Source organism: Pseudoalteromonas sp. NGC95, assembly GCF_015864705.1.
GTDB lineage: Bacteria > Pseudomonadota > Gammaproteobacteria > Enterobacterales > Alteromonadaceae > Pseudoalteromonas > Pseudoalteromonas arctica.
In genome coordinates this window covers 1-57,671 of the sequence record NZ_JADYWR010000012.1, presented here as the reverse complement: position 1 = coordinate 57,671, position 57,671 = coordinate 1, and the positions used below count along the sequence as shown (strand labels likewise).

Sequence of the window (57,671 nt, the reverse complement as noted above, 5' to 3'; positions counted from 1 at the left end):
TTTGTTGGCGGTGTCGCTGGGCTTAACTCTAGTTTACTAAAGCTTACTTGAGCGTAATCGCCATTTTGTTTATCTGTAGACCAATCGCCAGTACCTAAACACCCTGGGTACCAAATACCTTTCGCGCTTTTAGTACTACATTGGTTATAAGCGCCGGCTTTAAAGTAATGCCAATCTGCAGCGTAGCCATGTGGATGGTCTTTTTCGTCCACTTTGCCATAAGCATCTACGTTATTACCTAAGTTAATAGAGTAATTAACGTCTTCTTTGCCTTGTGCGCTAAATGTAAGGTGCATAACATTTTTATACACATTTACCGTGTAGCTAAATTCTTCACCTAGTGCAATACCTGCGCCGCCTGGCTCGTTAGGGTTTTCCCATGTATTACCCCAAACAGGGTAAGTAATGTCTGTACGGTCAGGATTCGTTTTAGCTAAGTTACGTTCGTAGTTCCAAAAAACTGAGCCTGTTTTATGTCCTGGCCATTTTTTGTAATATATTTTAAGTGGCTCATTGCCCCAGCCATAACCAAGCTTTGTATCAATAAGTGCCTGATCTTTACCTGCGTGAATTTGCCCTACAACAACCGAGTAAGCTGCTTTTTTATCAGGGTCGGTAGCACGTAGTGCAACGTGATCTACTTTTAACGTTGCTTCCATTTTTCCACCAACAGAACCAAATCGGTCAGATAGCGGGTGAACAGCTAAAGCAAAGTTGTTTTTAGAGTGTTTAGTTTTAATTTTAGTATTTGATCCACGGATCATTTGTCTAAGTTCACTACGGGTATTAGTAGAGTTAGCACTTGTAAGCGCTTTATTAGGGGAGGTAAATACCATGTAGCCTTTATCATCAAGATAGAAAAAATCAGGGTGTGCGTAAGTCTGAATTTCTTCTACATCTATTTCGTCAATTTTACCGTCGTTGTTTAAATCAACTGGTACATTTATTTTCCAGTGTGATAAATCAAACTTTGTTGCAGGTACCGGCGCATCGCTTTGCTGATTAATGCTTTGGGTACTTGAACAAGCGGTAAAAAGTAAAGGGGTGATAACGGCTAAAGCCGTAAGTTTAAATGTGGATGTATTTTTTATCATTATTGTCTCTGTGTGATGAAGTAAAAATTGTGCGGTACAGGCATCGCTTAATCTCAATCTAGCATACCAATTTAACAATTAAAACTTACCAATTAGTAAAATTAAATATTTTTTAAATGATTTTTTGTTATACCAATTTGGTTTGGGTGTTTTTTAACGGCTTTTATGGAAGTGTTTTCGGTATGTATTTTTTATGTGCTTGGCTATTCATTTAGTGATGTATAACGTAGATTTTGGCGCTAAGGTGTAGTCTATTTTGGGGGGGGAGGAGATTTTTAATTTTGTAGTTTGCTTTGCCACGTTTAGCAAATAACTAAATAACCACTGCCAATAACTAATGCCGGGCTTTAACTATGGTTAGTGCTGCAAGTTAGTCGTGTTTGGTAATAAAAGTTGCCACTTGTTTAAAATGGCATGATATTCACCATTTTCTTTAATACTACTTAATGCGTCAGAGAGTGTTTTAGCTGTTTTAGGATTAAGTTGATTACTTGCTGCAAAATTAAGTGAGGAGGGAAGATCGCTTAAATGAATTCGTTTTGTTATTAGGCTAGGATCGAGTCCTAGGCTTTTTAGCTCGTTATTAAGTGTAAGTGTATTAGTTACTACAAAGTCGATCCGGTTTTTATAAAGCATTTGCCAAAGTTGATTATAGTAACTGACCAGTATTAAATTGTTATTTTCGGTAAAGCCTTTTTGCTTTAAGTAGGCTTCGCTCAGGTAGCCACGAATGGTTGCTACTTTATACTCTTTAGCAAAATTTAAGTGAACAACTTCATCTACATGGCTTTTTAAGCTAATTAAATAAGCATCTGCAAAATACACTTCGCCTAACCATGTATATTTATTAATCCGCTCTGGGGTTTTTAACAAAGACAACATTATGGCGTTGGTATTTGTTTTATGCTCTTTAAAAACGCGGGCCATTGGCATTATTTCAAAATTAGCGGTTAAGTTTGTTTGCTTCACAACTGCTTTGGCAATGTCGACTAAAGCGCCGCTTACTTCACCTTGCTGATTTTTAAAGTGATAAGGAGGAAGGTCTTCAGCTATAAAAGTAACCGAATCGGCGTTACACAGGGGGCTATATAAAATAAATACAAAAGCACTTAATAAAACACGAAAAAACATAAAAAATCTTTTAAAGCAATAATACACCTAGTGTAGAGAGTATTAACTAAAACATATATATATTATGTTTATATAACGTAAATAATTTGCATTTACTTGGCTGTACTTGCTGTTTTGTATTTTATAAATTGTAATGGCGAGCATTTATGCCAGCGTAAAAATGCGCGATTAAAAGAGCTTTGATCTTTAAATCCTAAAATATTAGATAAATCAGCAAGTGGCATGCTGGCTATTAATGTATCTGCACGTTTTTTACGTTCTTTTTCAAGTAGCTGAGCAAAGGTTAAGTCTTGTTGTTTTAAGCGTCGTTGTAGCGTTCGGGGTGTTAAATTAAGCGCATCAGCTATGCCTATTAGGTTGCAGTTTTGCAAGGTAGTTTTAGCTGTAAGTAACTGATTAACTTTATCGTCAATACACTGCTGGCTTTTAAAGTTAGAGAGTTGCTGCTCTGACAATTGCTTAAAAGTAGAATTAATAATGGCGTTATCAGTTTTAAAAGGCAGCGTTAAATAATGGCTCGGAAAGCTAACTTGATTATATTCAGCACTGCTTATTACAGGGCATTTAAACCATGATTCAAGGGCGCGCCTTTGCGATGGCAACCAATTATAAGTGAAACTAATACTACTTGGCGAAAGCGTTAAATTTATTAACTGGCGAATTACACTTACCCACGCGGTCATGTTTCGTAAAACAACATGCTCATTACAACTTTGGTGAGCAATCCAACGAATAGTTGCTGTATCAGTATTTAGTTCAAACTTGGCTTTACCAATATCAGCCACCAAGCTGTCGTAGCTTAACAATGCTTTAATGGCACTGCTTAAGTTATCGCTTGATTCAATTAAGTAACCTAAAACGCCGTAGTCAGCAGTGCGAATTTGCTGACCTAGGGTAAAACCAAAAAGAGGATCGTTAAGTGTTTTTTTGCCATAAACTAATAAGGCATTGTAACTATTTAAACTAATACGCGGCGCTAATTGATGGGTACGCTGATTACTAAATTCGTGAAAGCTAATAGCGTGCAAAGCCGTTTTAGTACTAATGCCTTGCGCTTGTAAGTAATCAAGAATACTTGAAAAGTAATGATCAGCCAATGTGTGCATTTGTCATCTAAAGCTAAAAAATAGTCGTGTATTAGCAAGTTTGCCACGTTAAATTTTTATATGCTAGTTGAATGCCTAATAACCTCTTGCTGTAAAAATGATACTTATAACAATAAAACAAACGCTTAATGCACAGCCAAAGCAAATAATAAACACACTATTGGATCATCAACAGTTGCATCGATTTTTTAATGCCAAATTTACGCTGCTACAAGCACAAGACGAAGGGCAAATAGAAGGCGGAAAAGGATCTGTTAGGCAAGTGAAAATAGGTAAAATAACTTTTTCAGAGCAAATAATCAGTGCCGATCAAAATCAGATCAGTTACCAAATAGTAGGCGATAAACCAGTAGCTAATCATCGAGGCGATATATACCTCAGTGCAAATAAAGACATCAATACTTTAGTTACCGAACTTAACTATTGCATAAGCTGCTCAGCTCCATGGTGGATGCCAAATGCATTACTTAAATATGTTATTACAAAAGATATAACCCAAGCGTTAAACAATTTAAATAATTACTTTTTGGCGGGTAAAGTATGAACTCAGAAATTATTTTACTCGCTCTTAGCCCGTTATTTTTGATATTTGTTTGCTGTGAGTTTATTAAGTTTAAGCGCTATTACGACATAAAAGATAGCCTAGCAAATACAGTGTTAGCGCTATTACACCAAGGCGCAGATGCTATTGCGTTACTGCTGTTAATGCCTTTATTTAATTGGTTGTATGACTATAGATTGTTTGATATTGAAGTGAGTGTATTAAGTATTGCATTTGCATTTTTACTGCAAGATTTTTTGTATTATTGGTTTCATAAAGCATCGCATCATATTCATTGGTTGTGGGCTGCACATGTGGTGCACCATAGCTCAACTAAAATGAATTTCACCACCGCATTTAGGCAAAGCTTAATGTACCCCGTAGCCGGTATGTGGGTGTTTTGGCTACCTATGATTTTAATTGGGTTTGAACCGCTAACAGTATTTAGCGTGGTTGCATTAAATTTGGCGTATCAATTTTTTGTACATACTCAAATAGTAGGTAAGTTAGGCTGGTTTGAAAAAGTATTTAATACGCCTTCGCATCATCGAGTTCATCACGCAATAAATGCAGGTTACCTTGATAAAAACTTTGCAGGTGTACTTATTATTTGGGATAAGTTATTTGGCACCTTTGTAGAAGAAGATAAATCAAAGCCTTGTAAATACGGCATTATAGGGCAGCTTAATAGCAATAACCCAGTCGTTATTACGTTTCATCAGTGGGAGCACTTATTGAAAAGTGTTTATAAGGCATCGGGAATAAAAGCTAAATGTAGAGTGCTATTTGGCTACCCTACAAGTAGCATTAAATATAAATAATATTGAAAAAGTTAAAAGTAAAACTGCATAGCTAAACTCATTGATGAATTATGGCTATGCCATTGAGCATGCTGTACTTTGCTGCGCAGCGATACATTGCGAGAAACAGCGTAATTCCATGTTATAGCTATTTCGCTGTGCTTACTTGCTGCGTTATCAGTTAGCCATAATATATTGCCAGTTAAAGCGAGTTTATGGTTATTGTTTATTTGCCAAATTACACCGGCTTCGCTGCCTATTCCAGTACTAAGTTGGTCGGTTATACCGCCTGTATTTAGCTCAAATTGACCAAGAATATAGCCGTGTACATTATTAGGATCGCCATAAGATTTACCATAACCTCCTTTTGTAAAAAAGCGGCCTAAACGTTTATTGTCACTTGGTTGTCGGTCAAAGCCCATTTTAAAGTTCCACGACCAGCTATCAAATACGCGGTTATCGGGTGCAAGCGACATAGCATCTAATAAGTAAAAATGTTCAATATCTGCATTTCCTTCGTCAGTAATAGCGGCTTCCAAATCAAAAAAACTAATTTGTGCACCCGCTATAAAACCTTCAGGCCTATCTAGTAAGTCATGATACGCAAGCCTATAACCAAAATTTGTAAGGTTTGCTTGGTTATTATTTTGTACCCTACCTAGCGATACTTTAGAAGAACCATGACCTTGCTCTGGGGAAGCAATAGGGCGGCTTGGCTTAGTAAATGGCGAAGCTACATTATATTTGCTGCGCATTAGGAGTAGCTTAGTTAGTCGCGGGGCAATTTCTTCACGATTTAACGCTTTATCGTAAAATTCAAAATTTAACCATTCGTACGCCATTTCTAATATAGCGACTAATTGCGACTGTGAGTAATTACGAGTATTGAGGGAGCCACCTTGCATTAACTCTCTTGCATCATCAAGTTGTTCGTCAGTCATTTGAGTAGAGTAATGGTATAGCTTAGTACCAAAAGCTGGGCGGTAATTAGGTGTTTGTAATAAGTTGTTATTTCTTAGTACTGCAACGGTATCTGATGGAATAGCTTGCATATTAAATGACGATGTTAAATCAAGGTCCTCTTGTGCAAGTTGTAATAATGCAAGTAATTGGTAAGAGCAGTTTTCATCAATAAAAAAGTAATCGAATGTAGCTAATTGTAGCTCCCACAAGTGCAATAAAATAAGCTCTACCTGTAGCTCTGATAAATTAAGTTTGTATTCCCAAATATCACGAGATTCTAAATCATTATATTCGCGTACTTTTTTATAGTACGGCATAAGCGAAAACTTACCTGGGTAGCTGCCAATCAAGCCTTTTAATGCGTACATGGCTGCGTTGTCTGAGCCATCAGGCTCTGCTGCAAAGTTAACGGCAAACGCGAGCAACTCTTTATGGCGAGTCTGATCTTTTGCATCAATACGAAGTAAAGTGTGGCCAAACATTGATGATGGGCTATTCATAAATGCAGTTGGAAAAACTAACGTAACCCCTTTAGGGTTTATTATTTTTTGCCACGCCTGTAGTTCTGGGCAATTAAGTTCGGGCCAGTTATTTTCAATTTTTGTTTTTAGCCATTTATAACGTGCAGGAAACCGACAACGATATTGTGTTGTTTTTGGGTCAGTATTTTTACCACTAAATGCAGCTATAGTGGCTTTAAGTTCGTCATATGGGCTTGTTTTACCTGTAGGAGATAAAAAAAACTCAGCACTGTCTACTTCACTTTTCCAATCACCTAATGTGGCCAAGCGGTAGTGACCTAATTTAAGCCAGTAAGGGTGTGTTGCTAATGTATTTGTTTCAATACTTTGAGCGTTTGAGTAAGTACTAAAAAGAGCGAGCAGTAAACCAAATAATATTTTTTTCATAATCACTAAATTACAAAAGCCGCTAGAGAAATACTCCAGCGGCTTTATTTATACGTATAAAACCGGCTAATTTAGCTGATTAAGAAAGAGTATAAGAAGCAAGTTGTGCGTTACTTGCAAGAACAGTGTTTAGGTTTTCTAAAACTGTTTGTGAAGTCACGTTTTCAGAAGTAAATACTGAAGAAAACTGTGCTTGAGCAAGCTTATTGAACGCTGCTTTATCTTGATCTGCAACACCCCAAGCTTCAGCTAGAGTAGCTAAAGTTTCGCCTTCACCTTTTGACATATCACGAGCAAGTTGCTCCATGTTACCGTCAATGAATAAAGCGATTTTTTCTGAAGAAGTTACTGTACCAGTACCATCACAACCAAGAGTACCAAAAGTGATACCAAAAGTTTGGTTACCAGATGTACCATTTGTTGTAGCGCCTAAAATTTTAACGCCTTTACCTTGCTGACCAGCAAATAACATAGAACCAAGACCACAACCAATATCTTGGTCAGCCATTGCGTTTGAGAAAGGAAGTAAAGATAGAGCTGCTACTGCGATTAGTTTTTTCATTTTCATAAATCCATATATGATTGTCTTTATTTAGGGTAAATAAAGTTCGCGGAAGATTCTAACAGACTTGCAGAAAAAAGGAACAGGCTAAAACATGAATATTTTACACTCTAATTTTTAAATATATTAAAGTTAATGTCAGGATAAAAACCAGCCTAGTTTCCACTTTTTATTGAACTGGTGGCGGTTTTTTACTTCTTGGGGCACCTAACAAAATACAAGTATGGCAAATACATACAGATAAAAATGCACTAATACCTAATGCACCGCCATAGCCGTCAAGTTTTGGTACAAGAAATTCAAATAAGATTGAAAACAAAATAGATGAGCTTGCTACAGTATAAATACCAAATCGATGTGGGGCGCTCATACCTATGAATGTGCCGCCAAAAAATACAATTGCGTATAAATCGGGGTTCAAATTTAAAGCGCTAAAAATTAAATAAGCAATAATAGAAAGTGAAGACGACGCTCTAACCCCGTCAAAGCGACTATGCTTAGCTAAATAAAATGTTAAAAAAGCCCCAAGCAGTACAAGTAATGGGTATTCAATACTCATAATACAATTCCTTTGGCTAATACAAAAAGTGCTACGCTTGCAAAAGCTACGCTGCCAAGCTTGCCACCAAAACCTGTAAACATATTCATAGTAAGCACATACAAACTTGAGCCAATAAGCGAAATAATAGCAATTTCCCAGTAACTGGTAATTAAATGAGTTGAACACATACCTGCAAAGCTACCAGCATAAATTGCAGCATACGGATGGTTTTTATAAAGTGCAGGAAAAGGAATAAACGAGCCAATAAGCCCCGTTAGCGCAGCAGAAATCACTAAAGGTAATGCAAAAGTAGTGTGCATAGCAAAGCAAGCTACAAAGCCTAAAAAGAAAGTGATGAATTTTAAAAGTAAGAATTTAATCATAGCGGCGCATTTTAAACTAATCCTTTTGCGCTTTCTAATACTCTCTAACAAATAAATGTTATAAGTAATTACAAACTTTAAAAGCGTGTTTTTTAAACGGCTTTTAGGTATTAAATATGCTTAATAGTGCCGCTGTTAATGTTCTATAAATCACAAGTTATGTATAATGGCGATAATTTAATGTATTAAAGTGTTAACCAAGGGTTATTTATGTCTAACTGTTTACATCTGGCTATTCCGGCTGGCGATTTAAAAGTGGCTAAAGCGTTTTATTGTGACGTACTAGGCTGTAAAACGGGTAACAGTGAAGAAGGTCGCTGGGTAGATATAGATTTTTGGGGTAATGAACTTACCTTGCACCAGAGTGTTGAGCGCTTACCAACAGTTCGCCATGATGTAGATATGGGAGCTGTGGCAGTACCTCACTTTGGGATTCACTTATCTGAAGATGAATTTAACGGGTTAAAAACACGTATTGAAGATGCGGGTATTGAATACTTAGATAAACCATACCGCCGATTTATTGGTGATGAGTTTGAGCAAGAAACGTTTTTTATTGAAGATCCAAATGGCAATGTGCTTGAAATGAAAACCATGGTAAACCCAGAGGTTTTATTTAAAAAAGTATAAATGCTGTTGTTTAAGTTAAGCTAAAAAAAACCACTTTAATAAGTGGTTTTTTTATAACTATTAATCAGTGTTTTGATAAATTAGTTAATATTTACAGGTGAAAAAAATTACACTACATGCATGATTTTTATTCACTCTACAATGTAGGTATAGACACGTAGACTTAATTTCAATTCTCATACTTTATTGTTATTTATGCTGCTTAAACTCATAATTGCACCTTTGCTTATTTTACTAATAACATGCGCCCAAAAACGCTTTGGTAGTTTTGTTAGCGGCATAATTCCTGGCTTGCCTATTACCTCTGGACCTATTTCTTATTTTATAGCATTAGAGCAAGGTAAATTATTTGCAGCTAACTCAGCGGTGGCCTCTCTTTATGGTATGAGCGGTATAGGCTTATTTTGTTTTAGTTACTTGGTTGTATCACGAAGGTTTGGAATGCTTAAATCGCTTTTTACAGCGTTGAGTATTTGGTGTGTATTTAGCGTTATTACTTTATTTTTACCAGTGAATATTATTGTGGCGAGTGTGGTTTCGCTTTGTATTTTACTCGGTTTAACTATTATCTCTACAAAGCTAAATATATCAGTTGATGCAAAACCATTAAATGCCCGCTGGGAGCTTCCGGTAAAAATGATATTAGTGACGAGCTTTATCGTGCTTGTTACGTTTATATCGCAGCATATAGGGTCTACATGGAGCGGGTTAATATCTACCTTTCCGGTTATTTTGGCGGTAATGGGCAGTGTTGCCCATTTTAGTGACAAACAAGCCTCAACGTTTAAAATTCTTAATGGCGGTATTATTGGTTCATTAGGTGGATGTGTATTTTTTGCGGTGATTGCGTTTATGTTAAAACATAACTTTATGATTTGGCAGGTGTACGCAACAGCTGCCATTTTCTCAACGTTATTTACTATTATTTTTAGCCAATTTATTAATCGCCAATTTACCAAGCAAGCTATGCTAAACACCAAAAAAGCAGTGCTTAAGATTGACTCGCTCGGTTAACTTACATATCTAAAGCCATTACCTAGTTATGTAGTTGAATTAACATTTCACTGGGGGTTTTATTAAAGTGGCGTTTAAATTCGCGGCTAAATTGCGATGGGCTGGTATAGCCAACCTTTAATGCAGCTTCGTTGGCTTTGCTTCCACTACTGGTTATAAGCTCTTTAGCCTTAGCTAAGCGTACTTTTTTTAAATACTGCAAAGGTGACTCAAACGTTACTTGCCTAAAAGCACGATGGAACGACGATACGCTCATGTTTACATCTTCAGCCAACCCCTCAACTGTAATTTGATTGGCATAACTACTGTGCATAGTTGAGAGCGTACGGGCGATACGCGCATAATGCCCATCATGCATAGCAAGCCCTATTAAAGTATGTCCTTGTGGGCCACAAAGTACACGATATACCAATTCTTTTACTATATCTTCGCCAAAAACGTCAGCCTCAATGGGGTTATTAAGCACGCTAAGTAAACGGTGGGTTACTTGCTCCATTGCGCCATCTATTTTAGCCGATTGAACGCCACTCATTTGCCCAGTGGTGAATGGCTTATGTGTACCAATTTGGTTTACTAATTTATGTAACATTACCGGGTTTATATCTATAACAATCCCCATAACAGGCAGGTTGTTATCGGTAAAAGCTTCGCATTCAAGTGGCACTGGTACACCTAAAACAAGGTAGTCGCCTTCACCATATTTTATTTGATGATCAGGAAAATGAATTATCTTATGTCCTTGCCCAACAATAATAATACCTGAGTTATATATAAGTGGCTGGCGCGGCGAGCTTTTACTTGCACGATGAAAATACACACCTGGAATAATGGTTTCCATGTTGCCTTCAAAGTTAAGTAAATTATTGTGCTCTGCAAATTTTTGCATCATGTTGGCTATTGAGGACATTAAAACTTCTACTATCGTACGAATTTTGCGTAAAATATCAATCCTGACAGTTTTAGGCAAGCTTTTGCGAGTTATTGGGCTTTTTTTATGTTTGTTTTGCCACTAATATGCACTCATTGAAGTTTAGCTTAGTTAGTAACTAAGCATTCTATTTAGTATTTAACCGTCACTTAGGAGCAAAATAATGAAATTTAGCTACGTAAACCCAACACTTATCCAGTTCGGCCAAGAACAAATTGCCTCACTAACTGATTTGATCGCAAAGGATCAAAAGGTACTTGTAGTGTACGGCGGCGGTTCAATTAAAAAGAACGGCGTGTACGACCAAGTTGCAGCAGCACTTGAAGGCTTTGACTGGGTTGAGTTTTCGGGTGTTGGCGCTAACCCAACTATAGAAGTACTAGACCAAGCAGTAAAAATTTGTAAAGAACAAGGTATCGACTTTGTACTAGGTGTAGGCGGCGGTTCAGTAATCGACGGCGTTAAATACATTGCAGCATCTGCAGTTTATGATGGAGAAGGTTGGGATATTCCTACTGGTAAGCACACTATTACTAGCGCATTACCAATTGGTGCAATATTAACATTGCCTGCAACGGGTTCAGAGTCTAACCAAAACTCAGTTGTGAGCAAAGAAGCAACAAAGCAAAAACTACCGTTTGCATCACCAGAAGTACTTCCTAAATTTGCGATTATGGACCCTGATGTAATGAAAACATTACCACAGCGCCAACTTGTGAATGGATTAGTAGATGCATGGGTACATACCTGTGAGCAGTACCTAACATTCCCTGAAACAGCATTGGTTCAAGAAGGTTACGCAGAGGCACTTTTAAGAACGCTTAAAACACTGGGCGATAACTTTGAAAACCAAGACGACGCATGGCGTGCAAACCTTATGTGGGCAGCTAACCAAGCACTTAATGGTTTAATTGGTTCTGGTGTATCGCAAGATTGGGCAACACACATGATTGGCCACGAGCTTACAGCTGCTTACGGCGTTGATCATGCTCGTTCACTTGCTATTGTTCAGCCTTCTTTATTACGTAACCAGTTTGCAGTTAAAAAAGCAAAACTTGAGCAGATGGGTAAAAACGTATTTGGTCTTGAGCAATCTGACGACTTAGCTGAGAAAACAATTTTAGCAATCGAAGCGTTTTACCACAGCCTTGACGTAGCGACCCAGCTTACTGAACATGGCGATGATAAAGCAGCGGCGATTGACAATATTATTAATAAACTTGAAGCGCACGGCATGCTAGCACTTGGTGAAAACCAAGCTATTACGCTTAAAGAAAGCCGCGAAATTTTAGAGCAAGCAGTTGCTTAATTTTCAAAGCTAAGCGCTTACTTAAATATACTAAGTTTTAGCGTTAATAAAAAACCGTCAACCTTTAGGTTGGCGGTTTTTTTATGGTTTATTATAAATACTGCGTTGCTAATTAACCAATAAAGTCTGTATTAATGTTTTTTAATGATGATAGTAAACTGTGCTCAACGGTTAGAAAAAATCTAACGATTAAATAAATTAAAACAGGACTAAACTCATGAAATTACTAAACACATTACTTAGCTCAAAAGCAGGCGTAGCAGCATTAATTTTACGAGTACCAGTTGGCCTTATTTTAGCGGCGCATGGTGCACAAAAACTATTTGCTTGGTTTGGCGGTTACGGGCTTGAAGGTACAGGTCAATGGATGGCAAGTATTGGTTTAGAGCCTGGCTATTGGTTAGCAATGATGGCAGGTAGCGCTGAGTTTTTTGGTGGCATTGCATTAGCAATTGGTTTGTTAACTCGCCCAGCTGCTGTAGTTGCCGGCTTTACTATGATGATTGCTATTTTTAGCGTACATATTAGTAATGGCTTATTTATGGCAAACAATGGCTATGAATACGCATTAACGTTACTTGTAGTAACTGTAGTTTTAGCAATTCAAGGAGCGGGAAGCTTTTCGCTTGATAACGTATTAGCTAAAAAACTCGCTAAAAAATAGAGTTTTTTAATTAGAAAAATAGCGGCCAATTTGGCCGCTATTTTTGTAGGTTAACTACTAAATTATTTAGCTGAAAAAGTTAAAGAATAGCTGTACTGCTTTTGCTCAAGTAAATACTCTTTATGAGTACTTGGGCTCCACGAATCATCGCCACCTACACCCATATGCTGATGATCAATGTGTACATGTACGCAATCATCAGCAATTAGTTCGTTAGTGTGTTTTGCTTGCGTTAGCGTACTTTGCGAATACTCGCTGGCTGCAAACAAAAACGCGCCAGTTACAGTTAAGTTATTAATACTCAGCAATTGGCAATCGCTACGCAGGCCATTATCAGTTGGAAATATATACGGTGTATGTAGCTCATTTAAGCTCAAGCTGTAATAACCTAAACGTGCTGCGGCTTTGCGATCTGGGTAGTTTTCAAAAGGCCCTAAACCTAGCCAGTTTATTTTTGTATCGCTTTGCTTGTTAAGCGTTGTACTTAGCCCTATACGCGGCATTGGTGGCAGAGTGTCGTTTAAGTGCACGTCAATGTTTAAGCTAATATTGCCGGTATTATTTAGTGTATATAGCCACTGTGTTTGAGCCTGTAGCACGCCATTAAATTCGTAATTAAATACACAAGTAATACGTACATCAACGCTTGATTGCACTGCGTGAATTGAGCTGCATGTGCGCTGCCATTGCCCTATACCTGCACGTAACCAACGAGCCTCCCATGCATTGGGGTCTAGATTGTCTACTTCGCTTACACCAATGTCGTTATCAAGTGGGGCACGATAAAAGTTATCAACCAGTGGGCTACTAATAACCTGAGTATCGTTTTGTAACCACTGCTCTATAAGCCCTGATTGCTTGCTAAAAATAAGTTTAAATTTATCGTTTTCAATACTTAGTTGAGAGTCGGTTTCATTAATTCTTATAGCGCTTTGCTCTGTAGCTGATGCAAATGACTTACTGCTTAAATTGTTACTATTTATAAGCTTAAACTGCTCTGAATCCATAACGTGATTAGCGTTTGCAAAGTGTGAGTCGTTAACTAATGCTACATCTAAATTAAGGTAATATTGCGCACCTTGCTCAAACGCTGTTTTAGTTTTAATAGTTAACGTGTGCGTACTTTGCGGGGCAATATTAAGTACATGCTCGCCTTGCTCAACACAGATGCCATTTTGCATTAGTTGCCAAACCAGTTTTTCGTTATCGGTGTGTCTAAATACGTAATCGCTAAATACATCAATGCTGTATTGATTTTTAGTTTGCTCGCGCAATGTAAATTGTAAATGTTGCTGGCTGTATTTAGCCTCAAACAGGCTAGGGTGCGGCGTGCGGTCTGGGAACAATAACCCGTTTATACAAAATTGACGGTCATTTAGTTCATCACCAAAATCGCCGCCGTAAGCCCAATAATGCTTGCCGTTTTCGTCAGTTTTAGATAAACCTTGATCTACCCAATCCCATATAAAGCCACCTTGCAGGCGTGGGTATTCTCTAAATGCTTGCCAGTAATCATCAAAGCTACCTAGGCTGTTGCCCATTGCATGGGCGTATTCACATAAAATAAGCGGGCGAGTTTCACCTGGTAGGCTTAGCCACTTTTTAATAGAGTATTTAGGTACCGCATCGTCTTTAATATCGGTATCTACACGGGCGTACATTGGACAAATAATATCGGTAGCCGTTGTATTTGCGCCGCCGCCTTCGTATTGCACTGGGCGAGAGGGGTCAAAGCTTTTTGACCAGCCGTACATCGCATCATGATTTGCGCCGTGTCCGCATTCGTTGCCCAATGACCAAATAATAATTGAGGCGTGGTTTTTATCGCGCTCAACCATTTGTGTATAACGCGACATAAATGCACCAGCCCACTGCGGATCGCTTGCAAGCCTGCCCATAGGAAACATGCCATGGGTTTCTATATTTGCTTCATCAACTACGTATAAACCTAGCTGGTCACATAGCTCATAAAAACGGGGATGATTAGGGTAGTGAGCAGTACGCACGGCGTTAAAGTTATTTTGCTTCATCAGCTTAATATCTTCAATCATATCGGCGGTAGTAACTGCATGACCGTTTTCTGGGTGGTGTTCGTGGCGGTTAACACCGCGAATAAGTAGCGGCTTGCCGTTTACACACAGTTGCCCGTTAAGCATTTCTACTTTTCTAAAGCCAATGTCGTAGGCTTCAACATCGACGGTATTGCCATGCTCATCAAGCAGACTTACAACGCAGCGGTATAAGTACGGGGTTTCGGCGGTCCATTTTTTAGGGCTTTGTATATCAATTGTTTGAAATACAACATCGCTCCAGCCACCTTTTTCATCAACACGTTTATTGTTAGTACTTTGAATTTGTGGCTCACATAGTGGTGTTTTATCATCAAAAATTTGCACTGCTACTTGGTAGTTATTCGGCGCATTAATCGCCGTTTTTATATGTAGTGCTGCATCGCGATAGCAAGCGTCTAAATCGGGGGTTATAAACACATCACGTATTTGGTTTTGTGGTTTTGTAAGTAAGTTAACATCGCGAAAAATACCGCTTAGCCACCACATGTCCTGATCTTCTAAATAACTGCCATCGCTCCAACGAATAACCATAACGGCAATACGGTTAGTGCCTGCAACTAACAGTTCGCTTAAATCAAACTCGCTCGGTAAACGGCTATCTTGTGAATAACCCACCCACTGTCCGTTACACCACAGGTGAAACGCCGAGTTAACGCCTTCAAAAATAATATGATTACGTTGAGTTAGCTGACTTTCGCTTATATTAAATTCAGTACGGTAACAGCCCGTAGGGTTATCGCTTGGTACAAATGGCGGGTTAACTGCAAATGGGTATTTAACATTACAGTAAATAGGTTTATCAAAGCCATGTAATTGCCAGTTAGAAGGCACTGTAATGCTTTGCCAGTCGCTGTTTAGTGTTTCACTTAACAACGATTCATCAACCGCTTCGGGTTTATCAAATAATTTAAAGTCCCATTGCCCATTTAAACACTGTTTTTGTGATTGTGTGTTAGTACGGGCATGCTCTAACGTTTTAAAACCATTGAGTGGGCTGTGCGCTTTTACTTGATTAACTTGTACTGAAATTGGGTTTTCCCAATCTCGGCGATTAATTATGTGCTGTAAAGAGGTCATGTTTATCCTATTGCATAAGCGGGCAATTATAATGTGCTAAATATAGCTAAAAATAATCGCAGGGGTTATGCTTAAAGCTCTCCTTTATTTATCCAAAACTATCATTGTAATTATGCGCTATAACATTAAAGACATACTCGATATTGGTCCGCGCTGTATAGAACGCTTTATTGATTCACAAACGCTCGCACAAATGCCAAACCTTGAAATAGCACTTGCGGGTTGCTCAAACCTATCGGGTCCTTATTGCGTAGCACGCTCAGCACCGCTAGAACATACACTTTTTTATACGCTTGCAGGGCAGGGTAAATTAACAACACAAAATGAGCAGTATACACTTAATGCCAATACACTTATTGTGCTACCAGCAAAGCAAAGCTTTGAAGTGAAAATTGATGCTGAACATTGGGATGTTATTTGGTTAAACCTTGCAAATACTAAACGTTGGCAGCATTTAAACTTAGCGCAAGCACTGGTACTAACCGAGCAAAAACTTGAACCGTTACACCTTGCTATGGAGCTTTTATACAGCGAGCCTAATGCTAATTTACGCGAAAGCGTAACGCCTATTTTAAGTCATTACTTAAATGCTACGCTGCAAAATAACTCACAGGGTGCGGCGCATAACCGTTTAATTAGTCTGTTTGAAGAGGTAGACAAGCGCTTGCAGTTTGATTGGACAATAGAGGTAATGTGCGAACATGTGCATTATTCATCGCCGCATTTACACCGTTTATGCCAAGCCCAATTTGGTAAAAGCCCAATACAACAACTTATTTATTTACGCATTGAGCGAGCTAAAAACTTACTGTTAAACACGGCTTGGCCAATTTCGCATGTGGCAAGTTATGTGGGGTACTCTAATATTTTTAATTTTTCCAAACGTTTTAAGAAGTCGGTAGGTGTGTCGCCAAGCGAATTTAGGAAATAACGTTAGCGGCTCTCTACATTTGAATAAATTTAAGGTATTGTGCGATTTCTTAAATTGCATTTTAGAGTTTTAGGTAGGTAATGCGCTCAAACCGTTTTTTAATAGTGATATTATTAGTGCTTGTACATAGCTTTATTAGCTGTGATGGTGCTGCGTATCATTTGCAAGAAGACGTTGATCACGTAACCAGTTCGTTATCGCAAGGCGACTCCACAGCCGATGATAACCAAAGCGATAAGACATCAACTACCGAGATTCATGCCCACCAACATTGCCATTGTGGCTACAACAGCACCTCTAGCCATTCAATAAGTCCAGAGCAAAGTAAAGCAACTTCGCCTGCGTGCTATAACGGGTTAAATTACCCGCCAGATGTACCGCCACCAAATTTTTATAGCTAGCTTTTAATTTTAAATACTTTGTAAAAAACTGCCTGCGCTTGTGCGCTATTAGGCTAGTTATTTACATATTTAGGTTGCTTGATCGCGCTTGTTTTTAAAATAGGCGTAGTGATTAAGTTAACTCTGTTTGTTAAAAAACGGACACGCTATATGAATAAAAAACCAATTATGCTGGTGGCGCTACTGTGCGCATTACCTGCTTTTAGTACTTTGGCGAATGTTAAAACATTAACCCTTAAGCAGGCACTGAGTAATACCGAACAACAAAATCTGGTATTAAAACGCTACCCTTATCATCAAAAAATATTGAGTGCGCTTAAATCTCAAGCTGCTCTTTCGCCTAATCCTGTATTGAATGTTGAAGCTGAAAACTTACTGGGCACAAACAAGGCGCGTGGCATTCAAGGCGCTGAAATAACGCTTGGGCTTAGCCAACTAATAGAGCTGGGCGATAAGCGCCAAAGCCGTATTAATTACGCAACCGCCAATATTAAAGCCCAAGCAATACAGTATCAAAATACCCGTTTAGCCTTATTAGCAACCACTGCTGAGCGATACTACCAAGGACTTAAATTTCAAACATTATTAAGTTTAAATAACGAGCGTAAACAGGTAGTTACTCAAGCGCTTAAAGCGATTGAACAAAGAGCTAATGCGGGTGCTGCGTCGCAAGCTGATGTAACGCGCATGCGTTATGCACTTAGCCAAGTAGAGCTTGATAAAGCCATGCTTAATAGTGAATTTGAGCGAGCAAGTTTATCGCTTAACGAGCTGTGGAGTGAGGAGCAATCCTACGATACTTTTGCTGGCAATATTAATGCAATTACTGCGCTTAAATCAGCGCAAGCACTTTTAGATGCGGTTAACCAAGCCCCTGAATTTGCATTATTACAACAGCAATATTTACAGCAAACAGCTAATTTAACACTGCAAAAAGCAAACGGACAAACCGATATTAATGTAGGGGGAGGCGTGCGCTATAACCAACAAAGCGACTCCAGCTCATTAGTGTTTTCGTTTTCTATGCCACTGCAATTAAGTAATTCAAATAGCGGAAATATTGCAGCTGCAAATAGTCAGCTCATGCTTTTAAATGAGCAGCAAGGGCAATTGCGCATCCAGCTACGCCAGCAAGTACGTACTTTGTACGCTTATTATCAAGGTCGAGCTAATCAGGCAAAGCTATTATCTGATCAAATTATTCCTCAGGCACAAACATTGATTGAGCAAAGCTTAAAAAGTTATCAACGCGGACAAATTTCGGTGTTGCAATTGCTTGATGCTCAACAAGCACTTTTTGATTCTAAACGCACACTTATTACCACTCACGCAGAGCTGTACCAAGTGCTACTTACTCTTGAGCGTTTAACAGGCCAATCTTTAATTGAGACTCATCAATCATGAATAAAAATATAATCGCATTACTAGTATCACTTTCGTTTGCCAGCAGCTTTGTAAGTACACATGCATTTGCCTCTGCTGAGCATGGCGAGTCAGGTCATAAAGAAACAGAACAAGACGAGCAAAAGCAAGGTCCACACGGCGGCTTTTTATTAACTGATCCTAAATTAACCCTTGAGCTTAAATTGCAAGAATTTGCAGGTAATGTTGAGCTGCGCGTATACGGCTATAAACAGAATAAGCCAATTAATATAAACGACTTAAACATAACAATGAGTTTAAAGCGCTTAGTTGAAGCGCCGCAAAATATACAGTTTGCAGCTGAGGGCGACTACCTTGTGAGCACGCAATCAATTAACGAACCGCATTCGTTTGCACTTACCGTTACTGCTAATTATAACGGTGAGAGCATTAGCTATGAGTACGATCAACACGAAGGGCAAACTACGCTAACAGAGCGAGCTATTGAGCGCGCAGGTATTAAAACCGAGATAGCGCAAAGTGGTGAAGTGGATATTACCGATACGCTTTTTGGCGTTATTGCACCAACACAACATGGCACGGTAGAAGTAATGGCGCCGTATACAGGATTGATCAGTGATATTTTTGTAAGCATTGGTCAAAACGTTAAAAAAGGCGAAGTACTTGCCAATGTAACCAACCGGGAAACACTGCAAAACTATCCTATTAAAAGCCCAATTAGTGGCGTTGTAACCGAGCAATACTTAAAGCGTGGCGAGCTTGCAAGCACCAGCGCACTTATGCAGGTAGTTAACCTTGATAAAGTATGGGTTGAGTTATCGGCTTTTCCTGAAAACATTGAAAAACTAGCCATTGGTCAAAGCGCTAAAGTGTACGACTTGCATCATCATTTAAATACGCAAGGCAAAGTGTTTTTTATAGCCCCAATGATGACTGGCGGGCACATAGCGCGTGCCCGTATAGAGCTTAATAACCCAGACGGGCATTGGCGCCCAGGCATGCATATAAATAGCGATGTAAGTGTGGCTAAAATAAATGCCAGCGTGCGTGTAAAGCCACAAGCAATTCAAGAATTTAACGGTCAACCCAGTGTGTTTGTTCGTAAAAATAATGTATTTGAAGTGCGCCCCGTTACCTTAGGTGCAAAAAATAGTGAGTGGGTAGAAGTACTTACAGGCTTAAACGCAGGTAGCGAATACGTAACAGACAATAGTTATGTCATTAAAGCTGATATTTTAAAAAGCGGCGCAAGCCACGCTCACTAGGAGGCACCATGATTAATTGGATAGTTTCTTTTGCGGTTAAACGCCGCATGCTGGTGCTTGCGCTTACATTTTTATTTGCTGGATTTGGTGTATACAACATTCAAAATTTAGCAGTAGACGCAGTACCCGATATAACTAACGTACAAGTGCAAATTAATACCAAAGCGCATGGTTTTACGCCATTAGAGGTAGAGCAACGCATTACTTATTTGGTAGAAACCGCCATGGCGGGCATACCTAAGCTTGATTATACCCGTTCGCTTTCGCGTTATGGGCTTTCGCAAGTAACGGTTATTTTTAATGAAGGCACCGATATTTATTGGGCGCGTCAGCAAATTGGTGAGCGTATTCAAAGTATTCGCTCCGACTTACCTAATAACGTAGAGCCAAACTTGGGTCCTATTGCCAGTGGTTTAGGCGAAATATTTACTTATAGTGTGCACGCCGCGCCTAATGCGTTAAAAGAAGATGGCACTGCTTACAACGCCGAAGACTTACGCACTTTGCAAGATTGGGTTATTCGTCCGCAGCTTTTAAAAGTAAAAGGCGTTACCGAAATAAACAGCCAAGGTGGTTTTGAGCGCCAATACCAAGTAGCGCCAGTGCCCGAAAAACTCATTGCCTATAAGCTTACTATTAGCGATGTAATTAGTGCACTTGAGGTTAATAACAGTAACCGAGGCGCAGGCTATATAGAGCGCTTTGACGGGCAATATTTAGTACGCTCGCCTGGGCAGCTTAAAACCATTGATGACATAGCCAATACCGTTATAGCTAAGCGCGACGATGCACCTGTACGCATTAAAGATGTGGCTAACGTGCTTTTAGGCAAAGAGCTTAGAACCGGCGCGGCCACTTATAACGGCGAGGAAACCGTGCTCGGCACCGCCATGATGCTAATTGGCGAAAACAGCCGCATAGTGGCAAAAGCTATGGCTGATAAGTTAGTTGATGTGCAAAAAAGCTTACCCGCTGGCGTTATTGTTGAGGCAGTTTACGACCGTACTACTCTTGTTGATAAAACCATAGCAACCGTGCAAACCAACTTATTTGAAGGTGCCATTTTAGTGATAGTAATTTTGCTATTACTGCTGGGTAATGTAACGGGCGCGCTTATTACGGCAATGGTTATTCCGTTGAGTATGTTGTTTGCCGTTACAGGTATGGTAGGTAATCGCGTATCGGGTAACCTAATGAGTTTAGGCGCAATCGACTTTGGTTTAATTGTTGATGGTGCTGTAATTGTAGTTGAAAACTGCCTGCGCCAATTGGGTGTAGCTCAGCATAAACATGGCAGGCTACTTACTTTAAACGAGCGTTTAAATGTAGTGACCGCAGCCACCAAAGAAGTATTTACACCGGCTGTATTTGGCATTGTTATTATTATGCTGGTTTACTTACCTTTATTTGCACTAAGCGGCGTTGAAGGCAAAATGTTTCAGCCAATGGCGTTTACTGTAGTTGCGGCGTTAATTGGCGCGCTTATATTTGGCGTTACATTTGTACCTGCTGCTATTGCAGTGTTTGTTCGCGGTAAGGTTGATGAAACCGAAAACGCAGTCATGCGCGGCGTTAAAAAAGTGTATAAGCCATTACTTGGTATATCGCTTAAATTACCGTGGCTGATGGTGGGTATTGCCACGGCATTAGTATTGGTGCTTGGTTTTAAAGTTAAAAACATGGGCGCAGAATTTTTACCGAAACTTGATGAAGGCGATATTGCTATGCACGCGCTGCGCATTACCGGCACTGGTATTGAGCAATCTGTGCAAATGCAAAAAGAGCTTGAGCAAGCCATATTAGATCAGCCTGAGGTTGCTAACGTATTTTCAAAAATTGGTACTGCCGATGTAGCAAGCGATCCTATGCCGCCCAATGTTGCCGATACTTTTTTAATACTCAAACCGCAAGATGAGTGGCCTAATCCAGCACTTACTAAAGCAGAATTGGTTCAGCAAATTCGTACCCGTGTTAACGATGTCCCTGGTAATAATTACGAATTTACACAACCAATAGAAATGCGCTTTAACGAGTTAATTGCTGGCGTGCGCGCCGATGTGGCACTGCGTATTTATGGTGACGACTTAAGCGTACTTAAAGAGTTTGGCGAAAAAGCCACAGGGCTAATGCGTAATATTGCAGGCGCTACCGATGTACGTTTGGAGCAAATGGAAGGATTGCCAACACTTTCGGTAACACCAATGCGCGACCACATGGCGTTATTGGGTTTAAGCGTAAACGATATTCAACAGACACTTGCCGCCGCTGTTGGTGGTGTGCAAACCGGACTAATTTTTGAGGGCGATAAACGCTTTTCGTTATTAGTGCGCCTTGATAAGCGTTGGTCTAGCGATGTATCAGCACTTGCTCGTTTGCCAGTTGCTTTACCTAAAGATAGTAACCCAGAACTTGCATTTGTACCGCTTGGCGAAGTAGCAACAATCAGCATTGAAAAAGGGCCTAATCAAATAAACCGCGAAAGTGGTAAGCGCAATGTAGTAGTAACTGCCAATGTAGAGGGGCGCGATTTAGCAAGCTTTGTAAGTGATGCGCAAGCGAGCATGAATGAATCACTTAATTTACCAAGTGGCTATTGGCTTGAATACGGCGGCACGTTTGAGCAGCTACAATCGGCAAGTAAGCGATTGTCGTTGGTTGTACCGGTCACTTTACTGCTTATATTTGGCTTACTGTATAGCGCCTTTGGATCGCTTCGTGATTCATTGATTATATTTAGTGGTGTGCCACTGGCATTAACGGGTGGTGTGCTTGCGTTATTGCTGCGCGATATGCCGCTTTCAATATCAGCAGGTGTCGGCTTTATTGCCCTAAGTGGTGTCGCGGTATTAAACGGCGTAGTTATGCTGTCGTTTATAAAGCAGTTACGAAGCGATGGTTTAAGTTTGTTTGATGCAATTCACAGCGGTGCATTACAGCGCTTGCGCCCGGTACTGATGACGGCGCTGGTGGCAAGTTTAGGCTTTATACCTATGGCGCTTAATTCGGGAACGGGTTCTGAAATGCAAAAACCTCTCGCGACAGTAGTGGTTGGCGGGATTATTTCATCAACTTTACTGACACTGTTAATATTGCCTGCGCTTTATAAGTTAGTACATTCTAAATTTACTAAAAAAGCAGAAGCTGAATTAGCTTAAATACTAGCTATTAATAATGTAATAAAAAAAGCAGCTGTACTTACAGCTGCTTTTTTATTTGGGTATTATTTAGCAAAAATACTACATTAATTATATTGAAAAAGATTATCCCAACGCTCATCTAATATCGTTTTTGCGTGATCTAAATTTATTGCGCTATACACATCACTAGTGCACGTTACCAAACGCATACGCACCAGCTTTTCAAGTGCGTCGCTAATTTCAAAATCAAGATCGCACTGGTATTTACTTTTAAACCAATGCTCTATTTGTTCATCAAGCGTTTGTGCGGTTAAGCCGCTTTCTGATTTGAGTAAAAAGGTATACGCAAGCAGGGCTTCTTTTATGTCTTCTTCTTCGGCAGCGTCAATAAGCGTGTGAAAAACACCCGCGTTATTATCAAGGTTTTTAAAGTAGAGGTTATCGCTAAGCGCTTTCATAAATTTAATTTTACGGTTTTTAAACTTACTCCATTCTTTAAAAATAAAGCTGCCAAATACTCCCATGCCAATAGCAAAGGTAATAAAATGTTGTTGGGTCATTTCTACAGCTTCACTTCTAAAACCACCCCAAAAAGCAAACAGAGCAAGCAATAATACGATTGATGCACCAAGTTTAGTTATAAGTACCACTGCACCGCCAACTAAAGCCGATGAGCCAATAATTGCTTTATCAATAGGGCGCATGCGTACTTCGCTATTAGGAAATAGCATTTCGAGATCGGCCTTTGGCACATTTTGAAACAGCTTTACTATGGTTGAGCTTGGCTCAAATCCCATTGGCGTTTTATTTTTAGCTTCAAAATAAGCGCTATCTTTAAAGCGAATAAACACGGCAACACGGTCGTAATTAGTAAAGTGCAGCGGCTTTTTACGAAGGCCCCAAAAGCTGGTAATAGTTTCAGTGAGTTGCGACTCGCCACGGCGATAAAATACCACTTCTTCAAAGTCGTCAAATTCAACTTCAAGGCGCACCTTAAATAATGACTCTTCATTTAATGCATCTTGTAAGTCTTCATTGGTTATCACTTCAAAATTAGCGGCATTAAGCACCTTAGCAAAATCTTTAGCAAACTCATGTTGGCACTGCGCTTTTTGATCCGCCGATACTGGCGCTAACGATCGCGTGTCACTGTTGGGATCAAAAGGGGCGTAGTTGTTTTTAAGTGACTCAAGTGTTGAGTGGTAATCGTAATGAATAAGGCTTGCTAGTAAATCGCAAAATTGTTTAAACGATGTTTTTTGTGTACTGCTTTTAAGCTCTTCGCTACACATATCAACAATATCTTGCTTTCTAAAGGGAATAAAACGCGCACTTTGCATAAATTAATAACTACTGTGATAGGGAATCTAACTGCATAGGCACATAATAAAATATTCTTATGGATATTACTAATTTGTTAATGCAGTAGGACCTGATAAATTTAGCACACTGTTTTCAGCGTGTATTAACCTAAATATGTAATTATTAGCTCATTGAATACTCTTGTTCTTATTTATAAGTGAAAAGGATTTACTATGGCCATTCAAAAAAAGCTAAAAGAAAAAACGCGTAATTTTATTGACTCTAAGCATATGCTTAGCGGTATTACAGTGGCGTCATTTTTAGAGTCAACCATAGTTCCTATTCCACTCGAAGCTGTATTAGTACCGCTAATGCAAGCTCGTCGTGAAAAGCTATGGCTTATTGCGCTAATGGCTACTTTAGGCTGCATAGTGGGCGCATTGTTTGGTTATGCGTTGGGTTATTATTTATTTGATGCGGTTGGCGATTGGATTATTAATACGTTTTCGAGCCCTGAGCAATTTGAAAACGTTAAACAGCAAATGCAAGATCAAGGTTTTTGGTTTGTAATAACACTAGGCATAGTGCCTATTCCGTTTCAAATAGCGATGCTTGCAGCTGGCGCGACTAAGTACTCTATTTGGCTGTTTTTATTGGCCTCGGGTATTGCGCGTTCTATTCGTTACTTTGGTCTGGCTATTATTGTTTATTATGCAGGTAATGAAGCTGAGCGAATCATTAGTAAACACAAAACTAAGGCAATGGTTTTAATAACGTTACTTGTGTTAGGAGTTTGGGGATTAAGCTTGGTGATTTAAGCTCATTATTAAAGGTTATTAACCACCTTATTCTAATAAGCCTTTTTGGTAATGTGCTATAGTTTTTTAATATAGTATCGAAAAGCTTAGGGTTAATATGATTGAAACTGTAAAACTCACTATCAGGCTTTCTAATTTTTTTAAAATGAGCTGGAAAAATAAAACTGTAAGCATATTTTTATTAGCTTATATTGTTATTTTTTCAGCCTACTCCCTAACTAACTTTCCTCCCTTACAAGTTCAAAATAATGTTTACGGTTTTACAACTGATTTTATTAATTTAATTGTTCTTATTTTTTTATTTTGGATGGTTCAGTGCTCCAAACTTTCAAAGCTTGCATATACATTTTCGACTCTCGGATTAATGCTCTGGTCCATGGGTAATACAGCTGATTTAATCGATGAGATAGTGATACAGCCTTACTGGGTAAGTATTTATTTTGAAGATTTATGCAGAACCAGCGGTATGCTTTTAACTTCCTATGGTTTATTTAAAACGATGCGCTTTGTACAAAGTATTAATAATCGATTAGCGCGTGAGCTAATTATTGATGATTTAACCAAGGTACATAACAGACGTTATTTTTATCAGCACGCTAAAGATACTCAGCACTCACCTTACGTTATTTTAATTGTAGATATTGACCACTTTAAAGCAATTAATGATGAATTTGGTCATGATGTTGGTGATGTAGTGCTTAAAGAACTAGCAACTAAATACGACAATGCTTTTACGCACCAAAACAAGTTTGCTCGTCTCGGTGGTGAAGAGTTTGGTGGCTACTTGCCTACAAATAATATGACGCAAGCGTGTGATTTTTCGCAGCAATTAATTGATCTTGCGCACACCATAAATGTTCAAAATTCTCGCCACTTAACAGTAAGTATAGGTGTTGCAATGCAAACGGCTAATGAGCCTTTAGATAAAGTAATGAAGCGCGCTGATCAAGCTTTATATTTAGCTAAGAAGAGTGGCCGAGATCGTTTTGAAATTGCCCCGTAAGCGTTTTTAATTATATAAAAACACGTCCTTATTGTTTGCACATTTACTACACTTTTTAACGTTTTCGTAAGGAAATGTCAGTGAGGGTAATGCTTTGTAAATCATGAAATTAAAATAGAATGTTTGGGTCATAATGGGGATATTAATAATAAGGAATAACCTTAATGACCAACTCCCTTTTAAAAGCTGCATTACCCTTAAGTCTAATTACTATTTTGTCGGGCTGCGGCTCTGATGATAGCTCAAGCTCTACAGGTTACATCCAATTGTATAACGGCTCTTACAATAGCCCATATACACGTTTGTTTGTTGAAGAAACAGAGCGCTCAGGCGCTGATTTTGCCGATGTAACTACTCGCCATAACTACAGTACAGGCACTTATGATGTAAGTTTTGAATACCTAGATGCTAACGACAGCTATATAACAATTAGCGACCAAGAAATTTCTATTAAAGGTGATAAAACACAGTTAGTAGTAATGAGCGGCAACTTTGATGAGCCTACATTTACAGAGCTTAGCGTACCTATCACAAGCGATACGGGTGAGTTTAACTTAGGGTTTTATAATATTGCAGGGGAGGATACTAACTACGATATTTATTTAGCAACTGATGATGGCGTATTTGAAAGCGCGACACTTTTTTCATCGGCTCAATATTTAAGTGAGTTAGATCTGCAAAGCATTGATGAAGGCTATTACACTATTTACATAACAGAAGCGGGCAGCAGTGATGTTGTGTACGAGTCGTCATCTGTTTATTTATACGACGAAGCAAGCTATGTAGCAATGATCCGCCCAAGTTATGCTACAGAAGAAGGCGGTATTACGCTTGATGTAGTAACCGATAATAACTACGTTACTGAGCTTAAACATCAATCTGCCCTGGGGCAATTACGTTTTATAAATACGGTTGATGACTACTCGCCAGTAAGCTTTTCTGCTACACGCGGTACAACTGTAAACACAACAAATACAGTTGCTAGTGACTCTTATACCGATTATGTTGAACTTTCGCCTAATAGTTACAGCGTAGCGATGTACGACGAAGAAGGTACAAAACTAGCTGATAACTTTTTAATGACGCTAGAGCGTGAGCAAAGTGCGGTGGGTATTTTTTATAACGACGTTGATAACGGTTTACGTATGATGAGCGTTGAAGAAAACCTAACACCAAGTAGTTACAGCCATACGGTATCGGTTGTAAACCTAATTGAAAGCTACGCAGGGCAGTCGGTTTCAGATGTAGATGTGTACTTTACACTTAACGGCGAAACGGTAGACGACACCAGTAACGTAGTCGATGGCCTAGATAAGTATGACCAAGAAGAACAGGTTGTAGATAACGAAATTTACACGGTTTATGTTGTATATGAAGATAATGGCCAGCAAATTGTGCTTATTCAGCAAAGCGATATGGACTTTACACAAGAGGGTAACTACATATTGATTTTAGAGCATGATGAAACAACAAGCTCAGGTTATAAAATGACCCTAGAGCGCACTATTACCGATAGTGTTGAATAAATCTAAACATATTAAGTAGCATAAAGCCTAAGCACTTTAAGTACTTAGGCTTTTTTATTGAACAAAATTTACCTACTCATTAATAATTAGGTACACTCTGGGCATAATAATTAATAAGAGTGTGCCATGGATGATTTAGTTGGGTTAGCCGTCATAGTAATACTGGTTGTAGTTGCCGGTGCTATTTGCGGCTTAATAGCGCTAGTGCAGTTAAATGGATTAAAACAAGAAGTGGCTGTTTTAAGGGCCAAAGTAACACACTTACAAACACATAAACCGATATCGCAAAGTGAACCTCAAAGTGAAGCATCTACGGCTCAGGCAGCGATTTCAATAACAGAGCCAATTGCTCATAAAGCACAGCCAAGCTCAACGTCCCAAAACGCGTCGCCACCTTTAATAAATCAGCCATCAGCGCCTCCTAAAAAAGCCAAACCAGCTACAGCATCAGCCACAGAATTACTATTTAATAAATTACGCGCAGGGTTTGAAGAGAACTGGATGACCTGGATAGGCGCAATAGCGCTTGCGTTTGGGGGCATCTTTTTAGCTAAATACAGCCTAGAAGCGGGATTATTATCGCCTGTAATGAGGTTGAGTTTAGGCGGCTTATTTGGGCTTGGCCTAATTGCAGCCGCAGCTTATTTACACCATAAACGCATTGTATTTGAAGGCTTTAATAATTACATACCCGCAGCGCTTGCAAGCGGCGGGTTTATTACCTGTTTTGCTTTAACGCTTTTAGCTTACAGCAGTTACGGCATGCTGAGCCCTACCGTGGCATTTTTTGCGTTAGCTATTATAGCAATTAGTGCAAGCGCGATGGCGCTTAGGTTAGGCCCGCTATTGGCCGTGCTTGGTATTATTGGCGCTTACAGCGTACCAATATGGGTTAGCACTGGCAGTGGTAACTTGTTTGCATTATTTATGTATGTTGGCTTTGTAAGTTTGTCAGCCGCGTTAGTTGCACATAAAGTACAGCGAGCTTGGTTGTGGTATTTATTATGGGCAGGGCATATTGGTTGGTATTTAGTTGGTTTTACATTACTTAAAATTAATACCGTTTGGTTAATGGGGGCATTTGCTTTACTTAGTATTATTGGGTTAATTGCTATACCGCGCTTAGGTCTAAAACTGAATGTTATTGAACATCGCCCGCACAGTTTAAAACGCTTACTTAAAGTGCTTCCAGATCATGCATTATTACTCGCCTTTATAGCGCCTTTAATATTTACCATGCTAATAAGTCACTTTGATATGCAGTGGCAAACAATCGGCGTGTTAAGCATTGTATTGGTGTTGTTTTTAGTCCTTAAAAATAGCCGTTGGGATATTTGGCAGGGTGTAGCGTTAGTTATTTCAACGCTATTAGTGATAGGCGCTCAGCGCACGCATCTTTCGCCAAACCTATTTGATGACGCACTCTTTATATTCAAAAATGAGTATGGTTTGGGTTTATTACTCGGATTGTTACTTACCGCTTTTGGGCTTTATTACGGTAAAAAACAGATTAAGCGTTTAGCGTTTCATATTACGGGGGCATTTAGTGTATTTGTAATGATAGCGACTTTATATACGCTTATTCCTAATTCCGCGTTAAGTACTGCATATCCACTTTGGGCCGTTGTATTGTTTGTAGTCGCCGCTATTTTAATAAAGCTCGCGCAACATAATACAACGCTATTTCAGCGTTTTACTTATTGGATAGGTGCTAATGCCAATATTACGTTAGCAATTACCATGCTACTAAGTGACAGCGGCCTAACCATTGCTCTTGCTGTACAAGTATTACTTATAAGCGTACTTATTAAACGCTATAGCGTGCCTATGCCACATTGGCCTATAAAAGCCTTGGTTGCTGCGTTATTACTGCGCCTTACGCTTTCACCTTGGACGCCAAGTTACGATGCACTCACGGTATTTGGTTTGCATTGGAGCATTGTGGTTTATCCGTTATGTATTGCGTTATTTTTTGCCGCAGCTAAGTGCTTTGACTCATCAAAACTGAAAATATGGCTCGAAGGTGCAGCGCTTCATTGTTTAGCACTTTTTATTACCACCGAAACAAGTTATCAGTTAGTAGGGCATTATCCGCAATTTGATTCACTTAACTTTTACGAACAAATACTCCTTACCTGTAACTGGCTGGCATTAGGGTGTGTGTATTTACACAGAGCAAAACTTGCCGGTACTTTAGCTAAGTTATACCAAGTGGCGGGCTTTGCACTTGTAGGGTTAGCAGGGCTTTTTGCTATTAAAACACTGCTTGACGACAACCCATTATTTGAATCACTTTACATAGGTGAGCTGCCAATATTTAACTGGTTATTACTATTGTGGTTAGTACCTGCAGGATTAACGCTTTGGCTGGCCAAGCTTGTAAAACCAATAAATGCTAAAGCTACACCATTTATATTGGCCGTTGCAGGTGGCTTTATATTATTGGCAATAAACAGCTTTATTCGCCAATACTGGCAAGGTCCTTACATTTACTTATCAAAAGGCGCAAGTAATGCAGAGCTTTATAGCTACTCTGTTATTTGGTTAGTAATGGGTGCGGGTACTGTTATTTTTGGTCATTTAAAAAACCAGTTATTAATACAAAAAATAGGCTTAGGCTTACTAGCTGCAGTTATTGTTAAAGTGTTTTTAATTGATATGGCTAACTTGGAGGGCTTACTTAAAGCGCTTTCGTTTATTGGATTAGGACTTTCGTTGGTGGGGTTAAGTTGGTTATTCCAAAAGCTTAGAAGCCGAGTAAATCCAGTTTAACTTTTGAACACTTTATAAAGCAAAGCCCAGTGAAGATACTGGGCTTTTTGTTTTACGCTATTACTTGATAGCTTTTAACTAGAACACTTTTAACTAGATCACTTTTTGCTCGCTTATTATGTACTGTGATTAAGCAGTGCTTTTAGTTTGCCCGGTTTAATTGGCTTACTTAAATAATGAATATTAGCGGCTTTGGTTTCTTGTTTAAGCTCGGTGTCGCGTACTGCGGTAATTAAAATAGCGGGTACTTGGCTTTGCCAAATTTCGCGCAGGGTTTTAATTAGCGTTATGCCATCGCAGTCATTGCCTAATTGGTAGTCCATTAAAATAACATCGGGTGCACCGTTTTGCTTAGCGTGCGCCAGTACATTATTTACATTATCAAATAGCGTGTAATTAGCTTGCCACTTTTTAAGTAAGCTTGCCATTGCTGCTAAATTTTCAGGGTCGTCGTCTACGGCAACAATATTAATTGCTGCACGGTTTTCTATTAGGCTGTTTGTCGTACTTTTTTGTTGTACAAACTGCTCGTCACCATAAGGTACCTCAATGCTAAAACGGCTACCTTTATTTGGCTCAGAATGCACATCAAGCGGCAAACTTAATAAGTCAGCCATACGTTTTACAACACCTAAGCCTAAGCCTACGCCTTTGTTATCGCCCGACTCAACACGGTAAAAGTCGTTAAATATTTTAGCTTGCTCTACTTCGCTAATACCAGGGCCTGTATCCCATACTTCTATTCGTAAATTGTGCTTTCGGTTCCTACAGGCAATTAATACACGGCCATTATCGGTGTATTTAACTGCATTAGAGACCAAGTTTTGAATAATTCGGCGCAAATAGGTTATATCGCTATGCACAATTTGCTGGTGTGAACGCACACTAAGCTTAAGGCCTTTATCACTTGATAAAATAGCGTATTCACTTTGCAATGGCGCTAAAATATCTTCAATATAAAAGTGGCGAGGAGTTGGGGTCATAGCGCCTTGTTCTAGCTTGGCTATTTCAAGTAGTGCCGACATTAAATGCACGGTTGAATCGAGACTGTCGCCTAATTTTTCAAAGCTGTTTTGGTTAGTGCTGTCGAGTTGCTTTTCGTCAATGGCAGCAAGGTATAAACGTGCTGCGTTTAACGGCTGTAAAATGTCGTGGCTCGCCAGTGCTAGAAAGCGCGTTTTACTGTCGTTGGCTTGCTCAGCTTCTCGTTTGGCTAAAGTAAGTGCTTGCTCGGTTTGTACACGGCTATCTATTTGAGCTTGTAAGTCTCTATTAATGGTTTGCACTTCTTGAGTTCGCGCTTCTATGCGGTTTTCAAGATCCATGTTTACTTCTTCAAGCGCATTTTGCGTACTTATGTGATTGGTAATATCCGAAAAGCTGGTAACAAATCCGCCATCGGGCAGCGGATTACCAATCATTTCGTATACTTGGCCATTACGACGGTGGCGAATAAAGTGATGCGAGCTGCCGTATTTTAAATGCTGCACACGTTTTTCTACTTGGCGTTCTATTTCGCCAGGGCCACATTCACCACGGTTAGCGTTGTATCTAATAATATCTTCTATGGGTTGGCCTACTTCTAAAAATCCTTCAGGGTAGCCGAACATTTCGCTGTAGCGTTTATTCCAAGCTACTAGCTTTAAATCTTTATCGACAACTGAAATACCATGGCTTAAATTTTCGAGTGAGGTAAATAACAGATTTTGATTAAATTGCAGCGCTTGTGTGGTTTCGTCAAAAAAGTTTACAACTTCTTCAAACGCCATACGCTTACCCGACGATACCGTATGTATTAATGCTTGTGCGGAAGATGCGCCCAGCACGCCTGTTAACGCGCGTTCGCAGTAGGCTATAAATTCAGGCTCTGGGTGTGCGTTGTTATCGCTTAAGTGATGGGCGAGTGCGTAATGCGCCAATACTTGTTGGCTGCGCTGAATACCTAAAAAGGTTTGCAGTAGTATTTTAAAGTCGTAAACAGTGGCTTTTACGTCTTTATTTAAGCGCCTTGATAAAATAGCCTGATCTTTAGGGTTAACAAAAGCAGCGGCCTGAATCTTATCAATTAAGCGCTCCTCAGCCCCAAGTGAAAAACTAATATAACACCCAATATTGGCAAACAAAGCTATCAAGGTTCCACGCGTTATAAGCGTTTGTTGTAGCTCGCTATCAAGCGTTGCTCCGGCATCGAGTATTGGCAGCATTAAAAATAGTACCCAGCAAATAAAGCCCGCTACTAAACCTGCATAAACCCCATAAGCATGGCCTTTTCGCCAGTATAAACCACCCACAATAGCGGGTAATAATTGAGTAACAAGTGAAAAAGCAACTAAGCCCATACTTGCCAGTGCGCTGCTATGGCCAAACCATTGCTGATAGAAATAGGCCAAAATTAAAATGCCTGCAATAGCAAAGCGCCTTACAAGCAAAATGCGAGACTTATAACTGGTGGTAATTAAGTTGCGTTTAAATTTACGACGTAGCATTAGGGGTAATACCACATCGTTTGAAATCATCGTGCTTAGCGTCAGTGTTGCTACCACTATCATTGCGGTGGCGGCCGATAAACCACCTATAAATACAAAGGTGGTTAAAAAGGCGTTGTCGTTAATTAACGGTAGGGCAAGTACAAAGCTATCTGGCGAATAGCCGCTGCCAATTTCAGGATGAATAGCCGCAGTAGCAATAGGTAAAATCATTGCGGCAGTTAATAATAAATACAGCGGAAAAGCCCAGCGAGCGGTAAGTAAGTGGCGTTTGTTTTGGTTGTCGACCACGGTTACATGAAACTGGCGTGGTAAACATATAATAGCGGCCGCAGCCATTAAGGACTGGCCAATAAAGTTAAAGCTAAAGAAGTTAAAGTCGCTCCAATGGGCCCAAATCGACTCGGTTACTTTATTTGAAGTAGGCTCTGGCATATTAAATAAGGTGTAAACAGCAAGGCCTGCTACAGCAATAAGTGCAATAAGTTTAATCATTGATTCAAACGCGACAGCAAGCATTAACCCAGAGCGATACTCTGTTACGTCCACTTTGCGGGTACCAAAAAATATTGCAAATAAGGCCATAATTAATGTGGCAGAAAGCGCGAGCATATCGCCTGATATTTTATTACTGTTTTGCAAAAGTAAAAAGCTGGTACTAAGCGCTTTTAATTGCAGTGCAATATAGGGAATAGTCGCGAGTAAGGCGATTACAGTAACCATAATCGCGGTAGTTTGGCGTTTGCCGTAACGAGCTGAAATAAAGTCAGCAATAGTGGTTATGTTTTGTTTTTTGCTTACCAGTACCAGCTTACGTAAAAACCCTTGGCCGAATAAAAACAGCAGCGCAGGGCCCAATAATATTGGCAAATAACTCCAACTGCTGGTGGCGGCTGTACCCACTGAGCCGTAGTAAGTCCAAGAGGTACAGTAAATCCCAAGTGAGAGTGAATACACAAAAGGGTGATGGCTAATACGCTTTGCCAAAGGGGTTGTTTTATCGCCCCAATTAGCGAGCCAAAACAGCACACCTATATAACTTAAAGCAACAATAATGAGTACGGCAGTCATGTTGTTATTAAACCTTATTATTTTAAATAGTCCCTCAACCCTATGAGGGATTAACACAATACCAGAACTGAGGTTAAGTGTGAGGCTTGAATTTAAAATAAAACTTTCATTTTATTTCTATCTTATTGAATATTAATAACAAAAATAAAATCATCTCAAGCATTAGACTAATGTCGCATTAATAACCAACTTACCAATTTAATAGTAAAGCCAATTCAAAAAATTAAGCTAACCAATTGAAATAAAATGAAAATGTATAAAGTACGTTTGAATGATAAATACAGTTTACGTAAACGTTAACAGGCTGTTACGACTATGGTCTCAATTCAATATGTAACCAGCGTTGCTAAATTGGTAAGCGAAGATAAAAAACCACTCATCGCGATATTGCGGTGCTTAAAGGGGAAAACAAAAATGGCTTTTAAAGATGAAGAACAAGCAAAAGCTTATTGGGCAGAAAACATTTCGCTGTTATTTAAACTATTAGCAGTGTGGTTTATCGTGTCTTTCGGCTTTGGCATATTACTGGTTGATGTACTTAATGAAGTGCGTTTTTTTGGGTTTAAACTTGGCTTCTGGTTCGCCCAGCAAGGCGCGATTTATACCTTTGTTGCTTTGATTTTTGTGTACGTTTTCAAAATGAATACGTTAGATAAAAAATACGGCGTAGACGAATAGGAGCTAAGCAATGGATGTTCAAACACTCACGTTTATAATTGTTGGTTTAAGCTTTGCGCTTTATATCGGCATAGCAATTTGGGCCCGTGCGGGTTCAACTAAAGAGTTTTATGTAGCAGGTGGCGGCGTACCTCCTCTTGCTAATGGTATGGCAACTGCTGCCGATTGGATGAGTGCCGCGTCGTTTATTTCAATGGCGGGTATTATTTCGTTTGCAGGTTACGATGGCAGCGTTTACTTAATGGGGTGGACAGGTGGTTATGTACTATTAGCCATGTGTTTAGCGCCTTACTTACGTAAATTCGGCAAGTTTACTGTGCCTGACTTTATTGGCGACCGTTACTATTCACGCACCGCGCGTTTAGTAGCAATTGTATGTGCCATATTCATTTGTTTTACTTACATTGCAGGGCAAATGCGTGGTGTAGGCGTCGTATTTTCACGCTTTTTAGAAGTAGAAATTGAAACCGGTGTTTACATTGGTATGGTGATTGTATTCTTTTATGCGGTACTTGGCGGCATGAAAGGCATTACCTACACACAAGTAGCGCAGTATTGTGTACTTGTATTTGCCTACCTTGTACCAGCTATTTTCATCTCGATGATGATGACGGGTCACTTCTTCCCACAAACCGGTTTTGGTGCCACATTAATTGGCAGCGATGGCGTGTACGTACTTGATAAACTAGATGGCTTAAGCGCTGAACTTGGTTTTGCGCAATATACCGAAGGCTCTAAGAGCATGATTGACGTGTTCGCTATTACTGGCGCGTTAATGGTAGGTACTGCTGGTTTACCACATGTAATTGTTCGCTTTTTCACTGTACCTCGCGTAAAAGACACGCGTATTTCTGCAGCATGGACACTTGTGTTCATCGCGATTGTTTATACTACAGCACCTGCGGTTGCAGCCTTTGCTCGCGTAAACATGGTTGATACTATTAATGGTAAAGACGGTAGCGGTACAGCTTACGCAGAAGCACCAGGATGGATTAAAAACTGGGAACGCACAGGTTTAATTACATTTGATGATAAAAACGGCGATGGCAAAATGTTCTACACGGCGGGTAAAATCACCGATCCGAACAGTGCTAACGAAGTAAACGTAGACCGCGACATTATGGTATTAGCAAATCCAGAGATTGCTAACTTACCAGCATGGGTAATTGCACTTGTAGCTGCTGGTGGTATTGCCGCTGCACTTTCTACAACAGCAGGTTTACTACTGGTTATTTCGACCTCCGTTTCGCACGATTTACTCAAGCGAACTCTCAAGCCCGATATTACCGACAAGCAAGAGTTACTTGCAGCGAGGTTGGCAGCCATGGTCGCTATTGTTATCTCCGCGTACTTTGGTATTAACCCGCCTGGGTTTGTGGCATCGGTAGTGGCATTTGCATTCGGCTTGGCGGCAGCGAGTTTCTTCCCAGCAATTATTATGGGTATATTCTCTAAAACAATGAACCGCGAAGGCGCAATTGCAGGCATGGTAACGGGTATTGGCTTTACCGCTGCGTATATCATCTTCTTCAAGTTTGTTAGCCCAGAGCTAAACAGCCCTGAAAACTGGTTCTTAGGTATTTCGCCTGAAGGTATTGGCTTAATTGGTATGATTATTAACTTTGCAGTTGCTGCAATTGTTCTTAAGTTTACTAAACCTACACCGGTTGAAATTCAAGAAATGGTTGAAAGCATTCGTAACCCAAAAGGGTCTGCAGAAGCACACGACCACTAGGCTATAATTTATAGATATAGTTTAGAAAACATAAAGCACCAAAAGCCCGACTTTAGTCGGGCTTTTTATTTGTTTAATAAATAAGTACATTAGATTGGTACATCACCATTTAAAGAGCGAATACAATGAGTGTAGAACAACAAGAAATAGCCCAATACGTTTGTTTGCAAGCGCCTTTTACTATGCTTGATAGCAGCGCATGCGAATATTTTGTAAATCATCTTGATATTATTTACCTCACCCGCGAAAACCAAACTCAGTGGTTACAAAGTGAAAACCCTAAACTGTTTTTAATTCGCTCTGGTTTGTATGACCTATTTGATGGTAAGGGTGATGTTGTTACACGCTTAGCGCAAGGTGACTATTTTGGTTTTCCGTCGCTGTTAACCGGTGAGGCAATTCAAAATAGGTTGGAAGTACAAAAAGAGGGCATAGTGTATATGCTCTCTCAAACGCACTTTGATTTTTTACGCAGAGAATATAAATCGTTTGAGCAATACTTTGTACGCGCTCATGCTAACCGGTTGCTGTCATCGCATTATAAAAGTAAAAACGATAGTTGGTCTGAACGTAAAATATCAGAGCTGATGACCCGCACCGCCATTACGCTTTCGCCCGATGCAAGTATTAGGCAAAGCGCTAAAAAAATGAAAGAGCATGGCGTATCGTCAATAATGATAACGCAGCACGCGCACTTAGTCGGGGTGGTAACCGACCGCGATTTACGAAACCGAGTACTTGCCGACGAGGTAGATCCACAAGACGCAGTAAGCAGTATTATGACCGCCAAACCTAAGTTTATATTTGAAAATAACAGGGTGTTTTCGGCGCTGCACTTAATGCTTAAATACAATATTCATCATTTGCCCGTGCTTGACGAAAACCATAACCCTATAGGGATGATAACCAGCACCGATTTACTGCGCCAACAAAAAAGCGACCCCGTACAGCTTATTGGGCGCATATATAAAGCGCATACTGTTACTGATTTAAAACGCTACGCTAAAGAAATTCCCGAACTTTTGCGTGGTTTTTCGTACAACATTGACGACATATCGCTAATTGGTAAATTACTCAGTGGTTTAACCGATGCGCTTACATCGCGCCTTATTCACTTATTTCAAGAAGAGCATGGCGCAGCGCCAACCAGCTTTAGTTTTATTTGCTTTGGCTCGCAAGCACGCGAAGAACAAACCCTGCATTCAGATCAAGACAACGGCTTATTACTCCCTAACGACTTAACCACCGAGCAACACGCTTACTTTAAAAGCATGGGAGAGTTTGTATGTGAAAACTTAGTTGAGTGCGGCATTAGGCGTTGCCCAGGTAATATTATGGCAAGCAGCGATGAGTGCCGTATGAGCGTAAACGACTGGAGCGAGCGCTTTTTTAAATGGATAAAAAGCCCCACACCCAATGCAATGCTTAACTGTAAGATATTTTTTGACCTGCGATTTATTGAAGGTTCAAACGCTTTATACACGGCTTTTTGCGAGCAACTAATTCGTATATCGCGTAACGACTTATTCTATGCCGCAATGGCAACCGACATAAGCAGCAACAGCGTGCCAATTGGTTTATTTAATAAATTTAAAACCGAAAAAACAGATCAAAATAATAAATACATAGATTTAAAAAAACGCGGCGTCGTAATTATAAATGACATAGTGCGGTTATACGCTTTAAAAGCGGGTATTAGGCGCGCCAACACGCAAGAGCGGTTGGACGCACTACTAAAACATAAACTGATCAGCAAAGAAGATATATACAACCTAAAAGACTGCTGGCGGTTCTTAACGCAGCTTCGCTTGAGTACACAAATAAACGAAGAGGGCTTACCGAGTAATTGTATTAATCCTAATAAATTAAACTCACTAGAGCGCCATCAACTAAAAGAAGCGTTTTACCTTGTTAAACAAGCGCAGCAAGCCGCCGCGTTTAAGTTTGCTCGCGGCAGTTTATAACGATGGATTACTAACATGGTAAAAAAGCTGCTCACTCGGTATTTAAAGCGCCGTAAATTACTAGGTAAAAATGCCTTACAACAACGTTATTTGGTGATTGATTTAGAGCTCACTGGCCTTGATGCAAAACAGCACGAAATTGTATCGGTAGCGTGGGTGATAATAGATAACCAATGTATAAAAATGAGCGAGTCGCAGCACCTTATAAATAAGGACGTAAAAAGCCTTGAGCAAAGTCCTGTTTTTCATGGAATTAGCGATGATGCTATAACAAAAGGACAGAGCTTGTGCAGTATATTAACGCAATTGAGCTGCCATTTTAGCGACTGTATTTTAGTGTTTCATAATGCCATGCTCGACTGGGGGTTTTTAAAAATAGCGCTTAAAAATGCCAATATAACAATACGGCCTAAACTGATACTCGACACACTGCATATTGAGCAAAAGCGCTTACTCCATCATTCAACTGAAATAAAACAAGATGATTTAACCCTTAATGCTTGCCGCACACGTTATGAGTTACCAAGCTATCATTGCCATCATGCACTGACCGATGCACAAGCCACCGCAGAGTTACTGCTAGCCCAGTGTCATCAAATAAGCCGTGGCAAAGAGCTAAAAGTAGGCGAGTTGATGTAGTTTTAATAAACCAGACCTAAATTTTTACAAGTAAATTCTGTATTAGAATTAAAACTCGGATAGGTTTAGGTTTTGTTGTATAGTTAAATTACACCTAGGTTATATTTAGAATATCACTATATTTATTATACATGGATAGTTTAATGGCTACGTTAGTTACACAGACAGAAAAAATAGCAGAAGTTGGGCTTTGGATTCATTCACCTTTTATCTTAATGCTTTTGATTGGTCTACTTGGTGGGTGGCTTTCTTGGCTAAACTCCGATTACGATCATAACTATTGTCATCGTCGTTTAGCTAGGAATCTCATAACAGGTGTTTTGGCTACATTTATGGTTCCTTTATTCTTACAAATGATTGGTAGTAGTTTATTAAAAGATATTTCTCCAATATATCAAAAATTTTATGTTTTTTTAGGAATGTGTAGTGCCGCTGCATTTGTATCTCAGAAATTTGCAACATCCATATCTGAAAAATTACTGCAAAAGGCAAATGATAAAGCTGATCATGCAGAACAGACGGCTAAAGAAGCTTCAGAGAAGACCTATGAAATTGCTAATGAGCACCTTATGCTACAAGGCTCTGTATTAATTTTAAAAAAGCAGTTCAATGAAGCATTGGTTTATATTGACAAATACTTACAACGTATACCAGAAGATTCCAATGTACTTTGGAGAAAAGCTTACTGTCTTAAGCGTTTGAATAATATTGATGGAGCTTTAGATAATATAAATAAAGCGATTGAACATTCTAAAATTCCTCAGGGCCTACTCTTTTATAATCAGGCTTGTTACAGAGCATTATTGAATCAAGGGGTTGAACCTGTAATTGAAAGTCTTAGGAAAGCATTAGAACTTGATCCTTTAGGTGTTACCCCTGCATTAGTTAAAGATTTAAGAGAGGACTTTAAATCCATTAAGGACTCGGAAGTATTTTTAAACTTTTTAAAAGAGAATAAGATAAATAAAGACAAATAAAGTGTTTTTTATATACTCAAGTTGATTTATACTTGGCTCAAAGATGAGCAATTTTAAAAGTGGAGTTTATTATGATTTTACGCGTTTGTTCTTCAAATATACTGGATACAGAGCCGCCTATATTTGGTTGATGTATAAAAAAACCGCCACAAGGCGGTTTTTTTATACATCAGAAATAGCTCTCTCAATAAAAGACTATCAATTTATTACTACTTTTATCTGGGCGGATGATGGAGAAGGGATATAAATGAAACTCATCACTACTATTATCTTAACCTTATTCCCACTCATCACTTTTGCTAATTCAAGCTTACCTACAAGCCGTCAAATTTCGGTTCAAGGGACTGCAGAGGTGCTTGCCAATCCTGATATCGCTAAAATACTATTTCAAATTATAAGTATTAAAAACGAACCTTTAGCAGCTAAGAACGATCTTGATAATAAAGTTAATTTACTAATTGACGGACTAAATCAATTTGAAATAACTGCCGATGATGTAGTTGCCTCAAGTGTTAAAGTTGAAAAAACGGGTATGGATTACATTGAAACAGGGCATCAAGCTCCCGCTGAATACGCAGCTATAAGGACCTTTGAAGTAACACTAAAAAATATTGAAAGAGTGAATGATTTAAGTGATTTTTTATTGAATTTAAAAGTAAATGCGATTCAAAATACTGAGTTTTTATCTTCAAAAGCTGAGCTGTTACAAGCACAAGCTACACAACAAGCACTTAATAACGCAAAAGAAAAAGCAAGTGTGCTTGCTAACTCCTTTGGTACAAAAGTGGGTGAAGTACGCACTATTAGCTCAACTCAAAAAAGCGTTTACAGTGGCTTTGGTGCAGCGGTTAAAAAAATAGATAGAGTAAATCCAATAAGCGATTCATTTCCTAAAGCTCGCAAAAATTATCTACAACAAACGGTAAGCTTTAAATCATCAATAAACGTGGTGTTTGATTTAGAAGTAAATGATTAAGTTAAAATTTTCATTTCAAATACATTTTCATAATGTAAGCTGGCTTTAAGTTTTTGATTAATTTGAAGGTAGCCATATTATGAGCGATGAAAATAACACATTAAAAGCACAAACCGAGGCAAAAGTAGCCGCTGGGCGAAAAGGTAATCCTGATTTTATGAAAGGTGTTGATGAAACTATTGCACAAGCAAAAGCGTTTCAACAAGGTGCTAATGCACTTGATTTAAACCAAATTGCACCAAGTTTTGAGTTACCAAATCAGCATGGTCAATCGGTGCAGTTAACTGAGTTACTTGCTAAAGGGCCTGTGGTTGTTACTTTTTATCGTGGAAGTTGGTGTCCGTACTGTAATTTACAGCTCAAAGCGCTTCAAGCACGTTTACCTGAAATTCACGCATTAGGCGCACAATTGGTGGCTATTAGCCCACAAGTACCCGATGGCTCAATGAGCGAAAGCGATATAAGTAAAATGGATTTTTTAGTGCTGAGTGATCAAAATGCCGATGTAGCAGCAAGCTACGGAGTAGCATGGCAAGTACCCACATTTTTACTCGAGCATATGCGAGTAGACCGAGGCTTAGATTTAGAGTCGGTTAACAATGGCAATAGTAGTGTTTTACCGATCCCTGCCACCTTTGTTTTAGATAAACAAGGTAAAGTAACTTGGCGTTATGTTGATGTTGATTATCGTACTCGTTCTGAGCCAGAAGATATAATTAACGCTTTGAAAAATTTAGTATAAAAAACTTAATTTAAAAAGTCAGAACCCTCGAAGAGCTTGCAATGCCTAAGCTCTTTAACCTTAATTTAAAGTTTCTAATGCTTCCCTCTTATAATCAGATGCAAGGTCGATTACAATACAGACATCTAAAAGGCGTATTGCCTTTATCTGCACGCTAAAAGAGTGGATTTTATATTTCATGGCAATCAAACTTGCAATTAATGGTTTTGGTCGTATTGGTCGAAATATTGTCCGCGCGTTATACGAGTCTGGTTTGAGCGACGATATAAAAATTGTTGCGATTAACGAACTTGCTGATCCTGAAGCTATTGCTCATTTATTAAAATACGACACATCCCACGGTCGTTTTTCTTTTCCTGTAAAACTTGGTGAAGACACCATTAGTGTTGCAGGCGATACCATTGCACTTTTTTGTGAAGAAAACCCAATTGAATTACCTTGGCAAACGCTCGATGTAGACGTTGTACTTGAATGTACGGGTGTTTATCACTCGCGTGAACATGCGCAGTTACATATTACCGCAGGCGCTAAAAAGGTGTTGTTTTCGCATCCGGCCGATAACGATGTTGATGCTACGATTGTGTATGGCATTAACGACGATGAGCTTAAAAACGAACACACAATTGTGTCTAACGGCTCGTGTACAACTAACTGTGTTGTGCCGGTTATTAAAGTATTAGATGATGCATTTGGTATTGAGTCGGGCGCTATTACAACTATTCATGCGTCGATGAACGATCAACAAGTGATTGATGGTTATCATCATGATTTACGCCGTACTCGCGCTGCAAGCCAATCAATTATTCCAGTTGATACAAAGCTCGCCCGTGGTATAGACCGTATTTTACCTAAATTTAAAGGCCGTTTTGAAGCCATCGCCGTACGTGTACCGACTATAAATGTCACGGCAATGGATTTAAGTGTAACGGTTAATACCGATGTAGATTTAAACGCAGTAAATAACGCACTTAAAGCACAAGCAAAAGACCGCTTAGAAGGTATTTTAAGTTATACCGAAGAGCCGCTTGTGTCGGTTGATTTTAATCACGACCCACATTCTTGTATTATTGATGGCACACAAACACGTGTTAGTCACAAACGACTGATAAAGTTATTAGTATGGTGTGATAACGAATGGGGTTTTGCTAATCGTATGCTCGACACAGCGCGTGCTATGATGGCAGTGAATAAGTAATTTATTAATATAATAATTTTAAACGTATTTTTCAGGTTCAGTATCGTTAACTAAGGAGATGTTCATGTCGGTCATAAAAATGGCAGATTTAGATTTAAACGGCAAACGCGTATTAATTCGTGAAGATTTAAATGTACCAGTTAAAGCAGGTAAAGTGACGTCAGATGCGCGTATTCGTGCAGCACTACCTACTATTAAATTAGCGCTTGAGATGGGTGCTAAAGTAATGGTTATGTCACACCTTGGCCGTCCTACGGAAGGGGAATATGACGAAGAGTTTTCGCTAGCACCTGTCGCTGATTACTTAAACGATGCCCTTGAGCAAACTGTACGTTTAGAAAAAGATTACCTAAACGGTGTTGATATTGCTGATAACGAAGTTGTTGTTTTTGAAAATGTGCGCTTTAACAAAGGCGAGAAGAAAAACGACGAAGCCTTATCTAAGCAACTTGCAGCACTGTGTGATGTATATGTAATGGATGCATTTGGTACGGCTCATCGTGCACAAGCATCTACCCATGGCGTTGGCTTATTTGCTGATGTGGCATGTGCAGGTCCATTGTTATCAGCTGAGCTAGAAGCGTTAGGCAAAGCACTTGATAACCCAGCGCGTCCATTAGTAGCGATTGTTGGTGGTTCTAAAGTATCTACTAAGCTAACCGTTTTAGATTCACTTTCTAAAATTGTTGACCAATTAGTCACTGGCGGCGGTATTGCAAATACCTTTATTGCTGCATCAGGTAGCCCAGTTGGTAAATCGCTTTACGAACCTGATTTAATGGATGAAGCTAACCGTTTATGTGCAGCAGCGATTGCTAATAATGGTGAAATTCCGGTACCGACTGACGTAGTTGTTGGTAATGAGTTTTCTGAGTCTGCTGTAGCTACGCTTAAAGATGTAAGCGAAGTGACAAGCGATGATATGATTTTTGATATTGGTCCTGATACAGCGAGCAAGCTTGCAAAAATTATTGCAAATGCGGGCACTGTTGTATGGAATGGCCCTGTTGGCGTGTTTGAGTTTGACCAATTTGGTAATGGTACTCGTGCTATTGCTCAAGCAATTGCTAACTCAAATGCGTTTTCGATTGCTGGTGGTGGTGATACCTTAGCCGCAATTGATAAATACGGCATTGCCGATAAAGTTTCTTATATTTCTACTGGTGGTGGTGCGTTCTTAGAGTTTTTAGAAGGCAAAAAACTTCCAGCAGTTGAAATGCTAGAGTCGCGCGCTAAGTAATTTTAGTAGCGTAAGGTGGGGGTTAATAGCCCTCACCGACAATTAATTATTAAATACCTCTCACCCTAATTTAATAGTTAATTTAGACGGAATATTACTGCAAAGCAGTGGTTTTTCGTGGCGTTGTTATAACGCCAAACTAACACATCCGTTCAAACTAGATGGTAGGGAACTACTGTCGATAAATTGGAGAATACCCAATGGCTTTAATCAGTATGCGACAACTTTTAGATCATGCAGCAGAGCATGGTTACGGCGTACCTGCTTTTAACGTTAACAATCAAGAGCAAATGCGCGCAATAATGGAAGCGGCTGACAAAACAAACAGCCCAGTAATCGTTCAGGGATCAGCTGGTGCACGTGCTTATGCTGGTGCTCCATTTATTCGTCATATGATTTTAGCAGCCGTTGAAGAATGGCCACATATTCCGGTTGTTATGCACCAAGATCACGGCACATCGCCAGGCGTATGTCAGCGTTCAATTCAGCTTGGTTTTTCATCAGTAATGATGGATGGCTCGTTAATGAGCGACGGTAAAACTCCTTCAAGCTACGAATACAATGTAGAAGTAACGCGCGAAACTGTTGCTATGGCGCATGCTTGTGGCGTATCGGTTGAAGGCGAGCTAGGTGTACTTGGTTCACTGGAAACCGGTGAAGCTGGCGAAGAAGATGGTGTTGGCGCAGAAGGGTTACTAACCACTGAGCAAATGCTAACAGACCCAGAAGAAGCGGCTGACTTTGTAAATAAAACACATGTTGATGCACTTGCAATTGCCTGTGGTACTTCGCACGGAGCTTATAAATTTACACGTCCACCAACCGATGACATTTTAGCAATTGACCGTATTAAAGCGATTCATGCGCGTATTCCTAACACGCATTTAGTGATGCATGGTTCGTCTTCTGTTCCACAAGAATGGTTAGAAATTATTAATCAGTATGGTGGCGAAATTCCAGAAACTTATGGTGTGCCAGTTGAACAGATTGTTGAAGGCATTAAGTTTGGTGTTCGTAAGGTAAATATTGATACCGATTTACGTTTAGCATCTACCGGTGCAATTCGCCGTCATATGGCGCTTAACCCATCTAACTTCGATCCACGTAAATACTTAGCTGAAGCAACTAAAGCGATGACAGAGATTTGTGTTGTACGCTATAACTCGTTTGGTACTTCTGGTCAGGCTAGTAAAATTAAGCCAATTTCACTTGATGAAATGCACCTTAAATACTTAAGCGGCGAACTAGACCCTAAAATTAGATAATAGATCAATTTATAATTGATCATTATTAGGGCCTGTTTATCTTTCGAGGTTAAATTTGCAGCAGTATGTTTGGTATTTAGGCAAGGCAGAGCCTATGCAGTGTGGTTATTCCCCATAAATAGGCGATAACGTGGAATAAATGCCAAACATGCGCTGCCGAAGGGTTCTGCCTAGGGGCAATTTACTCTTTGTTGCCTACATGGATGTAGGTAAGGGGCGTGAGCAGGACGCGGAAGCTTTGCTCGGTTTTTACTTAGCCCGCTAGGTTACAAACCTCACGCCGCGATTAAATCGCCCCTAGATTGAACAAATTTTAATCCTGAAAGGTCAACAGGCCCTAAGCCAGTAACTTTGTTGCTGGCTTTTTTAATGTCAGCCCTTTTTATATTGCAGGTTACGGCTTCTATTGATCAGATCGCTGTACTATCAACGCCGTACTTTGGGATCACGCATTTACTAACATTGCCTTTTCGGATCATTACTTTACTAAGCCAAATACACTTTTTCGCTATTTTAGGCTCTGAGATAATTTGATCGTTATTTATTTGTATAAACAATCAACAACTTATGGCTTTGACTAGGTACAACTCTGATCTGAGAGTGGATCGGCTTGGTAAAAATCTGATCCTTTATTTGGAGCTTAGTAAAATTTAGATCTATTTTTAAACGTATTGATTGTTACACAGGCGGGTTTGTTAATTTTAAAATAGCTTTAAAGTTACTTTTAAACGATCGATCTGTAAAAATGTCTTGGTTAGTAAAACAATGATCCCAGCTAATTTTGTATTATTTAATGATTTAACTAGCGACAAAAAGTAGATAATTTCAAAAATTAGCTATTTTATAAATTTATCGTAAATCTCTTTTTATTACGTTAAATATTAAAAAGGTTTTAAAAATATGACGTTAATGAGGTTTTTTGTCACTAATTTGTGTTTTTTTTACCACCATTTTAATTTACACGTTACACTTTCATAAAAATGTCATACTTAGTCATAATAATGAAAACTAATTCGATAGCGTAAGAGATAAATTGGAATGTCACGTAAAGTACTAGTCGTAGATGACGAAGCTCCTATTAGGGAGATGTTGGTTTTTGTTTTAGAGCAAAATGGATTTCAAGCAATTGAAGCAGAAGATTACGACTCTGCTATTGCAGCTATGGTTGAACCTTACCCAGATATGGTTTTACTTGATTGGATGTTACCAGGTGGAAGCGGTATTCAAATTGCTAAAAAGTTTAAGCAAAACGAACACACCCGCCAAATCCCAATTATTATGCTTACAGCCCGCGGCGAAGAAGAAGACAAAGTACGCGGTCTTGAAGTAGGTGCTGACGATTACGTCACTAAGCCGTTTTCTCCTAAAGAGCTTATGGCGCGTATTAAAGCGGTTATTCGCCGTGTATCGCCAACCTCATTAGAAGAAGCTATTGAAGTACATGGCCTGCGTTTAGACCCTATTTCGCATCGTGTTACCTCAGAAGGTAACGAGCTTGATATGGGGCCAACCGAATTTAGATTACTGCACTTTTTTATGACTCACCCAGAGCGTGTTTATAGCCGTGAACAACTGCTTGATCATGTATGGGGAACTAATGTTTACGTAGAAGATCGCACGGTTGATGTGCACATTCGTCGTCTGCGTAAAGCAATTGGCCCACTTGGACATGACCGTTTGGTGCAAACTGTACGTGGTGCTGGGTATCGTTTTTCAAGTAAGCTGTGATCAGCTTAAAGCTTAGCTAATGTGTGAAATATGCATGTATTACTACTCTAAGGTAAAGTGAGTGTATGTATCGAGTTGTTAATAAGCAGGCGTTAGTAAAGCGCCTGTTTATCTATTTTTTACCCTTACTATTAATTGGTGTGCTGGTTGGCGCGCCATTTTTTCTTTTATTTTTAGGATCTTTTTCCCTCCTTATTTGGCACTACCATCAACTTTATCGTTTGAGCGATTGGCTACTTAATCAACGTAGCTTTAATCCACCAGAGGGCGAGGGTGCATGGGAGCAAGTGTTTGAAGGTATTTATCATCTACAGCACCGTAATCGTAAAAAACGTAATGAGCTTGCTGATTTAATTCGTCGCTTTCGCGATGGAGCTGAAGCAGTACCTGATGCGGTAGTGGTACTGCAAAATGATTTAAGTATTGTGTGGTGTAATCAACTAGCGCTTAAAGTGCTCGGTTTGCAGTGGCCAACCGATCATGGTCAGCGTCTTGATAATTTAATTCGCGAACCTAAATTTGCTAAATACATGCACAAAGGCGAATTTGATGACGCGCTTGAGCTGGATAACGGTCATAGCATTGAGCAAGTACTAGAGTTTAGGGTTATGCCTTATGCAAGCACGCAACTTATGGTTGTTGTGCGTGATGTAACGCGCTTAAAACAGCTAGAACAGATGCGTAAAGACTTTGTAGCCAATGTATCGCATGAACTACGTACACCGCTTACAGTGGTTACTGGGTATCTTGAGATGATGGATGGTGACATGATGCCGCCTCCAGCAATGTGGAACAAAGCGCAAAATACTATGCTTGAACAATGCAAGCGTATGGATAGCTTAGTCAGCCAGTTACTATCGCTTTCACGTATTGAGGGTGCACGGCGTCAAGACAACGATAAAGCTATAAACGTACCGCAATTACTTGGTTATATTCACACTGAAGCAAATTCAATTAACCAAGACAAAGGCCATGAGCTTATTTTTAATATTGATAAAACCCTTGATATTAAAGGCTCTGAGGATGAACTGCGTAGTGCGTTTTCTAATTTAGTATTTAACGCCATTCATTACACTAAACCCGGTGGCAAAGTGGAAGTGTGTTGGCAGCGCAAAAACAATAAAGCGTGTTTTAGTGTTACCGATAATGGTGATGGTATTGCGCCAGAACATATTAACCGTTTAACTGAGCGTTTTTATCGTGTTGATAAAGCCCGCAGCAGAACAACAGGTGGCTCAGGTTTAGGGCTTGCGATTACAAAACATGTACTAACGCGCCACGATAGTAAATTAAATATTAGCAGCGAAGTTAACAAAGGTTCGTGTTTTTCTTTCGAATTTTCAATAGATAAGATAGTTTCGCTAGCTAAGTAATTAGGCTGAAAAGCAAAGTCATAAAAGTGTCATTTAAGAGTAATGTAACTGTCATGTACTCACTTTAGAGTGGGCAGCAGTTAGAAAATGGGACGAACAAACCGGAGAACCCTACATGAAATTTAAAAACTTAGTTGCCGCAATGGGTGTGGCTGTTACAACTTTCGTATCTGCACAAGCAGTTGCTTTAGATCAAGATATTCCTGAGTATCAAAAAATTAGTGGTGTTTCAGGTAACTTCTCATCAGTAGGTTCTGACACTTTAGCCAACATGATGACGTTCTGGGCTGAAGAGTACAAACGTATTTATCCAAATGTAAATATTCAAATTCAAGCGGCAGGTTCTTCTACTGCGCCACCGGCACTTACCGAAGGTACAGCTAACCTAGGTCCAATGAGCCGTAAAATGAAATCTAAAGAAATCGAAGCGTTCGAAAAACGTTACGGTTATAAGCCAACAGAAGTTCGTGTAGCTATTGATGCACTTGCTGTATTTGTACATAAAGATAACCCAATTGAAGGTCTTCGTATTGACCAAGTAGATGCTATCTTTTCATCTACTCGTAAATGTGGCGCACCAGAGCAAGTTAACCGTTGGAGCGATGTTGGTCTAACAGGTGATTGGGCAGCTAAAGATGTGCAACTTTACGGACGCAACTCAGTATCAGGTACGTATGGCTACTTTAAAAAGAAAGCACTTTGTAAAGGTGATTTCCGTAATAATGTAAATGAGCAACCGGGTTCTGCATCAGTAGTACAGTCAATTTCATCTTCATTAAATGCAATTGGTTACTCTGGTATCGGCTATAAAACATCGGGCGTACGTACAGTACCGCTTGCTAAAAAAGGCGATAACTTTGTTGATGCAACACTTGATAACGTTGCGCAAGGTAAATATCCATTATCTCGCTTTTTATATGTTTATGTGAATAAACACCCGAATAAGCCACTATCACCTATGGAAGAACAATTTTTAAGAATGGTACTTTCAAAAGATGGTCAGCAAATTGTAGAAAAAGATGGTTATGTACCACTTTCTGCAAAGCTAGTAAAAACAGAACTTAAAAAGCTTGGTTTGAACTAATACCAATTGCATTAAATTAGTGAGTTATTATAGCGATAAGAAAATAGCGCAATAACAAGGCTAAAATTATGATACATAGTTGTTCTATATAAATAATTTTTAACGTAGTTAGTGAGTTATTTAATACGCTAGAATGGTCATGTTTTTAATAAAATTGGTATGATAAACCATAGGCAATAAAAAACCGCTCATTGAGCGGTTTTTTTGTGCCTAAAACTAAAAACTTTAAGGAATTAAATATTACCTAATTTTTCGGCTTGTGCTTTACATTGGTTGTAGCTCTCAACACATTTTCCAGAGCATACTTGCTGCTTTAAGCCCTCAGCAGTTGTTTGCTGTTCACATGTACTTTCGCATTGGTAATTTTGCTGAGCACACTGATTCATTTCAGGGTTTTCAACTTGGTTTTGGCAACCTACTAATAGTGCAAAAGTAAGGGCGACTACGCTTGTTTTTATTAAAGTGTGCATGCTTCTTATCCTTAAAATGGAGTCGCAATAATATTAAATTTCGACTTGAATATTGTCGATCAATCTAACACCACCAAAATAGGCTGCGGCTAAAATAACAAATTGAGTATCTTCGATTGTAGCAGTTTTTAATGTATCTCGTTGAGCAATCTCAAAATAGTCTGGCTTTAGGCCAGCTTGCTCTAAGCTCTGTTTAGCTAAGCTTTCAAGTTTTACGAAGTCTTTTTCGCCGCTTTTAAGTTGCTCAGCGCATGTATTAAGTGCTTTAAATAAGACGGTTGCAGTCGCTTTTTGCTCATCAGATAAGTAACCATTACGTGAGCTCATAGCAAGGCCAGAAACTTCTCGCATTGTAGGTACACCAATAACTTCAACCGGAATTGATAGGTCGCGTGCCATGGTTTTAATTACTTGCAGTTGCTGAAAATCTTTTTCACCAAAGCAGGCGTAATCGGGTTGTACAAGGTTAAATAATTTTGTAACTACCGTGGCAACACCTCTAAAGTGACCAGGACGTGAGCCACCACAGTAACCTAATGAAATATCAGGCACATCTACAAAGCTCTGTGCGCCAAGTCCATTTGGATAAATTGTTTCTACACTTGGGGTAAATACAATATCAGTGCCTAGTTCTGCAAGGCCTTGTTTATCTTCGTTTAGTGTACGAGGATAGTTATCTAAATCTTCGTTAGCACCAAATTGCATTGGGTTAACAAAAATACTCACAACGACTTTATCGGCTAAGTTTTTTGCTTTTTCTACTAGCGAAAAATGCCCACGATGCAAGTTGCCCATCGTTGGCACAAGTGCCACGCTAAGACCCGCTTGGCGCCATGCTTTAATTTGACTACGTAACGATCTGATTTCAGTAATTGACTGCATTATTTAAACTCGTGTTCAGCGCTTGGAAACGCGCCATTTTTAACGTCTGTACAATACTTTTGAACGGCTGCAGGCATATTGCCTGTTTCGAGCAAAAAGTTTTTAGAAAATTTAGGAATGTAACCTGCTGAAATACCAACAAGGTCATGCATTACCAGTATTTGGCCGTCAGTTAAGCTGCCTGCACCAATACCAATAGTTGGGATGCTTAGGGCGTCTGTAATGCGTTTTGCCAGTGCACTTGGAATACACTCAAGTACTAATAATTGCGCGCCAGCAGCTTCAAGTGCTTTCGCGTCATCAATCATTTTTTGTGCTTTGTCTTCTTCGCGACCTTGTATTTTAAAGCCACCAAATACATGTACTGACTGTGGTGTAAGGCCTAAATGCCCGCAAACTGGAATACCTTGTTGAGTAAGCGTTTTAATGCTCTCGTAAAGCCATTCTCCGCCTTCAAGCTTAATCATGTTTGCGCCAGCGCGCATAAGCTCAGCTGCATTTTTACAAGTATCACTTACGCTTGAGTAGGTCATAAAAGGTAAGTCAGCAATTACAAATAATTCGCGGCTACCAGCGCGTACACAGCGGGTATGATATGCAATATCTTGATTGGTTACGCCAAGGGTGTCATCGCCGCCTTGTAGTACCATGCCCAAAGAGTCGCCCACTAAAATAACTTCAACGCCGTTATCATGAAATAACTTTGCAAAACTAGCGTCGTAGGCTGTTAATGCAGTAATTTTGTTATTTTCTGCTTTCATTTTATTTAAAGTAGAAACGGTTATTTTAGACATAATATCCTCGCAGGCAAAAGCCTAGGTTAATTACAGAGGTAATTGTTGTAAGTCGTTGAGCGGTAAATTATTTGCAATGGTTTTTAATGCAATGCCGCTAGGTAAAATAAGTTCAGGTGCAAGCTCTAATAGTGGATAAACCACAAACTCGCGATTATTCAAACCATAATGAGGCACAGTTAAGCGCACCGTATTTATAATTTGATCATCAAATAATAGAGTATCTATATCAAGAGTGCGTGGACCCCAACGCTCAGCCTTTCTTACTCGACCATGCCCAAGTTCAATACGTTGCGTTAAATCAAGTAATTGCTCTGGCTCAAGGGTCGTTTTAATACACGCTACTGCATTGATATAGTCTGGTTGATCTTGTGGGCCCATAGGCTTACTTGCATAGTAATGCGATACGTTTATAAATTCACAATTAGGCAGCTTTTTAAGCGCGATTACCGCGTTATCAAGCTGCTCTTTTGGTGAGTTTAGGTTGGCACCTAAACCCAAATAAACACAGTACATGTTATTACTCAGCTGGCTTTTTAGTAGGTCGACGGCGCTTTCGCGGCTTAGGACCACCTTGGTGGCCTAAGTTTTTAACCATCTCTTTTTGGCCGTTTATATCTTGGCTTAAGTATTGTGTCCACCACTGAGCAAGCTCAGTATGCTGTGTTTCGCCTGCATCTACGCGTAAGAGTAAAAAGTCGTAGGCGGCTTTAAAGCGAGGTTGCTGCGTTAGTCTGTAAGCACGTTGGCCTGCGCGTTTATCTAAACGGTGCTGAATATGCCAAATATCGCGAGCACCTAAAGTAAAGCGTTTAGGAACCGCAATGTGTTGTGAGTTATCGCTTAGTACTTTATTCATTGCTTGTGCGAAAGCATCGTATTCTGCAAGTTGCTCTTGGCTTTGAATTTTTTTAGTACGTTCAAGCAGTGGGAACCAAAGTAGTGCGGCAAAAATAAACGCTGGTGTTACTTTTTTATCGGCATTAATACGTTTGTCGGTATTTTGAAACATTTGCTGAATAAGCGTGTGTTCTAAGCCACTTGGATTTTTATCTAAGATTTTATCAAGCTCAGGAAACAGTGAGCGGAATAAGCCGTATTTACGCAGCATTAAAAAGTTAGCTTCGGCCTTGCCATTTAAAAACAGCTTAAGAATTTCTTCAAATAAACGTGCTGGCGGAATGTTATCAAGCAAACTTGCAAGCTCGCTAATTGGCTTTTCACTTTTAGGCGCAATGCTCATATCAAGTTTAGTAGCAAAGCGAACTGCACGTAACATACGAACAGGGTCTTCGCGGTAACGCGTTTCAGGGTCGCCGATTAGCTCAATTTGTTTAGCTTTAATTGCCGCTAAGCCGTTGGCGTAATCGTGAATACTAAAATCTTTGATTGAGTAATAAAGTGCATTGATTGAAAAGTCGCGGCGTTCTGCATCTTCTTCAATACTGCCAAATACGTTGTCACGTAGTAATTGGCCTTCATCGCTTGATTGGCTTATTTGATTTTTGTCTTCTTGCGCTTCGTGGTGGCCACGCATAGTCGCCACTTCAATAATTTCACGGCCAAATACAATATGTGCTAAACGAAAGCGACGACCAATAAGGCGACAGTTTCTAAATAGTTTTTTTACTTGATCTGGCGTGGCATTAGTAACTACGTCAAAATCTTTTGGCTGTTGGCCTAACAATATATCGCGAATACAACCACCAACAAGGTAGGCATCGTAGCCACCGTCTTTTAAACGGTATAATACTTTGATTGCATTTGGGCTAAATTGTTTGCGAGAAATACCATGCTCACCACGAGTGACAACAATAGGTTCACTGCTTACAGAAGCGCTTTCGGCACTGGTATTCGGGCCGATTATTTGTCGGCAAAATTGAAAAAGCTTGGAAATAATAGTCTGTCTCCTAGAAGGTGTGATTGACTCTGCATCGCAATCAAAAGTTACAGCAAATGGGGCGGTTATAGCCCAGTACAAGCTGTTTGACGTAATTAGCATATATTTAGGCGGCTATCATATACCAGCAGGGTTTAAAAATTAAGTTGATGTGTTGAAATTAAGCCGTTTTTAGCTATTTTATTTACTTAAATGTGTAAATTGGACTTTCTGACTACGTGAATGCTGAGAAATTTGTATTTCGGATACTTGTGGTACCTGTTTTAAGCTAAAGTTTTTAATTCCCCAAGCGATTAATTGTTCAATATTTAAATCGATTAAATCAGCTATAACAGGCAATCCTAAAAATTCAAATGCACTAATTAAAGCAGGCTTTGGATTTTGTTTGCTAATGGCAGGAGCATAATTTTGTTTAGACAATTTGAAACCAGGCTTGGCAACCGCTAAAGGTAAATGAGCAAATTCAGGTACAGGGCTATCGAGTTGTTTAAATAAACTAATTTGCCGAGCGGTTGGCTCAATTAAATCAGCACCTCTTACAATTCGATTAATCCCTTGATCAATATCATCGACGACCACAACAAGTTGATATGCAAATAAGTCATCGCTGCGTTTAATTAAGTAATCTTCATGGGAAAGGGCGCTATTTACCGTTATATCACCTTGAATTAAGTCATTAAATTGAGTCGTTGGATGTTGCTGAACTAAGCGAAGCGCACCGGATTGAGTATTATGATTAAGTGCTTGGCAATGCCCCTGATAAATACCGCCAATGGCTTTTATTTGTTTGCGAGTACAGGTGCAACCATAAACAAGTTTTTGTTTTAAAAGTGAGTGGGTAATATCTTGGTATAAAGGCAGACGCTGCGTTTGATATACAACAGGTTCGTCCCAGTGAAGGGCGTAGGCATGTAAGGTATTAAGAATATCGGAGTCGGCGTTTTTAACCACGCGCGTAGTGTCAATGTCTTCTATACGAACTAACCAATCTCCTTGGTTAGCTTTTGCATCTAGATAACTACCCACAGCCGCTACAAGTGAGCCAAAATGTAATGGCCCAGAAGGAGACGGTGCAAAACGACCGCGATATTTACGCATAGGCGCAGTAACGGCTGTAGGAGACATAACTAATTAATAAGTATTAATTAGCCGCGTCCAGATTGCTTTTCTTTGATTTCTGCAAGTGTTTTGCAGTCTACGCATAAATCGGCAGTAGGACGTGCTTCTAAGCGACGTATGCCAATTTCGATGCCACAAGACTCACAAAAGCCAAAATCATCTTCTTTAATCAAATTAATTGTTTTTTCAATTTTTTTGATTAATTTACGTTCGCGGTCACGAGTACGAAGTTCTAAAGAGAACTCTTCTTCTTGTGCAGCGCGGTCAACTGGGTCAGGAAAGTTAGCAGCTTCGTCTTGCATGTGCGATTTAGTACGATCAACTTCGTTACGTAAATCATTACGCCAAGTTTCTAAAATCGCTCTAAAATGAGCACGTTGTGCATCATTCATGTACTCTTCGCCTGGTTTTTCTTGGTATGGTTCTAAACCGGCTTGAGCCAATAAACCATGTTTCTTTTGGTCTGGCATAACTCTCTCCTAAATCCTTAATTTAATGCCTCAGCATTAGCCGGCGGTATAAATAACAGAATCTTATACCCTAGGCAAATTTATTTTTAATTAATCGAATTAGCTTCAACCATGCTTACTGAGTAAAAAGTGTATTAATAGTCTATTTACACTTTTAATTAATTCACATATTCGCTTTCTAAAACTTGCCTTGTTATGTGGGCAAAAGCTTTAAAAACAAGTTAATTTTTATAATTCACTTTGTATAACTTTTTTTAATTTGAGTACTTTGCTTATTTTGCAAATTACGCTTAGTTCAATCCCTTGGTTTAATACACTATTGTGCAAATACTATTTTTTTATGAAGTAAAACTTCATTAGCAGAAATTGTGGCCTTGTATGCTAATACTTCAACGCCGGCTATTATTGCTTGGCTTAATAGCGTGGCGTATTTTTTATCAATATGCGCAGCTGCACTTACTGTATTTATTCCTTCATGCAAAACAGCGAACAGTAATACTGCTCGGTGGCCTTGTTCGATCATTTCTATTAGTTCGCGAATATGTTTTTGTCCGCGCAGTGTTTGCGCATCAGGAAAGTAGCCTTGCCCGCTTTGTGGTGCATCTTCGCTTAATAATGTGACTGATTTAACTTCTACGTAGCAATCAGGCTTATTTTCGTCTGTGAGTAAAAAGTCGATTCTGCTGTTTTCGCTGCCGTACTTTACTTCGCTTTGCAATTGACTGTAGTCGAGTAGCTCGCTTATCACATTATTGTTTATTGCTTCTTCTACTACTTTATTGGCCACCGCTGTATTTACACAAATAAGCTGCGATAAGTTATTTTGCGTAAGCTCTAATGAATGCGGGTATTTTCGTTTTGCGTTATCGCTTGTTGAATAAAAAGCAGCAAAACCCGGCTCTGCGCATCCCGTCATTTTACCTGTATTAGCACAGTGGGCGGTAAATTCACTGCCATCACTTAATTGTAAATCAGCTAAAAAGCGTTTGTAGCGTTTTAATAAGGTGGCAGGTTGCAGAGTTGGCGTGTACTTCATGATAACTTCCAAAGCGTAAATACTGCACAGCAGTGTGGTTTATGTTATTTATCTCAAGCTGTTGGGAACTTAAGCGCTCTATAGTAAACTCGGTGGCACATTTAAGTGCAAGGGTATTCTAACATGAGTGAAAAATTTGTTGTTCAACTAAGCGAACAAGCAGCAGCGAGTCATTGGGGCGATAATGCGTCATTGTCTTTTAATGAGCGCGGTGCAACTGTTCATTTGTCTGAGCAAGAAACATTGAAAAATGTTCAAAAAGCTGGTCGTACTATTGCAATCCAAGGTATTAAAAACGTTGAATTAGCAGGCGATGCTTGGTGTACAGAAAGCCAGTGGGCTTTTTATCAAGGCTTTGTAACACCAAAATCGTTAAATGGTGTTGAGTTTGTTGATAACGCACAATCAGATATTAAAGAACTTGCTCACTTAAAAACGTCAGCAATTTGGGCACGTGAAATGGTTAACGGGACTGCCGATGACATTTACCCAGAAAGCCTTGCTGAAAAAGCGGCTGAGTTTATTCAATCATTAGCGCCTGAGCATGTAAGTTACCAAATTATTAAAGGTGATGCGTTACTAGAACAACAGTGGATTGGTATTCATGCTGTTGGTCGCGGTAGTGTTCGCCCGCCAGTATTGCTTGAGCTTGATTACAACCCAACAGGCGACGAAAATGCACCAGTAAGTGCAGCGCTTGTAGGTAAAGGTATTACGTTTGACTCAGGTGGTTACTCAATTAAATCAAGCGAAGGTATGCTTGGTATGAAGTGCGACATGGGCGGCGCTGCAACAGTAACTGCAGGTTTAGCATTGGCTATTAACCGTGGTATTGAAAAACGTATTAAACTGTTTTTATGTTGTGCTGAGAACTTAATTTCGGGTCATGCATACAAATTAGGTGACATTCTTACTTATAAAAATGGCACGACAGTTGAAATTGTAAACACCGATGCTGAAGGTCGCTTAGTACTTGCAGATGGCTTAATGGCCGCAGGTGAGACTGACGCTCCACTTATTATTGATGCAGCAACACTAACTGGTGCAGCGCTTGTTGCTGTTGGCCAAGAGTACAATGCATTATTTGCACTTGATAAAGAACTTGTACGTGAAGTTGAGAGTTTTGCATCTCAAGAAATGGAAGCTGCTTGGCCACTTCCTCTTGAAAAATGGCATCAACAAAACTGCCCATCTCCTTATGCTGATACGGCAAATAGCCGTGCGCAAAAAGGTGGCGGTTATGGCGGTGCATCGAATGCTGCAGGCTTTTTATCGCGCTTTGTGCCAAACGATGGCAAAGGCTGGGTACACATCGATTTAGCGGCTGCATTTAACATGGGCAGTACAAGTCAATGGGCAGCGGGTGCAACAACTCAAGGTATGCGTACAGTTGCTCGTACTTTACAAGAAAAAGCATAATATTTACTAAATTACGCTTTTTACGCTAAAAATAGGCACCCTTGGGTTAATGCAGATCGTTTAAGCTAATTGAACGATCTTTCAAAGGGCTCATAATAGGCTACAACAGAAGTTGTGGCCTATTTTTATGTCTGAATTTATTAAAGAATTACACCTTACTACTGAGT

At 39.5% G+C, this 57,671-nt stretch carries 48 protein-coding genes (1 of these 48 running past the window's edge); 29 read left to right on the top strand and 19 right to left on the bottom strand.

Translation table 11 applies throughout. The features are described 5' to 3' along the window. From I6E70_RS12375 to I6E70_RS12365, 3 genes are all read right to left on the bottom strand, one after another. Positions 1 to 1,094 carry the 5' portion of a polysaccharide lyase family 7 protein gene (locus I6E70_RS12375; RefSeq protein WP_197188830.1) on the bottom strand. 4 nt of this gene lie to the left of the window's left edge, so 1,094 of the gene's 1,098 nt are visible here — the first part of the coding sequence; it begins with the start codon at positions 1,092 to 1,094; the stop codon falls past the left edge of the window. 357 nt (positions 1,095 to 1,451) lie between these two features. Then, positions 1,452 to 2,225: a substrate-binding periplasmic protein gene (locus tag I6E70_RS12370; RefSeq protein WP_197188829.1), complete on the bottom strand. Its 774-nt coding sequence runs from the start codon at positions 2,223 to 2,225 to the stop codon at positions 1,452 to 1,454. A gap of 92 nt (positions 2,226 to 2,317) precedes the next feature. Further along, entirely contained in the window at positions 2,318 to 3,331 is a 1,014-nt protein-coding gene (locus I6E70_RS12365; protein ID WP_197188828.1) for an AraC family transcriptional regulator, read from the bottom strand. Positions 3,332 to 3,428: 97 nt separating this feature from the next. Between I6E70_RS12365 and I6E70_RS12360 the strand changes: the two genes are divergently transcribed. Further along, the gene (locus I6E70_RS12360) at positions 3,429 to 3,875 is read left to right on the top strand and encodes an SRPBCC family protein (protein WP_197188827.1); all 447 of its coding nucleotides are present in this window, start codon (positions 3,429 to 3,431) and stop codon (positions 3,873 to 3,875) included. Then, positions 3,872 to 4,693: a sterol desaturase family protein gene (locus I6E70_RS12355; RefSeq protein WP_197188826.1), complete on the top strand. Its 822-nt coding sequence runs from the start codon at positions 3,872 to 3,874 to the stop codon at positions 4,691 to 4,693. Before I6E70_RS12360 ends, I6E70_RS12355 begins: the two co-directional genes overlap by 4 nt. A gap of 11 nt (positions 4,694 to 4,704) precedes the next feature. On the opposite strand, the gene I6E70_RS12350 is transcribed toward I6E70_RS12355, so the two are convergent. From I6E70_RS12350 to I6E70_RS12335, 4 genes are all read right to left on the bottom strand, one after another. Continuing rightward, positions 4,705 to 6,543, bottom strand: coding sequence for an Lnb N-terminal periplasmic domain-containing protein (locus tag I6E70_RS12350; RefSeq protein ID WP_197188825.1), 1,839 nt, complete (start codon positions 6,541 to 6,543; stop codon positions 4,705 to 4,707). A 79-nt stretch (positions 6,544 to 6,622) separates the two neighbouring features. Beyond that, positions 6,623 to 7,105, bottom strand: a complete 483-nt coding sequence (locus tag I6E70_RS12345; RefSeq protein ID WP_024589733.1) for a DUF3015 domain-containing protein — start codon at positions 7,103 to 7,105, stop codon at positions 6,623 to 6,625. Between the two features lie 169 nt (positions 7,106 to 7,274). Continuing rightward, positions 7,275 to 7,664, bottom strand: a complete 390-nt coding sequence (locus I6E70_RS12340) for a hypothetical protein (protein WP_007587227.1) — start codon at positions 7,662 to 7,664, stop codon at positions 7,275 to 7,277. Beyond that, on the bottom strand, positions 7,661 to 8,029 hold the full coding sequence (locus tag I6E70_RS12335; RefSeq protein WP_197188824.1) for a hypothetical protein: 369 nt from the start codon (positions 8,027 to 8,029) through the stop codon (positions 7,661 to 7,663). Before I6E70_RS12335 ends, I6E70_RS12340 begins: the two co-directional genes overlap by 4 nt. A gap of 210 nt (positions 8,030 to 8,239) precedes the next feature. On the opposite strand from I6E70_RS12335, the gene I6E70_RS12330 reads away from it, so the two are divergent. After that, the gene (locus I6E70_RS12330; protein WP_010554617.1) at positions 8,240 to 8,659 is read left to right on the top strand and encodes a VOC family protein; all 420 of its coding nucleotides are present in this window, start codon (positions 8,240 to 8,242) and stop codon (positions 8,657 to 8,659) included. A 195-nt stretch (positions 8,660 to 8,854) separates the two neighbouring features. Beyond that, positions 8,855 to 9,673, top strand: coding sequence for a hypothetical protein (locus I6E70_RS12325; RefSeq protein WP_197188823.1), 819 nt, complete (start codon positions 8,855 to 8,857; stop codon positions 9,671 to 9,673). A 22-nt stretch (positions 9,674 to 9,695) separates the two neighbouring features. Here the strand turns inward: I6E70_RS12325 and I6E70_RS12320 are convergent, their stop codons facing one another. Further along, complete coding sequence (locus tag I6E70_RS12320) at positions 9,696 to 10,580, bottom strand: AraC family transcriptional regulator (RefSeq protein ID WP_024589735.1); 885 nt, start codon at positions 10,578 to 10,580, stop codon at positions 9,696 to 9,698. A 184-nt stretch (positions 10,581 to 10,764) separates the two neighbouring features. On the opposite strand from I6E70_RS12320, the gene I6E70_RS12315 reads away from it, so the two are divergent. Together I6E70_RS12315 and I6E70_RS12310 are read left to right on the top strand one after the other, a co-directional pair. Further along, positions 10,765 to 11,910 (top strand): iron-containing alcohol dehydrogenase, encoded by a 1,146-nt coding sequence (locus I6E70_RS12315; protein ID WP_165725737.1) that lies wholly within the window; start codon positions 10,765 to 10,767, stop codon positions 11,908 to 11,910. 217 nt (positions 11,911 to 12,127) lie between these two features. Further along, positions 12,128 to 12,574, top strand: coding sequence for a DoxX family protein (locus tag I6E70_RS12310; protein WP_101216754.1), 447 nt, complete (start codon positions 12,128 to 12,130; stop codon positions 12,572 to 12,574). A gap of 62 nt (positions 12,575 to 12,636) precedes the next feature. On the opposite strand, the gene I6E70_RS12305 is transcribed toward I6E70_RS12310, so the two are convergent. Further along, on the bottom strand, positions 12,637 to 15,723 hold the full coding sequence (locus tag I6E70_RS12305) for a beta-galactosidase (RefSeq protein WP_197188822.1): 3,087 nt from the start codon (positions 15,721 to 15,723) through the stop codon (positions 12,637 to 12,639). Positions 15,724 to 15,835: 112 nt separating this feature from the next. On the opposite strand from I6E70_RS12305, the gene I6E70_RS12300 reads away from it, so the two are divergent. The 5 genes from I6E70_RS12300 (at position 15,836) to I6E70_RS12280 (ending at position 22,858) form a co-directional block, all read left to right on the top strand. Next, positions 15,836 to 16,654 (top strand): AraC family transcriptional regulator, encoded by an 819-nt coding sequence (locus tag I6E70_RS12300; protein WP_197188856.1) that lies wholly within the window; start codon positions 15,836 to 15,838, stop codon positions 16,652 to 16,654. Positions 16,655 to 16,734: 80 nt separating this feature from the next. After that, positions 16,735 to 17,055 (top strand): hypothetical protein, encoded by a 321-nt coding sequence (locus I6E70_RS12295; RefSeq protein ID WP_008135125.1) that lies wholly within the window; start codon positions 16,735 to 16,737, stop codon positions 17,053 to 17,055. 150 nt (positions 17,056 to 17,205) lie between these two features. Then, a complete protein-coding gene (locus I6E70_RS12290; RefSeq protein WP_197188821.1) occupies positions 17,206 to 18,459 on the top strand; it encodes a TolC family protein in 1,254 nt (417 codons plus the stop codon). After that, the gene (locus I6E70_RS12285; RefSeq protein WP_197188820.1) at positions 18,456 to 19,703 is read left to right on the top strand and encodes an efflux RND transporter periplasmic adaptor subunit; all 1,248 of its coding nucleotides are present in this window, start codon (positions 18,456 to 18,458) and stop codon (positions 19,701 to 19,703) included. Before I6E70_RS12290 ends, I6E70_RS12285 begins: the two co-directional genes overlap by 4 nt. An 8-nt stretch (positions 19,704 to 19,711) precedes the next feature. Then, a complete protein-coding gene (locus I6E70_RS12280) occupies positions 19,712 to 22,858 on the top strand; it encodes an efflux RND transporter permease subunit (protein WP_197188819.1) in 3,147 nt (1,048 codons plus the stop codon). 86 nt (positions 22,859 to 22,944) lie between these two features. Here the strand turns inward: I6E70_RS12280 and I6E70_RS12275 are convergent, their stop codons facing one another. Beyond that, positions 22,945 to 24,180: a TMEM143 family protein gene (locus I6E70_RS12275; protein WP_101163475.1), complete on the bottom strand. Its 1,236-nt coding sequence runs from the start codon at positions 24,178 to 24,180 to the stop codon at positions 22,945 to 22,947. A 195-nt stretch (positions 24,181 to 24,375) separates the two neighbouring features. Here I6E70_RS12275 and I6E70_RS12270 point away from each other — a divergent pair, with 195 nt between their 5' ends. From I6E70_RS12270 to I6E70_RS12255, 4 genes are all read left to right on the top strand, one after another. Beyond that, positions 24,376 to 24,960 carry a YqaA family protein gene (locus tag I6E70_RS12270; protein WP_010554604.1) on the top strand — a complete coding sequence of 195 codons (585 nt, stop codon included), beginning with the start codon at positions 24,376 to 24,378 and terminating at the stop codon, positions 24,958 to 24,960. A 97-nt stretch (positions 24,961 to 25,057) separates the two neighbouring features. Then, positions 25,058 to 25,963: a GGDEF domain-containing protein gene (locus I6E70_RS12265; protein ID WP_197188818.1), complete on the top strand. Its 906-nt coding sequence runs from the start codon at positions 25,058 to 25,060 to the stop codon at positions 25,961 to 25,963. A 164-nt stretch (positions 25,964 to 26,127) separates the two neighbouring features. Further along, on the top strand, positions 26,128 to 27,489 hold the full coding sequence (locus I6E70_RS12260) for a hypothetical protein (protein WP_010554602.1): 1,362 nt from the start codon (positions 26,128 to 26,130) through the stop codon (positions 27,487 to 27,489). A gap of 126 nt (positions 27,490 to 27,615) precedes the next feature. Beyond that, complete coding sequence (locus I6E70_RS12255) at positions 27,616 to 30,261, top strand: DUF2339 domain-containing protein (protein WP_197188817.1); 2,646 nt, start codon at positions 27,616 to 27,618, stop codon at positions 30,259 to 30,261. A 116-nt stretch (positions 30,262 to 30,377) separates the two neighbouring features. Here I6E70_RS12255 and I6E70_RS12250 read toward each other — a convergent pair whose 3' ends face one another. Then, positions 30,378 to 33,818, bottom strand: coding sequence for a PAS domain-containing hybrid sensor histidine kinase/response regulator (locus I6E70_RS12250; protein WP_197118015.1), 3,441 nt, complete (start codon positions 33,816 to 33,818; stop codon positions 30,378 to 30,380). A gap of 414 nt (positions 33,819 to 34,232) precedes the next feature. On the opposite strand from I6E70_RS12250, the gene I6E70_RS12245 reads away from it, so the two are divergent. The 13 genes from I6E70_RS12245 to I6E70_RS12185 all read left to right on the top strand — a co-directional run bounded on the left by I6E70_RS12245 (position 34,233) and on the right by I6E70_RS12185 (position 49,414). Next, a complete protein-coding gene (locus tag I6E70_RS12245) occupies positions 34,233 to 34,496 on the top strand; it encodes a DUF4212 domain-containing protein (protein WP_007377498.1) in 264 nt (87 codons plus the stop codon). Positions 34,497 to 34,506: 10 nt separating this feature from the next. Beyond that, the gene (locus I6E70_RS12240) at positions 34,507 to 36,231 is read left to right on the top strand and encodes a sodium:solute symporter family protein (RefSeq protein WP_007587184.1); all 1,725 of its coding nucleotides are present in this window, start codon (positions 34,507 to 34,509) and stop codon (positions 36,229 to 36,231) included. A 125-nt stretch (positions 36,232 to 36,356) separates the two neighbouring features. After that, entirely contained in the window at positions 36,357 to 38,195 is a 1,839-nt protein-coding gene (locus I6E70_RS12235; protein ID WP_197188816.1) for a DUF294 nucleotidyltransferase-like domain-containing protein, read from the top strand. A gap of 15 nt (positions 38,196 to 38,210) precedes the next feature. After that, positions 38,211 to 38,834 (top strand): 3'-5' exonuclease, encoded by a 624-nt coding sequence (locus I6E70_RS12230; RefSeq protein ID WP_197188815.1) that lies wholly within the window; start codon positions 38,211 to 38,213, stop codon positions 38,832 to 38,834. 143 nt (positions 38,835 to 38,977) lie between these two features. Beyond that, on the top strand, positions 38,978 to 39,811 hold the full coding sequence (locus I6E70_RS12225) for a YEATS-associated helix-containing protein (RefSeq protein ID WP_197188814.1): 834 nt from the start codon (positions 38,978 to 38,980) through the stop codon (positions 39,809 to 39,811). Between the two features lie 247 nt (positions 39,812 to 40,058). Continuing rightward, a complete protein-coding gene (locus tag I6E70_RS12220) occupies positions 40,059 to 40,787 on the top strand; it encodes an SIMPL domain-containing protein (protein WP_197188813.1) in 729 nt (242 codons plus the stop codon). 79 nt (positions 40,788 to 40,866) lie between these two features. Beyond that, entirely contained in the window at positions 40,867 to 41,529 is a 663-nt protein-coding gene (locus I6E70_RS12215; RefSeq protein ID WP_197188812.1) for a peroxiredoxin-like family protein, read from the top strand. A 178-nt stretch (positions 41,530 to 41,707) separates the two neighbouring features. After that, a complete protein-coding gene (gene epd / locus I6E70_RS12210; protein WP_007587176.1) occupies positions 41,708 to 42,724 on the top strand; it encodes an erythrose-4-phosphate dehydrogenase in 1,017 nt (338 codons plus the stop codon). Between the two features lie 64 nt (positions 42,725 to 42,788). Beyond that, positions 42,789 to 43,964 (top strand): phosphoglycerate kinase, encoded by a 1,176-nt coding sequence (locus I6E70_RS12205; RefSeq protein WP_024598977.1) that lies wholly within the window; start codon positions 42,789 to 42,791, stop codon positions 43,962 to 43,964. Between the two features lie 200 nt (positions 43,965 to 44,164). Then, positions 44,165 to 45,229, top strand: a complete 1,065-nt coding sequence (gene fba, locus I6E70_RS12200; RefSeq protein WP_197188811.1) for a class II fructose-bisphosphate aldolase — start codon at positions 44,165 to 44,167, stop codon at positions 45,227 to 45,229. A 1,038-nt stretch (positions 45,230 to 46,267) separates the two neighbouring features. After that, positions 46,268 to 46,957 (top strand): phosphate regulon transcriptional regulator PhoB, encoded by a 690-nt coding sequence (gene phoB / locus I6E70_RS12195; RefSeq protein WP_006791869.1) that lies wholly within the window; start codon positions 46,268 to 46,270, stop codon positions 46,955 to 46,957. Between the two features lie 65 nt (positions 46,958 to 47,022). After that, positions 47,023 to 48,330 (top strand): phosphate regulon sensor histidine kinase PhoR, encoded by a 1,308-nt coding sequence (gene phoR / locus I6E70_RS12190; protein ID WP_197188810.1) that lies wholly within the window; start codon positions 47,023 to 47,025, stop codon positions 48,328 to 48,330. A gap of 115 nt (positions 48,331 to 48,445) precedes the next feature. Next, entirely contained in the window at positions 48,446 to 49,414 is a 969-nt protein-coding gene (locus I6E70_RS12185) for a PstS family phosphate ABC transporter substrate-binding protein (protein ID WP_010554592.1), read from the top strand. A 233-nt stretch (positions 49,415 to 49,647) separates the two neighbouring features. Here I6E70_RS12185 and I6E70_RS12180 read toward each other — a convergent pair whose 3' ends face one another. The 8 genes from I6E70_RS12180 to sfsA all read right to left on the bottom strand — a co-directional run bounded on the left by I6E70_RS12180 (position 49,648) and on the right by sfsA (position 56,085). Further along, positions 49,648 to 49,884 carry a hypothetical protein gene (locus I6E70_RS12180; protein WP_007587168.1) on the bottom strand — a complete coding sequence of 79 codons (237 nt, stop codon included), beginning with the start codon at positions 49,882 to 49,884 and terminating at the stop codon, positions 49,648 to 49,650. A 33-nt stretch (positions 49,885 to 49,917) separates the two neighbouring features. After that, complete coding sequence (gene panC / locus I6E70_RS12175) at positions 49,918 to 50,766, bottom strand: pantoate--beta-alanine ligase (protein WP_007587167.1); 849 nt, start codon at positions 50,764 to 50,766, stop codon at positions 49,918 to 49,920. Continuing rightward, entirely contained in the window at positions 50,766 to 51,560 is a 795-nt protein-coding gene (gene panB / locus I6E70_RS12170) for a 3-methyl-2-oxobutanoate hydroxymethyltransferase (RefSeq protein ID WP_007587166.1), read from the bottom strand. Before panB ends, panC begins: the two co-directional genes overlap by 1 nt. A 30-nt stretch (positions 51,561 to 51,590) precedes the next feature. Further along, positions 51,591 to 52,076, bottom strand: a complete 486-nt coding sequence (gene folK / locus I6E70_RS12165; protein ID WP_197188809.1) for a 2-amino-4-hydroxy-6-hydroxymethyldihydropteridine diphosphokinase — start codon at positions 52,074 to 52,076, stop codon at positions 51,591 to 51,593. Positions 52,077 to 52,080: 4 nt separating this feature from the next. Beyond that, entirely contained in the window at positions 52,081 to 53,562 is a 1,482-nt protein-coding gene (gene pcnB / locus I6E70_RS12160; RefSeq protein WP_007587164.1) for a polynucleotide adenylyltransferase PcnB, read from the bottom strand. Between the two features lie 78 nt (positions 53,563 to 53,640). Beyond that, a complete protein-coding gene (gluQRS, locus tag I6E70_RS12155; RefSeq protein WP_197188808.1) occupies positions 53,641 to 54,585 on the bottom strand; it encodes a tRNA glutamyl-Q(34) synthetase GluQRS in 945 nt (314 codons plus the stop codon). Between the two features lie 20 nt (positions 54,586 to 54,605). Next, entirely contained in the window at positions 54,606 to 55,049 is a 444-nt protein-coding gene (gene dksA, locus I6E70_RS12150) for an RNA polymerase-binding protein DksA (protein ID WP_002962671.1), read from the bottom strand. Positions 55,050 to 55,365: 316 nt separating this feature from the next. Further along, positions 55,366 to 56,085 (bottom strand): DNA/RNA nuclease SfsA, encoded by a 720-nt coding sequence (gene sfsA, locus I6E70_RS12145; RefSeq protein WP_007587160.1) that lies wholly within the window; start codon positions 56,083 to 56,085, stop codon positions 55,366 to 55,368. A 123-nt stretch (positions 56,086 to 56,208) separates the two neighbouring features. On the opposite strand from sfsA, the gene pepB reads away from it, so the two are divergent. Next, positions 56,209 to 57,504, top strand: coding sequence for an aminopeptidase PepB (gene pepB, locus I6E70_RS12140; RefSeq protein ID WP_197188807.1), 1,296 nt, complete (start codon positions 56,209 to 56,211; stop codon positions 57,502 to 57,504). Positions 57,505 to 57,671 lie beyond the last annotated feature (167 nt).

Coding starts and splice junctions, on each gene's coding strand:
- I6E70_RS12345 (WP_024589733.1), bottom strand. CDS start 7,105: ATGAAAAAACTAATCGCAGTAGCAGCTCTATCTTTACTTCCTTTCTCA.
- I6E70_RS12300 (WP_197188856.1), top strand. CDS start 15,836: ATGCGCTATAACATTAAAGACATACTCGATATTGGTCCGCGCTGTATA.
- dksA (WP_002962671.1), bottom strand. CDS start 55,049: ATGCCAGACCAAAAGAAACATGGTTTATTGGCTCAAGCCGGTTTAGAA.
- I6E70_RS12285 (WP_197188820.1), top strand. CDS start 18,456: ATGAATAAAAATATAATCGCATTACTAGTATCACTTTCGTTTGCCAGC.
- I6E70_RS12360 (WP_197188827.1), top strand. CDS start 3,429: ATGATACTTATAACAATAAAACAAACGCTTAATGCACAGCCAAAGCAA.
- I6E70_RS12260 (WP_010554602.1), top strand. CDS start 26,128: ATGACCAACTCCCTTTTAAAAGCTGCATTACCCTTAAGTCTAATTACT.
- I6E70_RS12340 (WP_007587227.1), bottom strand. CDS start 7,664: ATGAGTATTGAATACCCATTACTTGTACTGCTTGGGGCTTTTTTAACA.
- fba (WP_197188811.1), top strand. CDS start 44,165: ATGGCTTTAATCAGTATGCGACAACTTTTAGATCATGCAGCAGAGCAT.
- I6E70_RS12370 (WP_197188829.1), bottom strand. CDS start 2,225: ATGTTTTTTCGTGTTTTATTAAGTGCTTTTGTATTTATTTTATATAGC.
- I6E70_RS12315 (WP_165725737.1), top strand. CDS start 10,765: ATGAAATTTAGCTACGTAAACCCAACACTTATCCAGTTCGGCCAAGAA.
- I6E70_RS12185 (WP_010554592.1), top strand. CDS start 48,446: ATGAAATTTAAAAACTTAGTTGCCGCAATGGGTGTGGCTGTTACAACT.
- I6E70_RS12230 (WP_197188815.1), top strand. CDS start 38,211: ATGGTAAAAAAGCTGCTCACTCGGTATTTAAAGCGCCGTAAATTACTA.
- I6E70_RS12250 (WP_197118015.1), bottom strand. CDS start 33,818: ATGACTGCCGTACTCATTATTGTTGCTTTAAGTTATATAGGTGTGCTG.
- I6E70_RS12350 (WP_197188825.1), bottom strand. CDS start 6,543: ATGAAAAAAATATTATTTGGTTTACTGCTCGCTCTTTTTAGTACTTAC.
- gluQRS (WP_197188808.1), bottom strand. CDS start 54,585: ATGTCTCCTACAGCCGTTACTGCGCCTATGCGTAAATATCGCGGTCGT.
- I6E70_RS12215 (WP_197188812.1), top strand. CDS start 40,867: ATGAGCGATGAAAATAACACATTAAAAGCACAAACCGAGGCAAAAGTA.
- I6E70_RS12305 (WP_197188822.1), bottom strand. CDS start 15,723: ATGACCTCTTTACAGCACATAATTAATCGCCGAGATTGGGAAAACCCA.
- I6E70_RS12240 (WP_007587184.1), top strand. CDS start 34,507: ATGGATGTTCAAACACTCACGTTTATAATTGTTGGTTTAAGCTTTGCG.
- I6E70_RS12255 (WP_197188817.1), top strand. CDS start 27,616: ATGGATGATTTAGTTGGGTTAGCCGTCATAGTAATACTGGTTGTAGTT.
- I6E70_RS12355 (WP_197188826.1), top strand. CDS start 3,872: ATGAACTCAGAAATTATTTTACTCGCTCTTAGCCCGTTATTTTTGATA.
- I6E70_RS12275 (WP_101163475.1), bottom strand. CDS start 24,180: ATGCAAAGTGCGCGTTTTATTCCCTTTAGAAAGCAAGATATTGTTGAT.
- pepB (WP_197188807.1), top strand. CDS start 56,209: ATGAGTGAAAAATTTGTTGTTCAACTAAGCGAACAAGCAGCAGCGAGT.
- panC (WP_007587167.1), bottom strand. CDS start 50,766: ATGCAGTCAATTACTGAAATCAGATCGTTACGTAGTCAAATTAAAGCA.
- I6E70_RS12290 (WP_197188821.1), top strand. CDS start 17,206: ATGAATAAAAAACCAATTATGCTGGTGGCGCTACTGTGCGCATTACCT.
- I6E70_RS12310 (WP_101216754.1), top strand. CDS start 12,128: ATGAAATTACTAAACACATTACTTAGCTCAAAAGCAGGCGTAGCAGCA.
- folK (WP_197188809.1), bottom strand. CDS start 52,076: ATGTACTGTGTTTATTTGGGTTTAGGTGCCAACCTAAACTCACCAAAA.
- I6E70_RS12265 (WP_197188818.1), top strand. CDS start 25,058: ATGATTGAAACTGTAAAACTCACTATCAGGCTTTCTAATTTTTTTAAA.
- sfsA (WP_007587160.1), bottom strand. CDS start 56,085: ATGAAGTACACGCCAACTCTGCAACCTGCCACCTTATTAAAACGCTAC.
- I6E70_RS12325 (WP_197188823.1), top strand. CDS start 8,855: ATGCTGCTTAAACTCATAATTGCACCTTTGCTTATTTTACTAATAACA.
- I6E70_RS12205 (WP_024598977.1), top strand. CDS start 42,789: ATGTCGGTCATAAAAATGGCAGATTTAGATTTAAACGGCAAACGCGTA.
- I6E70_RS12180 (WP_007587168.1), bottom strand. CDS start 49,884: ATGCACACTTTAATAAAAACAAGCGTAGTCGCCCTTACTTTTGCACTA.
- I6E70_RS12235 (WP_197188816.1), top strand. CDS start 36,357: ATGAGTGTAGAACAACAAGAAATAGCCCAATACGTTTGTTTGCAAGCG.
- I6E70_RS12225 (WP_197188814.1), top strand. CDS start 38,978: ATGGCTACGTTAGTTACACAGACAGAAAAAATAGCAGAAGTTGGGCTT.
- I6E70_RS12365 (WP_197188828.1), bottom strand. CDS start 3,331: ATGCACACATTGGCTGATCATTACTTTTCAAGTATTCTTGATTACTTA.
- I6E70_RS12330 (WP_010554617.1), top strand. CDS start 8,240: ATGTCTAACTGTTTACATCTGGCTATTCCGGCTGGCGATTTAAAAGTG.
- panB (WP_007587166.1), bottom strand. CDS start 51,560: ATGTCTAAAATAACCGTTTCTACTTTAAATAAAATGAAAGCAGAAAAT.
- phoB (WP_006791869.1), top strand. CDS start 46,268: ATGTCACGTAAAGTACTAGTCGTAGATGACGAAGCTCCTATTAGGGAG.
- I6E70_RS12220 (WP_197188813.1), top strand. CDS start 40,059: ATGAAACTCATCACTACTATTATCTTAACCTTATTCCCACTCATCACT.
- I6E70_RS12280 (WP_197188819.1), top strand. CDS start 19,712: ATGATTAATTGGATAGTTTCTTTTGCGGTTAAACGCCGCATGCTGGTG.
- I6E70_RS12245 (WP_007377498.1), top strand. CDS start 34,233: ATGGCTTTTAAAGATGAAGAACAAGCAAAAGCTTATTGGGCAGAAAAC.
- I6E70_RS12295 (WP_008135125.1), top strand. CDS start 16,735: ATGCGCTCAAACCGTTTTTTAATAGTGATATTATTAGTGCTTGTACAT.
- epd (WP_007587176.1), top strand. CDS start 41,708: ATGGCAATCAAACTTGCAATTAATGGTTTTGGTCGTATTGGTCGAAAT.
- pcnB (WP_007587164.1), bottom strand. CDS start 53,562: ATGCTAATTACGTCAAACAGCTTGTACTGGGCTATAACCGCCCCATTT.
- I6E70_RS12335 (WP_197188824.1), bottom strand. CDS start 8,029: ATGATTAAATTCTTACTTTTAAAATTCATCACTTTCTTTTTAGGCTTT.
- I6E70_RS12270 (WP_010554604.1), top strand. CDS start 24,376: ATGGCCATTCAAAAAAAGCTAAAAGAAAAAACGCGTAATTTTATTGAC.
- phoR (WP_197188810.1), top strand. CDS start 47,023: ATGTATCGAGTTGTTAATAAGCAGGCGTTAGTAAAGCGCCTGTTTATC.
- I6E70_RS12320 (WP_024589735.1), bottom strand. CDS start 10,580: ATGTCCTCAATAGCCAACATGATGCAAAAATTTGCAGAGCACAATAAT.